The organism is Pseudoxanthomonas sp. CF385, from assembly GCF_900104255.1.
Taxonomy (GTDB): domain Bacteria; phylum Pseudomonadota; class Gammaproteobacteria; order Xanthomonadales; family Xanthomonadaceae; genus Pseudoxanthomonas_A.
Genome location: NZ_FNKZ01000002.1, coordinates 898,376 through 950,963 on the forward strand (window position 1 = coordinate 898,376; position 52,588 = coordinate 950,963).

62 protein-coding genes (2 of these 62 cut by a window edge) are annotated in these 52,588 nt (G+C 68.9%); 29 read left to right on the forward strand and 33 right to left on the reverse strand.

Annotation, left to right across the window (positions count from 1 at the left end):
- Positions 1-797, reverse strand: the 5' portion of a protein-coding gene (locus tag BLT45_RS14470; RefSeq protein ID WP_093301402.1) for a LysR family transcriptional regulator. Its footprint begins 235 nt before the window's first position; the window shows 797 of its 1,032 coding nt (coding positions 1-797); it begins with the start codon at positions 795-797; its stop codon lies off the left edge, out of view.
- A gap of 354 nt (positions 798-1,151) precedes the next feature.
- Here BLT45_RS14470 and BLT45_RS14480 point away from each other — a divergent pair, with 354 nt between their 5' ends.
- The 7 genes from BLT45_RS14480 to BLT45_RS14510 all read left to right on the forward strand — a co-directional run bounded on the left by BLT45_RS14480 (position 1,152) and on the right by BLT45_RS14510 (position 9,858).
- On the forward strand, positions 1,152-1,595 hold the full coding sequence (locus tag BLT45_RS14480; protein ID WP_093301407.1) for a hypothetical protein: 444 nt from the start codon (positions 1,152-1,154) through the stop codon (positions 1,593-1,595).
- Positions 1,592-2,398 (forward strand): SDR family NAD(P)-dependent oxidoreductase, encoded by an 807-nt coding sequence (locus BLT45_RS14485; RefSeq protein ID WP_093301409.1) that lies wholly within the window; start codon positions 1,592-1,594, stop codon positions 2,396-2,398. Before BLT45_RS14480 ends, BLT45_RS14485 begins: the two co-directional genes overlap by 4 nt.
- A gap of 132 nt (positions 2,399-2,530) precedes the next feature.
- A complete protein-coding gene (locus BLT45_RS14490; RefSeq protein ID WP_093301411.1) occupies positions 2,531-3,739 on the forward strand; it encodes an efflux RND transporter periplasmic adaptor subunit in 1,209 nt (402 codons plus the stop codon).
- A 90-nt stretch (positions 3,740-3,829) separates the two neighbouring features.
- Positions 3,830-7,000, forward strand: coding sequence for an efflux RND transporter permease subunit (locus tag BLT45_RS14495; protein WP_093301413.1), 3,171 nt, complete (start codon positions 3,830-3,832; stop codon positions 6,998-7,000).
- Positions 7,001-7,031: 31 nt separating this feature from the next.
- Positions 7,032-7,781, forward strand: coding sequence for an SDR family oxidoreductase (locus tag BLT45_RS14500; RefSeq protein ID WP_093301416.1), 750 nt, complete (start codon positions 7,032-7,034; stop codon positions 7,779-7,781).
- Positions 7,775-9,190: an efflux transporter outer membrane subunit gene (locus BLT45_RS14505; RefSeq protein ID WP_093301418.1), complete on the forward strand. Its 1,416-nt coding sequence runs from the start codon at positions 7,775-7,777 to the stop codon at positions 9,188-9,190. The genes BLT45_RS14500 and BLT45_RS14505 overlap by 7 nt, the downstream gene beginning before the upstream one ends.
- 83 nt (positions 9,191-9,273) lie before the next feature.
- A complete protein-coding gene (locus tag BLT45_RS14510) occupies positions 9,274-9,858 on the forward strand; it encodes an acyloxyacyl hydrolase (protein WP_175455858.1) in 585 nt (194 codons plus the stop codon).
- 146 nt (positions 9,859-10,004) lie between these two features.
- On the opposite strand, the gene BLT45_RS14515 is transcribed toward BLT45_RS14510, so the two are convergent.
- The gene (locus BLT45_RS14515) at positions 10,005-10,553 is read right to left on the reverse strand and encodes a lipocalin family protein (protein WP_093301424.1); all 549 of its coding nucleotides are present in this window, start codon (positions 10,551-10,553) and stop codon (positions 10,005-10,007) included.
- Between the two features lie 118 nt (positions 10,554-10,671).
- Positions 10,672-11,022 (reverse strand): BON domain-containing protein, encoded by a 351-nt coding sequence (locus tag BLT45_RS14520; protein ID WP_093301426.1) that lies wholly within the window; start codon positions 11,020-11,022, stop codon positions 10,672-10,674.
- Between the two features lie 173 nt (positions 11,023-11,195).
- On the opposite strand from BLT45_RS14520, the gene BLT45_RS14525 reads away from it, so the two are divergent.
- Complete coding sequence (locus tag BLT45_RS14525; RefSeq protein ID WP_093301429.1) at positions 11,196-12,248, forward strand: oxidoreductase; 1,053 nt, start codon at positions 11,196-11,198, stop codon at positions 12,246-12,248.
- 84 nt (positions 12,249-12,332) lie between these two features.
- On the opposite strand, the gene BLT45_RS14530 is transcribed toward BLT45_RS14525, so the two are convergent.
- The 3 genes from BLT45_RS14530 to soxR form a co-directional block, all read right to left on the reverse strand.
- Positions 12,333-12,950: an HAD family hydrolase gene (locus BLT45_RS14530; RefSeq protein WP_093301431.1), complete on the reverse strand. Its 618-nt coding sequence runs from the start codon at positions 12,948-12,950 to the stop codon at positions 12,333-12,335.
- Positions 12,937-13,464, reverse strand: a complete 528-nt coding sequence (locus BLT45_RS14535; RefSeq protein ID WP_175455859.1) for a DUF2059 domain-containing protein — start codon at positions 13,462-13,464, stop codon at positions 12,937-12,939. The genes BLT45_RS14530 and BLT45_RS14535 overlap by 14 nt, the downstream gene beginning before the upstream one ends.
- A 61-nt stretch (positions 13,465-13,525) precedes the next feature.
- On the reverse strand, positions 13,526-13,966 hold the full coding sequence (gene soxR / locus BLT45_RS14540) for a redox-sensitive transcriptional activator SoxR (RefSeq protein ID WP_305775345.1): 441 nt from the start codon (positions 13,964-13,966) through the stop codon (positions 13,526-13,528).
- Positions 13,967-14,069: 103 nt separating this feature from the next.
- On the opposite strand from soxR, the gene BLT45_RS14545 reads away from it, so the two are divergent.
- The gene (locus BLT45_RS14545) at positions 14,070-14,642 is read left to right on the forward strand and encodes an NADPH-dependent FMN reductase (protein ID WP_093301438.1); all 573 of its coding nucleotides are present in this window, start codon (positions 14,070-14,072) and stop codon (positions 14,640-14,642) included.
- A 52-nt stretch (positions 14,643-14,694) separates the two neighbouring features.
- Positions 14,695-16,542: an ABC transporter ATP-binding protein gene (locus BLT45_RS14550; protein WP_093301440.1), complete on the forward strand. Its 1,848-nt coding sequence runs from the start codon at positions 14,695-14,697 to the stop codon at positions 16,540-16,542.
- A gap of 186 nt (positions 16,543-16,728) precedes the next feature.
- Here BLT45_RS14550 and BLT45_RS14555 read toward each other — a convergent pair whose 3' ends face one another.
- The 7 genes from BLT45_RS14555 to BLT45_RS14585 all read right to left on the reverse strand — a co-directional run bounded on the left by BLT45_RS14555 (position 16,729) and on the right by BLT45_RS14585 (position 21,621).
- A complete protein-coding gene (locus BLT45_RS14555; RefSeq protein ID WP_093301442.1) occupies positions 16,729-17,172 on the reverse strand; it encodes a hypothetical protein in 444 nt (147 codons plus the stop codon).
- 66 nt (positions 17,173-17,238) lie between these two features.
- Entirely contained in the window at positions 17,239-18,549 is a 1,311-nt protein-coding gene (locus tag BLT45_RS14560; protein ID WP_093301444.1) for a PQQ-dependent sugar dehydrogenase, read from the reverse strand.
- Between the two features lie 64 nt (positions 18,550-18,613).
- On the reverse strand, positions 18,614-18,808 hold the full coding sequence (locus BLT45_RS14565) for a CPXCG motif-containing cysteine-rich protein (RefSeq protein ID WP_093301446.1): 195 nt from the start codon (positions 18,806-18,808) through the stop codon (positions 18,614-18,616).
- A complete protein-coding gene (locus BLT45_RS14570; protein ID WP_093301448.1) occupies positions 18,808-19,095 on the reverse strand; it encodes a DUF3247 family protein in 288 nt (95 codons plus the stop codon). Before BLT45_RS14570 ends, BLT45_RS14565 begins: the two co-directional genes overlap by 1 nt.
- 58 nt (positions 19,096-19,153) lie before the next feature.
- Positions 19,154-19,831: a type 1 glutamine amidotransferase domain-containing protein gene (locus BLT45_RS14575; RefSeq protein WP_093301451.1), complete on the reverse strand. Its 678-nt coding sequence runs from the start codon at positions 19,829-19,831 to the stop codon at positions 19,154-19,156.
- A 94-nt stretch (positions 19,832-19,925) separates the two neighbouring features.
- Entirely contained in the window at positions 19,926-20,831 is a 906-nt protein-coding gene (gene gnd / locus BLT45_RS14580) for a phosphogluconate dehydrogenase (NAD(+)-dependent, decarboxylating) (RefSeq protein ID WP_093301453.1), read from the reverse strand.
- Between the two features lie 91 nt (positions 20,832-20,922).
- Positions 20,923-21,621 carry an alpha/beta fold hydrolase gene (locus tag BLT45_RS14585; RefSeq protein ID WP_217629572.1) on the reverse strand — a complete coding sequence of 233 codons (699 nt, stop codon included), beginning with the start codon at positions 21,619-21,621 and terminating at the stop codon, positions 20,923-20,925.
- 115 nt (positions 21,622-21,736) lie between these two features.
- Here BLT45_RS14585 and BLT45_RS14590 point away from each other — a divergent pair, with 115 nt between their 5' ends.
- The 3 genes from BLT45_RS14590 (at position 21,737) to BLT45_RS14600 (ending at position 24,379) form a co-directional block, all read left to right on the forward strand.
- The gene (locus BLT45_RS14590) at positions 21,737-22,636 is read left to right on the forward strand and encodes a TIGR01777 family oxidoreductase (RefSeq protein ID WP_093301458.1); all 900 of its coding nucleotides are present in this window, start codon (positions 21,737-21,739) and stop codon (positions 22,634-22,636) included.
- Positions 22,637-23,003: 367 nt separating this feature from the next.
- On the forward strand, positions 23,004-23,867 hold the full coding sequence (locus BLT45_RS14595; RefSeq protein WP_093301460.1) for an SDR family oxidoreductase: 864 nt from the start codon (positions 23,004-23,006) through the stop codon (positions 23,865-23,867).
- A gap of 44 nt (positions 23,868-23,911) precedes the next feature.
- The gene (locus tag BLT45_RS14600; protein WP_217629573.1) at positions 23,912-24,379 is read left to right on the forward strand and encodes a GNAT family N-acetyltransferase; all 468 of its coding nucleotides are present in this window, start codon (positions 23,912-23,914) and stop codon (positions 24,377-24,379) included.
- A gap of 30 nt (positions 24,380-24,409) precedes the next feature.
- On the opposite strand, the gene BLT45_RS14605 is transcribed toward BLT45_RS14600, so the two are convergent.
- Positions 24,410-24,805: a low affinity iron permease family protein gene (locus BLT45_RS14605; protein WP_093301465.1), complete on the reverse strand. Its 396-nt coding sequence runs from the start codon at positions 24,803-24,805 to the stop codon at positions 24,410-24,412.
- A 158-nt stretch (positions 24,806-24,963) separates the two neighbouring features.
- Here BLT45_RS14605 and BLT45_RS14610 point away from each other — a divergent pair, with 158 nt between their 5' ends.
- The 3 genes from BLT45_RS14610 to BLT45_RS14620 all read left to right on the forward strand — a co-directional run bounded on the left by BLT45_RS14610 (position 24,964) and on the right by BLT45_RS14620 (position 27,243).
- Positions 24,964-25,350: an MmcQ/YjbR family DNA-binding protein gene (locus BLT45_RS14610; RefSeq protein WP_093301468.1), complete on the forward strand. Its 387-nt coding sequence runs from the start codon at positions 24,964-24,966 to the stop codon at positions 25,348-25,350.
- Positions 25,351-25,469: 119 nt separating this feature from the next.
- On the forward strand, positions 25,470-25,883 hold the full coding sequence (locus tag BLT45_RS14615; RefSeq protein WP_093301471.1) for a VOC family protein: 414 nt from the start codon (positions 25,470-25,472) through the stop codon (positions 25,881-25,883).
- Between the two features lie 91 nt (positions 25,884-25,974).
- Positions 25,975-27,243, forward strand: coding sequence for an RNA polymerase sigma factor (locus BLT45_RS14620; protein ID WP_093302152.1), 1,269 nt, complete (start codon positions 25,975-25,977; stop codon positions 27,241-27,243).
- Between the two features lie 6 nt (positions 27,244-27,249).
- Here the strand turns inward: BLT45_RS14620 and BLT45_RS14625 are convergent, their stop codons facing one another.
- Entirely contained in the window at positions 27,250-28,989 is a 1,740-nt protein-coding gene (locus tag BLT45_RS14625) for a caspase family protein (protein ID WP_093301474.1), read from the reverse strand.
- Between the two features lie 236 nt (positions 28,990-29,225).
- Complete coding sequence (locus tag BLT45_RS14630) at positions 29,226-29,744, reverse strand: DUF1993 domain-containing protein (RefSeq protein ID WP_254771895.1); 519 nt, start codon at positions 29,742-29,744, stop codon at positions 29,226-29,228.
- A 161-nt stretch (positions 29,745-29,905) separates the two neighbouring features.
- On the opposite strand from BLT45_RS14630, the gene BLT45_RS14635 reads away from it, so the two are divergent.
- Positions 29,906-30,424, forward strand: a complete 519-nt coding sequence (locus BLT45_RS14635; protein ID WP_093301477.1) for an adenine phosphoribosyltransferase — start codon at positions 29,906-29,908, stop codon at positions 30,422-30,424.
- A 24-nt stretch (positions 30,425-30,448) separates the two neighbouring features.
- Here BLT45_RS14635 and BLT45_RS14640 read toward each other — a convergent pair whose 3' ends face one another.
- A complete protein-coding gene (locus tag BLT45_RS14640; protein ID WP_093301480.1) occupies positions 30,449-30,661 on the reverse strand; it encodes a hypothetical protein in 213 nt (70 codons plus the stop codon).
- 279 nt (positions 30,662-30,940) lie between these two features.
- Positions 30,941-31,423 (reverse strand): transposase, encoded by a 483-nt coding sequence (locus BLT45_RS14645; RefSeq protein ID WP_093301483.1) that lies wholly within the window; start codon positions 31,421-31,423, stop codon positions 30,941-30,943.
- 369 nt (positions 31,424-31,792) lie between these two features.
- On the opposite strand from BLT45_RS14645, the gene BLT45_RS14650 reads away from it, so the two are divergent.
- From BLT45_RS14650 to BLT45_RS14660, 3 genes are all read left to right on the forward strand, one after another.
- Entirely contained in the window at positions 31,793-32,356 is a 564-nt protein-coding gene (locus BLT45_RS14650; protein ID WP_175455860.1) for an ECF-type sigma factor, read from the forward strand.
- Positions 32,357-32,478: 122 nt separating this feature from the next.
- Positions 32,479-33,111 (forward strand): cysteine hydrolase family protein, encoded by a 633-nt coding sequence (locus BLT45_RS14655; RefSeq protein ID WP_093301489.1) that lies wholly within the window; start codon positions 32,479-32,481, stop codon positions 33,109-33,111.
- Positions 33,112-33,321: 210 nt separating this feature from the next.
- A complete protein-coding gene (locus BLT45_RS14660) occupies positions 33,322-33,744 on the forward strand; it encodes a hypothetical protein (RefSeq protein ID WP_093301491.1) in 423 nt (140 codons plus the stop codon).
- A gap of 61 nt (positions 33,745-33,805) precedes the next feature.
- Here BLT45_RS14660 and BLT45_RS14665 read toward each other — a convergent pair whose 3' ends face one another.
- A complete protein-coding gene (locus BLT45_RS14665; RefSeq protein ID WP_093301494.1) occupies positions 33,806-34,642 on the reverse strand; it encodes a hypothetical protein in 837 nt (278 codons plus the stop codon).
- 263 nt (positions 34,643-34,905) lie between these two features.
- Between BLT45_RS14665 and BLT45_RS14670 the strand changes: the two genes are divergently transcribed.
- Positions 34,906-35,286, forward strand: a complete 381-nt coding sequence (locus tag BLT45_RS14670) for a hypothetical protein (protein WP_093301497.1) — start codon at positions 34,906-34,908, stop codon at positions 35,284-35,286.
- A gap of 108 nt (positions 35,287-35,394) precedes the next feature.
- Positions 35,395-35,973, forward strand: a complete 579-nt coding sequence (locus tag BLT45_RS14675) for a mechanosensitive ion channel family protein (protein ID WP_093301500.1) — start codon at positions 35,395-35,397, stop codon at positions 35,971-35,973.
- 33 nt (positions 35,974-36,006) lie between these two features.
- On the opposite strand, the gene BLT45_RS14680 is transcribed toward BLT45_RS14675, so the two are convergent.
- From BLT45_RS14680 to BLT45_RS14695, 4 genes are all read right to left on the reverse strand, one after another.
- The gene (locus BLT45_RS14680) at positions 36,007-37,248 is read right to left on the reverse strand and encodes an MFS transporter (protein ID WP_093301503.1); all 1,242 of its coding nucleotides are present in this window, start codon (positions 37,246-37,248) and stop codon (positions 36,007-36,009) included.
- 60 nt (positions 37,249-37,308) lie between these two features.
- Entirely contained in the window at positions 37,309-37,758 is a 450-nt protein-coding gene (locus BLT45_RS14685) for a hypothetical protein (RefSeq protein ID WP_093301505.1), read from the reverse strand.
- A 22-nt stretch (positions 37,759-37,780) separates the two neighbouring features.
- Entirely contained in the window at positions 37,781-38,398 is a 618-nt protein-coding gene (locus tag BLT45_RS14690) for a hypothetical protein (protein WP_093301508.1), read from the reverse strand.
- Between the two features lie 76 nt (positions 38,399-38,474).
- Complete coding sequence (locus BLT45_RS14695) at positions 38,475-39,758, reverse strand: glycoside hydrolase family 2 TIM barrel-domain containing protein (RefSeq protein WP_139188025.1); 1,284 nt, start codon at positions 39,756-39,758, stop codon at positions 38,475-38,477.
- An 82-nt stretch (positions 39,759-39,840) separates the two neighbouring features.
- Here BLT45_RS14695 and BLT45_RS14700 point away from each other — a divergent pair, with 82 nt between their 5' ends.
- On the forward strand, positions 39,841-40,227 hold the full coding sequence (locus tag BLT45_RS14700) for a DUF6165 family protein (protein ID WP_093301514.1): 387 nt from the start codon (positions 39,841-39,843) through the stop codon (positions 40,225-40,227).
- A 6-nt stretch (positions 40,228-40,233) separates the two neighbouring features.
- On the opposite strand, the gene BLT45_RS14705 is transcribed toward BLT45_RS14700, so the two are convergent.
- The 3 genes from BLT45_RS14705 to BLT45_RS14715 all read right to left on the reverse strand — a co-directional run bounded on the left by BLT45_RS14705 (position 40,234) and on the right by BLT45_RS14715 (position 42,601).
- A complete protein-coding gene (locus tag BLT45_RS14705; protein ID WP_093301518.1) occupies positions 40,234-40,434 on the reverse strand; it encodes a hypothetical protein in 201 nt (66 codons plus the stop codon).
- Positions 40,435-40,517: 83 nt separating this feature from the next.
- The gene (locus BLT45_RS14710; protein ID WP_093301521.1) at positions 40,518-41,972 is read right to left on the reverse strand and encodes an amidohydrolase family protein; all 1,455 of its coding nucleotides are present in this window, start codon (positions 41,970-41,972) and stop codon (positions 40,518-40,520) included.
- Positions 41,969-42,601: an ankyrin repeat domain-containing protein gene (locus tag BLT45_RS14715; protein WP_343123878.1), complete on the reverse strand. Its 633-nt coding sequence runs from the start codon at positions 42,599-42,601 to the stop codon at positions 41,969-41,971. The genes BLT45_RS14710 and BLT45_RS14715 overlap by 4 nt, the downstream gene beginning before the upstream one ends.
- Positions 42,602-42,728: 127 nt before the next feature.
- On the opposite strand from BLT45_RS14715, the gene BLT45_RS14720 reads away from it, so the two are divergent.
- Positions 42,729-43,601 carry a LysR family transcriptional regulator gene (locus BLT45_RS14720; protein WP_093301524.1) on the forward strand — a complete coding sequence of 291 codons (873 nt, stop codon included), beginning with the start codon at positions 42,729-42,731 and terminating at the stop codon, positions 43,599-43,601.
- A 22-nt stretch (positions 43,602-43,623) separates the two neighbouring features.
- On the opposite strand, the gene BLT45_RS14725 is transcribed toward BLT45_RS14720, so the two are convergent.
- Positions 43,624-44,019, reverse strand: coding sequence for a helix-turn-helix domain-containing protein (locus BLT45_RS14725; RefSeq protein WP_093301526.1), 396 nt, complete (start codon positions 44,017-44,019; stop codon positions 43,624-43,626).
- Between the two features lie 258 nt (positions 44,020-44,277).
- Between BLT45_RS14725 and BLT45_RS14730 the strand changes: the two genes are divergently transcribed.
- Together BLT45_RS14730 and BLT45_RS14735 are read left to right on the forward strand one after the other, a co-directional pair.
- The gene (locus BLT45_RS14730) at positions 44,278-44,616 is read left to right on the forward strand and encodes a hypothetical protein (protein ID WP_093301529.1); all 339 of its coding nucleotides are present in this window, start codon (positions 44,278-44,280) and stop codon (positions 44,614-44,616) included.
- A 196-nt stretch (positions 44,617-44,812) separates the two neighbouring features.
- A complete protein-coding gene (locus BLT45_RS14735; protein WP_093301532.1) occupies positions 44,813-45,868 on the forward strand; it encodes an endonuclease/exonuclease/phosphatase family protein in 1,056 nt (351 codons plus the stop codon).
- 16 nt (positions 45,869-45,884) lie between these two features.
- On the opposite strand, the gene BLT45_RS14740 is transcribed toward BLT45_RS14735, so the two are convergent.
- Positions 45,885-47,033: a M23 family metallopeptidase gene (locus BLT45_RS14740; RefSeq protein WP_175455861.1), complete on the reverse strand. Its 1,149-nt coding sequence runs from the start codon at positions 47,031-47,033 to the stop codon at positions 45,885-45,887.
- Positions 47,034-47,132: 99 nt separating this feature from the next.
- Positions 47,133-47,771, reverse strand: coding sequence for a hypothetical protein (locus BLT45_RS14745; RefSeq protein ID WP_139188027.1), 639 nt, complete (start codon positions 47,769-47,771; stop codon positions 47,133-47,135).
- Between the two features lie 167 nt (positions 47,772-47,938).
- Between BLT45_RS14745 and BLT45_RS14750 the strand changes: the two genes are divergently transcribed.
- Both BLT45_RS14750 and BLT45_RS14755 read left to right on the forward strand, forming a co-directional pair.
- Entirely contained in the window at positions 47,939-48,373 is a 435-nt protein-coding gene (locus tag BLT45_RS14750; RefSeq protein WP_093301541.1) for a hypothetical protein, read from the forward strand.
- Between the two features lie 3 nt (positions 48,374-48,376).
- Entirely contained in the window at positions 48,377-48,700 is a 324-nt protein-coding gene (locus BLT45_RS14755; protein WP_093301544.1) for a hypothetical protein, read from the forward strand.
- Positions 48,701-48,727: 27 nt separating this feature from the next.
- On the opposite strand, the gene BLT45_RS14760 is transcribed toward BLT45_RS14755, so the two are convergent.
- The 3 genes from BLT45_RS14760 to BLT45_RS14770 form a co-directional block, all read right to left on the reverse strand.
- Positions 48,728-49,072: a response regulator gene (locus BLT45_RS14760; RefSeq protein ID WP_093301547.1), complete on the reverse strand. Its 345-nt coding sequence runs from the start codon at positions 49,070-49,072 to the stop codon at positions 48,728-48,730.
- Complete coding sequence (locus BLT45_RS14765) at positions 49,069-50,226, reverse strand: two-component system sensor histidine kinase NtrB (RefSeq protein WP_093301550.1); 1,158 nt, start codon at positions 50,224-50,226, stop codon at positions 49,069-49,071. The genes BLT45_RS14760 and BLT45_RS14765 overlap by 4 nt, the downstream gene beginning before the upstream one ends.
- A gap of 85 nt (positions 50,227-50,311) precedes the next feature.
- A complete protein-coding gene (locus BLT45_RS14770) occupies positions 50,312-50,551 on the reverse strand; it encodes a DUF2789 domain-containing protein (RefSeq protein WP_093301552.1) in 240 nt (79 codons plus the stop codon).
- 377 nt (positions 50,552-50,928) lie between these two features.
- On the opposite strand from BLT45_RS14770, the gene BLT45_RS14775 reads away from it, so the two are divergent.
- Positions 50,929-51,945 (forward strand): hypothetical protein, encoded by a 1,017-nt coding sequence (locus BLT45_RS14775; protein ID WP_093301555.1) that lies wholly within the window; start codon positions 50,929-50,931, stop codon positions 51,943-51,945.
- An 87-nt stretch (positions 51,946-52,032) separates the two neighbouring features.
- On the opposite strand, the gene BLT45_RS14780 is transcribed toward BLT45_RS14775, so the two are convergent.
- Positions 52,033-52,588: the 3' portion of a hypothetical protein gene (locus tag BLT45_RS14780; RefSeq protein ID WP_093301557.1), read on the reverse strand. Its footprint extends 83 nt past the window's final position; the window shows 556 of its 639 coding nt (coding positions 84-639); the start codon falls outside the window, past its right edge; it ends in the stop codon at positions 52,033-52,035.

The following is a 52,588-nucleotide window of genomic DNA, read 5'->3' on the forward strand; positions in this document are numbered from 1 at the left end:
GGCCCCGTCCAACCCGCCAGCACGCGCTGCAGGTGGCCCTGCTCCAGGTACGGCTTCACCATCACGTCGGCACCGACCATCAGGCCTTCGCCGCACAGCAGCGCGCCCTTGAGCGCGGCGGGGTCGTTGGCGACCAGGATCGGATTGATGGGATAGTCCTGCTCGCCGTTCGCATCGCGCAACGTCAGCGCAAAGCCGTTGCCGCGGCGGTGCTTCTGCATCGCCAGCACGCGGTGGTGCTGCAGGTCGTCCGGGTGCAGCGGCTCGCCGTAGCGCGCCAGATACCTCGGGCTGGCGTAGACCTGGGTGCGCAGCGTGCTCAGGCGACGCGCGACCAGGTTGGAATCGGGCAGGTTGCCGATCCGCAGCGCGACATCGATCTCGCCGGAAATCAGATCGAGCGTGTCGTTGGCCAGGATCATCTCCACGCGGATCTCGGGATACTGCGCATGGAACTCGCCCAGCAGCGGCGCGATCTTGTCGATGCCGATCGAATACGGCGCGGTGAAGCGCAACCAGCCGCGCGGACCGGCGTGCAACTGGCTGACGGCGCTGGCGGCTTCGTTGAGTTCGCGCGCGATGCGCTGGCAATGCTCGTAATAGACGTTGCCGGCTTCGGTCAGGCCCAGCTTGCGCGTGGTCCGGTGCAGCAGTTGCGCGCCTAGGCGCGTCTCCAGTTCCTGCACCTTGCGGCTCACCGTGGTCTTCGGCAGGCGCAATGACTGGGCGGCAGCGACGAAGCTGCCCTGCTCCACCACTTTGACGAAGATCAGGGTGTCGTTGAGGTCGTGGCTCATCGGTCTGGCTCCAGGGGGGCGCGGGACATTGACCCGCTGACGGGATGATTATTCCCCTAAATCAGGACTAATCAAGTCCTCATTGGAGGCGTAACGTGCCGTCCATCGTCACAGCACGGGTTCCCTCGCCATGTTGCTCGCCCGCCTCTTCCAGACCCTCGACCACCCGGCCTCCACGCAGGAGACGCCGTCCTACCAAGCTTTCCGTCGCTCCAACCACCTGATCCGACAGGAAGTTGCCGGGCCGGTGATGGCGCCCCGCTCGCAGCGGGGGGGTGTGGTCAGCGCCGGTCGCCGCCTGGCCCGGTTGGCTTCGTCGAATGGGATTATCCCCGTCGCGGGAGTATTCATCCCATGAATGGGACAGTTGCCCTCCGCCGTCCGACGAACGGCGCCGCCGTCGACGAGACCACGACGCTGCGCCTCGGCCGTTGCCGGTCGTTCGTGGCGAACGCGCAGGATCGTGCAAGCGCACAGCAGGATCCGGATATCGGCGGCACGCCACGCGCCGCCACACTGCGTCGCATGCCCCGTTCCCTTCTCCGTGCCGCGCTGCGCTGGCTCGACGCCAGCGTGCGCGTGGTCGCCCGGTTCTTCCGCAGGCCGGCCGCCCCGTCGTCATCCTCCCCCGCGACGGGCCGGCCTGCCGTGCGTCCGTCGATGACGGGCAAGACGCTGGGCTTCCGCGAATTCACCGCGCCGCACGCGTTCGCCATCGGCGAGCGGTCGCGCTTGCGGGTGAAGACGACCGGTACCAGCGCGCGCGTCATGCCGCTGCGCCTGCGGAGCCCGCAATGAGCCTCGACCGCGACAGCCTGACCCCCGGCGCGCTGGTGCTCGGCGCAGGCGGCAACGTCGGTTTCGGCGTGGTCGGCGCACTGCTCGAAGCCGGCAGCCCGGTACTGGCCGTCGGTCGCGAAGGTCCGCGCATGAGCGCGCTGGCCGAGCATTTCGACGACGAGCCCGGGCTGGAACTGCTGCATGCGCCCTGCATCCACGACGATCGCGATGCCGCGCGCCTGGCCGATCAGGTCCGCGAACGCGGCCGTCCGTTGCGCGCGGTGTTCGCGAGCATGGGCACGCCACTGCAGAGCGGTCGCCTGCTGGACCGCCCGGCGAGCTTCCTGCTGGAGAAGCTGGAAGCGGACCTGATCCCGCATCTGGCCGCGGCGCGCCACCTGCTGCCGTTGCTCGCCGAAGGCCAGCACGCGGCCAACTATGTGCTGATCGGCGGTCCCTACGCGGAGCGCGGCTGGTCCGGCTACGGCCACGCGTCGGTGACCGGTGCCGCGATGCGGATGCTGGCGCAGGTGCTGCACGAGGAGGCGCATGTATTGGGCGTACGCGTGCAGCTGCTGTCGGTCGACAAGCCGGTGTGCACGCCCGAGAACGCCGTCAACGCATGCGCCGAATGGCCGAATGCGCTGGCGGTGGGGCGCAGCGCGGTATCGCTGCTGACGCGCACCGACAAGCGCTCGCAATCCATCGTCACTTGGGCGGCCAAGGATGCGCACCCGCCGGAGCGCACCGTCGCCTGCGATTTCGAGGACACGCTGCTGGCGGTCGCCGGCGTGCCGCGCAATGGCCGCGCGTCGGCCTGACTGTCACGCCCCAACGTCCTGGCCCGTCCTTGCCGCATCACGTTCCTATCCACCGCCCCTTGACCTCAAGCACGCTTCAGGTCGCAGCCTAGCCACCCTCCTTCCACCTCTCCCCCAACGAGACCACCACCCATGAACACGAACATCTCTTTCTCCTCGGGTTCGCGACGCCTGCTGGCGCTGGGGGCCGTCAGTGCCCTGGCCATCGCCGTGCTGGCGGGTTGCAGCGGCCAGGCCGCCGAGAACGGCGCGCCGCCCCCGCCGCAGGTCAGCGTCGCCGCTGTGCCGGTCAAGACCGTCAGCCAGTGGGACGAATTCAGCGGCCGCGTCGAAGCCATCGAGCACGTCGACCTGCGCCCGCGCGTCTCCGGCTACATCGACCGCGTGAACTACACCGAAGGCCAGGAAGTGAAGAAGGGCGAGGTGCTGTTCACCATCGACGCCCGCAGCTACCGCGCCGAACTGGCGCGCGCGCAGGCCGAACTGGCCCGTGCCCGCACCCAGGCCGAGCTGGGCCGCAGCGAGGCCTCGCGCGCCAAGCGCCTGGCCGACCTGCAGGCGCTGTCCACCGAAGAGTACGAGCAGCGCCGCGCCAACGCCGACCAGGCCCAGGCGAACGTCGCCGCCGCGCAGGCCGCGGTGGAAAGCGCCCGCCTCAACCTGGAATGGACCCAGGTGCGCGCGCCCATCGATGGCCGCGCCGGCCGCGCGCTGGTCACCGCGGGCAACCTCGTCAGCGCCGGCGATGCCGCCAGCGTGCTGACCACGGTGGTCTCGCTGGACAAGGTGCACGTGCACTTCGACGCCGACGAACGCGCCTTCCTGCGCTACGCCGAGATGGCCCGCAACGGCGAACGCCCGAGCGAGCGCGACGGCAAGGTGCCGGTGCAGGTCGCGCTGGCCGACGAAACCGACTTCCCGCACGCGGGCCTGGTCGACTTCCTCGACAACCAGGTCGATCGCAGCACCGGCACCATCCGTGCCCGCGCCGTGCTCGACAACGCCGACCGCGTGTTCACCCCGGGCCTGTACGCCCGCGTGCGCCTGCTGGGCAGCGGCCAGTTCAAGGCCGCCCTGGTCGACGACAAGGCGGTGCTGACCGACCAGGACCGCAAGTACGTCTACGTGGTCGACAAGGACGGCAAGGCGCAGCGCCGCGACGTGCAGGTGGGCCGCATGGCCGATGGCCTGCGCATCGTCGAGAAGGGCCTGGCCGCTGGCGACCGCGTGATCGTCAGCGGCGTGCAGAAGGTGTTCTTCCCCGGCATGCCGGTGGACGCCAAGGCCGTGGCGATGGGCGCACAGGCCGCCGCGCCGACCCAGGCCGTCGCCAAGAACTGACGCCACCCGCACCGCAGTGATGGAACCCACGCCTGCCGCTCCTGCGGCAGGCGACGGGGTTGCTCTTTCTTCTTTCCAGGAAATCCACCCATGGACTTCTCCAGATTCTTCATCGACCGGCCGATCTTCGCCGCCGTCCTGTCGATCGTGATCTTCGCCGCCGGCCTGATCTCGATCCCGCTGCTGCCGATCGGCGAATACCCCGAAGTGGTGCCGCCCTCGGTGGTCGTGCGCACGGTGTACCCCGGCGCCAACCCCAAGGTCATCGCCGAAACCGTCGCCACCCCGCTCGAGGAAGCGATCAACGGCGTCGAGGACATGATGTACATCAAGTCCGTCGCCGGTTCCGATGGCGTGCTCTCGCTGACCGTGACCTTCAAGCCGGGCACCGACCCGGACGAAGCCGCGGTGCGCGTGCAGAACCGCGTGGCGCAGGCGCAGGCACGCCTGCCCGAAGACGTGCGCCGCCAGGGCGTGACCACGCAGAAGCAGTCGCCCGTCTTCCTGATGGTGGTCCACCTGACCTCCAGCGACGGCAAGTACGACTCGCTGTACCTGCGCAACTACATGCGCCTGCACGTGAAGGACGAACTCGCGCGCATTCCCGGCGTCGGCGACGCCCAGCAGTTCGGCGGTGGCGACTACGCCATGCGCCTGTGGCTGGACCCGGACAAGGTGGCCGCACGCGGCATGACCGCCAGCGACGTGCTGCGTTCCGTGCGCGAGCAGAACGTGCAGGTCTCGGCGGGCCAGCTGGGTGCGGAACCGATGCCGAACGGCAGCGACTTCCTGCTGCCGATCAACGCCAAGGGTCGCCTGGAAAGCGTCGAGGAATTCGGCAACATCGTGCTGAAGAGCGGCGGCGACGGCGAGATCGTGCGCCTGGCCGACGTGGCCCGCATCGAACTCGCGGCCGGCGACTACACGCTGCGCGCCCGCCTGGACGGCAAGAACGCGTCCGCCATCGGCATCTTCCAGGCCCCCGGCGCCAATGCGCTGGAGATCCGCGACGCGGTCGTGGCCAAGATGGACGACATCCGCCCGACCCTGCCGCCGGGCGTGGAGATCCAGTCGATCTACGACACCACGGTGTTCGTCCGCGATTCGATCAAGTCGGTGATCTCCACGCTGCTGGAAGCCACGCTGCTGGTGGTGCTGGTGGTGATCCTGTTCCTGCAGACCTGGCGCGCCTCGATCATCCCGTTGCTGGCGGTGCCGGTCTCGGTGGTCGGTACATTCGCCGTGCTGCACCTGCTGGGCTATTCGATCAACACGTTGACGCTGTTCGGCCTGGTGCTCGCCATCGGCATCGTGGTGGACGACGCCATCGTGGTGGTGGAGAACGTCGAACGCCATATCGAACATGGCGCCACGCCGCTGGAAGCGGCGCACCTGGCGATGAAGGAAGTGTCCGGGCCGATCATCGCGATCGCACTGGTGCTGTGTGCGGTGTTCGTGCCGATGGCGTTCCTGACCGGCGTCACCGGCCAGTTCTACAAGCAGTTCGCGGTCACCATCGCCATCTCCACGGTGATCTCGGCGATCAACTCGCTGACCCTGTCGCCGGCGCTGGCCGCCAAGCTGCTGCAACCGCACGGCGCGCCGAAGGATCGCCTGTCGCGCGTGATCGACCGCCTGTTCGGCTGGCTTTTCCGTCCGTTCAACCGCTTCTTCAAGCGCAATTCCGAACGCTATGAGGGTTCGGTGAGCCGTGCGCTGGGTCGTCGCGGCGCGGTGTTCGTGGTGTACGCCATCCTGCTGGTCGGCGCGGGCCTGATGTTCCGCGCGGTGCCGGCCGGCTTCATCCCGGTGCAGGACAAGCAATACCTGATCGCCGGCGTGAAGATGCCGGAAGGCGCTTCGATCGAACGCACCGACACCACGCTGAAGAAGATGGCCGCCATCGCCATGCAGGTGGAGGGCGTGGAGCACGAAGTCGCGTTCCCCGGCCTGAACCCGCTGCAGTTCACCAACACCCCCAACAACGGCGTGGTGTTCTTCACCCTGAAACCGTTCAACGAACGCTCGCGTAGCGCCGAAGAGATCACCGCCGAACTGAACCAGAAGTTCGCCGGCATCCAGGAAGGCTTCACCTTCGCCTTCATGCCGCCGCCGATCCAGGGCCTGGGCAACGGCTCCGGCTGGTCGTTGTTCGTCGAGGACCGCACGCGGTTGGGCTATGGCGAACTGCAGAGCGCCGTGCAGGCGTTCCAGGGCGCGGCGTCGCAGACGCCGGGCCTGGGTTTCCCGATCAGCAGTTACCAGGCCAACGTGCCGCAGCTGGACGCCGAGGTCGACCGCGTGAAGGCCAAAGCACAGGGCGTGCCGCTGACCGAACTGTTCGACACGCTGCAGACCTACCTGGGCTCGGCCTACGTCAACGACTTCAACATGTTCGGCCGTACCTGGCAGGTGATCGCCCAGGCCGACGGTCCGTTCCGCGACAACGTCGAGGACATCGCCAACCTGCGCACCCGCAACGCCAATGGCGAGATGGTGCCGATCGGCAGCATGGTGAACATCAAGCAGACCTACGGCCCCGACCCGGTAATCCGCTTCAACGGTTATCCGGCCGCCGACCTGCTGGGCGACGCCGACCCGCGCGTGCTGTCCTCCGGCGAAGCGATGGCCAAGGTCACCGAGCTGGCCCAGCAGACGCTGCCGACCGGCATGGGCATCGGCTGGAGCGACCTGAGCTACCAGCAGGCCACCCAGGGCAAGGCGGCGCTGGTGGTGTTCCCGCTGGCGGTGCTGCTGGCCTTCCTGGTGCTGGCCGCGCTGTACGAAAGCTGGACCCTGCCGCTGGCGGTGATCCTGATCGTGCCGATGACGCTGCTGTCGGCCCTGGCCGGCGTGTGGCTGGTCGGTGGCGACAACAATGTGTTCGTGCAGGTGGGCCTGGTGGTGCTGATGGGCCTGGCGTGCAAGAACGCCATCCTGATCGTCGAGTTCGCCCGCGAGCTGGAACTGCAGGGCAAGGGCATCGTCGAGTCAGCACTGGAATCCTGTCGCCTGCGCCTGCGTCCGATCATCATGACGTCGGTGGCGTTCATCGCCGGCACGGTGCCGCTGGTGTTGTCGTCCGGCGCCGGTGCGGAGGTACGCTCGGTCACCGGCATCACGGTGTTCGCCGGCATGTTGGGCGTCACCCTGTTCGGCCTGTTCCTGACCCCGGTGTTCTACGTGGCCCTGCGCAAGCTGGCCAACAAGCCGCTGGTGTCCCATGCCCCCGTCGCCGACACGGCGACGACACATCCCTGATCCACTTCCCATTCCCCCACGAGGTCATGCCATGAACGTTTCTTCCAAGATCGCCCTCGTCACCGGTGCCACCCGCGGCATCGGTCGCGAGACCGTCCGCCAGCTGGCCGAAGCCGGCGTGCACACCCTTCTCGCCGGCCGCAACCGCGACAAGGCCGTCGAAGCCGCGCTGGAGCTGCAGGCGCAGGGCCTGCCGGTGGAAGCCATCGCGCTGGACGTCACCGATTCGGCCAGCATCGCCGCGGCCGTGAAGGAGGTCGAGCAGCGCCACGGCAAGCTCGACATCCTGGTCAACAACGCCGGCATCCTCGTCGACGACGGCACCAAGGGCGTGTCCGGCCAGTCGCTGGAGACCTGGCGCACCACGTTCGACACCAACGTGTTCGGCCTGATCGAAACCACCCAGGCGTTCCTGCCGCTGCTGCGCAAGTCCGACGCCGGCCGCATCGTCAACGTGTCGAGCCTGCTGGGCTCGATCTCCGAGCACCAGAACCCGGCGTCCTTCATCTACGAGTTCAAGGGCGTGCCGGCCTACAACGTGTCCAAGAGCGCGGTGAACGCATGGACCGTGCACCTGGCCCACGAGCTCAAGGACACCGGCATCAAGGTCAACACGATCCACCCGGGCTACGTGCAGACCGAGATGAACAAGGCGGGCGACCAGCAGAACGGCGAACTGTCCGTGCCGGAAGGCGCGCGCACCAGCGTGCAGCTCGCCCTGATCGGCAACGACGGCCCCACCGGCGGCTACTACTACTTCGACCAGGTGCTGCCATGGTGATCCGTCCCCTCGTCATCGGCATCGCGTCGGTGGTGTTGGCCGGGTGCGTCACCGTGGGGCCGGACTACACGGCGCCGCAGACCGCGCCGGCCGCGCTGCAGCACGCCGCGTCCGCCGAGTACGTCGGCGACCATCCGGTCGCCGCGTGGTGGAGCCAGTTCGACGATCCGGTACTCGACCAGCTGGTCCGCGAATCGCTGCTGGCCAACCCGGATGTCCGCATCGCAGTATCGCGCGTCGACGAAGCACGCGCGGTGTTCTCCGAGCGGCGTTGGGACCTGGCGCCACACGTGACCGCCGGCGTGGAAGGCACGCGCACCAAGCAGCCCGTCGAGGGCCAGGGCCGCGTGGAGACCGACAGCTACTCGGCCGGCTTCGATGCGGCCTGGGAACTGGACCTGTTCGGCCGCGTGCGCCGCAGTGCCGAGGCCGCGCATGCGGACCTGCAGGCGCAGCGCAACGACCTGCAGGCGGCGCAGGTGACCGTGGCCGCGGAAGTGGCGCGCAACTACTTCGAGTTGCGCGGCACGCAGAAGCGGCTGGACGTGGCGCGGCGGATCCTGGTCAGCCTGGGCGAAACCCAGCGCCTGACCGAGTCGCGCTTTGACCTCGGCGCGGGCAGCCAGCTGGAGGTGCAGAGCAGCCTCGCCCGCGTGAAGGCGGTCGAAGCAGAAGTGCCGCTGCTGGAAACCGCCGAAGGCCAGGCGCGCCATCGCCTGGCGGTGCTGGTCGGCAAGCGTCCCGGCGAACTGGATGCGCTGCTCGCCCCGCGCGAGGCCCCGGCGTTCGCCAAGGCGCTGCCGATCGGCGACACCACCGAGCTGCTGCGCCAGCGGCCCGACGTGCGCGCGGCCGAGCGTCGCCTGGCGGCTGCCACCGCGCGCGTCGGCGTCGCCACCGCGGACCTGTTCCCGCGGGTCAGCCTGCGTGGCTTCGTCGGCTTCCTGTCCGGCGGCTGGGGCAACCTGTTCAACGGCGACAACCGCGCGTGGCAGGTGACCCCCTCGATCAGCTGGGCGGCCTTCGACATGGGCAGCGTGCGGGCGCGACTGCGCGCGAGCGAAGCCCAGGCCGACGGCGTGGCCGCGCAGTACGAGAAGACCGTGCTGGGCGCGCTGGAAGACACGGAAAACGCACTGCTGTCCTATGCCAAGCAGCAGGCCCAGCTGAAATTCAGGCTGGAACAATCCGTTGCCGCACGCCGTGCAGCAGAGCTGGCCGAAGTCCGGTATCGTGCCGGCTCGTCGGACTTCCTCACCCTGTTGGACGCCCAGCGGACACAGCTCGCTGCGGACGACGCGCTTGCGCAAGCCGAAGCCGGCGTCAACGTCGGGGTGGTGGCGATCTACAAGTCGCTGGGAGGATGGGGCGAACAGGACGTTGCGCCCGCCCTCGCCACGCAGCCGTGAGCAGGCCGTCACGGCGCCTCTCCGACAATGCATCGAATGCCGCGCCTGCGGGCGCGGTCCCTCCCACCCTTCGAGTGTCATCCGTGTCCGTTCCACACCGCAACGCCGCCAACCTCGTTTCGATCCCCTCGCTCTTCTCACCCCGCGCCCTGCCACGCCTGGCGCTCGGACTGCTGCTGGCCGTATCCGCCACGCACGCCTTCGCCGCCGAGCCGCGCAACGCGTGGTACGTGCAGGGCGGCGTCGCCGAGGACGCGCAGTCGCTGACCGTCGGCATGAGCCGCGACTGGCGCTGGGAGAAGCAGTACCGCTACGGCCACATCAGCGGCCAGTGGCAGGGCGAAGTCGCGCGCTGGCACAGCGACAGCCAGAACAGCACGCAGCTGGGCGTGACGCCGGCGGTGCGCTGGCGCCCGAACGGATGGGACGATGGCTGGTTCGTCGAGGGTGGCATCGGCTTGAACGTCATCTTCCCCAAGTACGACACGCGGAAGAAAGCGTTCAGCACCACCTTCAACTTCGGCGACCACATCGCCATCGGCAAGCGCTTCGGTGCCGACGACCAGCACGAATGGTCGCTGCGCTTCCAGCACTTCTCCAACGCCCGCATCAAGAAGCCCAACCCGGGCGAGAACTTCCTGCAGTTCCGTTATACGCAGCGGTTCTGAGATCTGCTGCTCCCCTGTAGGAGCGACGTAAGTCGCGACCGCACGCCACGACGGGCGAGACGCCGGCCGAATGCGTATCTGCGGGTTCAGGGGACTTCGTTCTCTCGGTCGCGACTTACGCCGCTCCTACGCAACGCGGACGCTCGCTACCGCAGCGGCGCCGCCACGATCAGCGGCGAGAGGTCGTAGCCCATCGCTTCGGCCCGGGCTTTCAGCTGCTCGAACTGCGTGCGGTCCATTGACGGTTCGCGCGACAGGATCCACAGGTAGTCGCGGTCGGGCTCGCCGACCACCGCCCACTGGTAGCCGGGATCGAGCGCGATCACCCAGTAGTCCGCCCACGCCCACGGCAGCCACGACAGCCAGTCGGGGGCGAAGCGCACTTCCAGCCGGCCCGGATGCCCGGGTATCGGCCGCGCCGTGCCCTGTGCCTGGTCGGTGCTGCCGTCTTTCGTCTTGCACGCGTTGAGCACGCCGATCTTTCCGGGCGCATCCAGTGAATAACGCGCGGTGATGTCGCCCACGCACTGCTTCTGGAACGACATCGGCAGGTGCGCGATCTCGTACCACTGGCCGGCGTAGCGGGAGATGTCCAGCTGCGGCACCGAGGCGACGGGTTCGGCGGCATGCACGCCGGCCGCACCCAGGGCCAGCAACGCGGCGAGCGCGCCGCGCTTCACGGTAAGACGGTTCATGGTTCGCTCCTTGAAACGGATGGACAGCCTTGCTGCGCGCGATCCGCGCGCCCTCACAGAGAAGCGGGCGCACCCTGCGTTGGGATGCGCCCGCTCCGTGCCACACCCTGTCGGGGGATTACTTCGAGGCGAGCGTCAGGCCGCTGGCGTCGACGCGGGTCACGCCCTTGATCTGCTTGGCGACCGCGACAGCCTTGTCCTTCTGCGCCTTGTTGGCGACGGCGCCGGTCAGGGTCACCACGCCATCGACGGTCTCGACCTTGATGTCGAGGCCCGAGACGTTCTCGGTGGCCAACAGGTCGGCCTTCACCTTGGTGGTGATCCAGGTGTCGCCCACGGGCTGCGAGGAGTCGTTCTGCGCGTTCTCCTCGGGCTCGTTCGGCGGCGGATTGTCCGCCAGCGCGAGACCGGCGGAAAACAGCAGCGCGGTCGCAAGGGCGGTGGTCAGGAACGAACGGTGAGTCTTCATCGGAATTCCTCCTCTTCGTAGTGCGTCGCCAGTCTCCGTGCGCATCCGTACAGCGCACGTGAAAGATCCTGCGGCATTCAGTTATCCGTTGCACGGGGTTCATCCACGTGCACGCTTCATCAACACGCGTCGAGCGCCTAAGATGCGCTCATCTCCTCTTCGCACGCCTCCATATGAGCGCTCCTCTCCGCGTCGCGTTGGTCGGCTACGGGTTCGTCGGCAAGGTGTTCCATGCGCCGCTGATCCATTCCACGCCAGGACTCCGCCTGCATACCGTGGTCTCGCGCGACGCGGGCAAGGTGCATGCGGACTGGCCGGACGTGCGCGTGATCGACGATGCGCATGCCGCGTTCGCCGACCCGGACGTCCAGATCGTCGTCATCGCCTCGCCGAACGACACGCACGCAGCGCTGGCGATCGCCGCGCTCGCGCAGGGCAAGCATGTGGTGGTCGACAAGCCGTTCACGGTGACGGTGCAGGAAGCGCGCCAGGTGATCGACGCGGCGCGGGGTGCGGACCGCAGCGTCAGCGTGTTCCAGAACCGGCGCTGGGATGCCGACTTCCTCACCGTCCAGCGCCTGATCGGCGACGGCACGCTCGGCCGCGTGGCGGAATTCCATTCCCACTTCGACCGTTTCCGCCCCGTGGTGCAGGACCGCTGGCGCGAGCACGACACGCCGGGCGGCGGCCTCTGGTACGACCTGGGCCCGCACCTGCTCGACCAGGCCGTGCAGCTGTTCGGTCTGCCGGAGGCGATCAGTGCCGACATCGCGCGGTTGCGCGATGGCGCACAGGCCCCCGACTACGCGCACGCGACGTTGCGCTACCCCGCACACCGCGTGCATCTGCATGCCGGCACGCTGGTCGCCGGCAACGGCCTGCGCTTCGCCGTGCATGGCACGCGCGGCAGCTACCTCAAGCACGGGCTGGACGTGCAGGAAGACCAGCTGCGTGCCGGCGTGGTGCCCGGCGCACCCGGCTGGGGCGTGGACACGCGCGCCGGCGAGATCGTGCACGAACGGGATGGCCGCCTCGTCACCGACGTCGCGCACGCCGAGACCGGCGACTACCGCCGCTACTACGCCGCCTTCCGCGACGCGGTCCTGCACGGCACGCCGCCCCCGGTCACGCCGCAGCAGGCGATGGACGTCATGCGGCTGATCGAGCTGGGGGTGCGGAGCAGTGAGGAACGCCGGGAGCAGGCCGTCGATGTGGGAGCGACGTAAGTCGCGACGGGCAGGTCTCTTTACACCGAAACTCCGTCGCTTTCCGCTTTCGCGACTGACGTCGCTCCCACAACCGCAAACCCCTCAGGCCACCACCTGCCCACGGTAGGTGCGGTGGTGCGCCATCGCCAGCATCGCCTGGTCTTCGTGCGTATCGCCATAGGCATGGATGGCGGCGTAGGCCTGCGGATCGCACAGCGCGCGCACGCGGCGCACCTTCTCCTCGCCGACGCATTGCGCCCCGGCATAACCGGTGATGCGCCCATCGCGTTCTGCCAACACCGAACACAGCAGGTCGACGCCTTGCGCCGCGCACCACGGCGCGAGATAGACATCGAGTCCGCCGGAAACCACGACGATGCGATCGCCCCGGTCGCGATGCCACGCCAGCCGCGCCATCGCGTCCGGGCGCAGTACGCCCGGCAGCACGTCGCGCGCGAACGCGTCCCCTTGTGCCCGCAGGCGTGCGGCATCCACCCCGCGCAATCCCACCTGCACGATGCTGGCCCGGGTGGGATTGCCCGCCAGCCAGCCGCGCCGGTAACCGAACACCACCGGCGCCAGCAGCACGCCCCCGACGATCAACCGCGGCCGTGCGACCGCGTAGCGCATGAAGTCCGGGAACGTCTCCCGCGTGGTCAGCGTGCCGTCGAAGTCGAAGAGCGCGAGATCGCGCCCAGATTCGTCCTCAGTGGCCGCCATGCGGTGCGGGCGCTTCGGGCTGGACGTTGGCGTCTTTCAGCTCGTCCGCCAGCAGCTGCTGCATCGCCGGCATCAGGGCGCCCATGCGTGTCTGCATGGCCTGCATCGTGTGCTGCATGACCACCGGCATCTTGTCGACCACCGCCTGGCCACCCGGCGTACGATAGAAGGCGAGCATGTCCTGCAGCTCCTCCTCGGTGAACGACTTCTGGTAGATGTCCATGTACATCGGCGCCAACACCTCCCAGGACAGCTCCTTCTTCATCAGGGCCATCATCCGGGTGCTGAGCCGATCCACGCGCGCCTGCTGATCGGCGGTCAGCGTGCCGCCGAAGGCCTGCCGCATCGAGTTCGCGTACATCGTGTCCACCTGGCCGTAGACCTGGTCGAGCATCTGGCGCGTCTTCGTGACCTCGAGCAGTTCGCGCACCGACGCCTCGCTGGCGGGGGCGGCCGTAGCGCCGAACACCGGCGACGCCACGACGAACATCAGGCACAGCATCCACTTCTTCATGGGTACTCCTTTACCGCGCCGACCTTGGCGCCGCCGCAGCATACGGCATCCCGCACCCGGACTAGGCGTCGCTTTCCAGCAACCGCGCACCGGGACCCTCGTCGCCCAGTTCGTCCCAGGGATTGCGCAGCGGACAGGCTTTCAGCGACAGGCAGCCGCAGCCGATGCAGCCGTCGAGCTGGTCGCGCAGGCGGGTGAGGCTGGCGATGCGGGCCTCGAGCGCGGCGTGCCATCGTGCGGAGAGTTTCTTCCAGTCGGCGGCCGTGGGCGTGCGGTTCTCCGGCAGCGACGACAGCGCGGCCTGGATCTCCACCAGCGGAATGCCGGTGCGCTGCGCCACCTTGATCACCGCCACCCGGCGCAGCACTTCGCGCGGATAGCGGCGCTGGTTGCCCGCGTTGCGCCAGCTGTGGATCAGGCCCTTGGACTCGTAGAAGTGCAGCGTGGAGACGGCGACGCCCGCGCGCGCGGCCACCTGGCCCACGGTGAGCTCCGTTTCGATGGGAGGATGCTGTCGGGAATGCTGTTTTCCGGGCATGGCGCATTGACCTCAAGAATGGTTGAGGTTCTACCCTGCGCTTCCCCGTCCTGGCAAGCCGCTACCGATGTCCGATCCCCTCCACCTCGCCCTGCTGTACGGCAGTACGCGCGAAGGCCGCTTCTGCGACACCGTCGCGGACTGGCTGCGCGCGCAGCTGGCCCTGCGGCGCGACTACACCGTCGACGCCATCGATCCCGCCCTGCTCGACCTGCCGCACCGCCATGGCGGTGCGCCGAGTGCGGACCTGGTGAATCTGCAACAACGCGTCTGGCGCGCCGACGCCTTCGTGGTGGTGGTGCCGGAGTACAATCACGGCTATCCATCCGCGCTGAAATTCGTGATCGATTCGGTCCAGGCCCACTGGCAGGCCAAACCGGTCGCGTTCGTCGCCTATGGGGGCCACAGTGGCGGCGTCCGCGCGGCGGAACAGCTGCGGCAGGTGTTCTCCGGCCTGCATGCGGTGCCGGTCCGCGATGGCGTGTACTTCACCCAGGCATGGGACCGGTTCGATACCGGTGGCCGGCCGCGCGAAGGCGATGCCAGCGAACGCGCCGCACGCCGCATGCTGGACCAGCTGGCCTGGTACGGCCACGCGCTCCGCCAGGCGCGCGCGGCCTGGCCCTATCCCGCCGGCTGAGCCGGTACGTTTGCCCCGGCGCGCCGATGCGCGCCCACGATGGACCGACCCGATGTTCCGATTCTTCGAAACCCGCATCAACCCGTACCCGAAGGGCGAGCCCACCACGCCGCCCCGCACGCTGCTGCCGTTCCTGCTGCACTACTCGCGGCCGCTGCTGCCCTGGCTGCTGGCGATGTCGGTGCTGACCGGCGTGATCTCCGCGCTGGAGATCACCTTCTTCGACTACATGGGCCAGCTGGTCGACTGGATGGGCAGCACCGGCCGCGACAGCTTCCTGCAGGTGCATGGCGAGAGGCTGCTGTGGATGGGCGTGCTGGTGGTGGTGGCCTACCCGCTGCTGGTGCTGGTGCAGTCGCTGATCATCCACCAGACCATCTTCGGCAACTACCCGATGATCGCCCGCTGGCTGTCGCACCGGTACCTGCTGCGGCAGAGCGTGGGCTTCTTCCAGGACGAGTTCGCCGGCCGCATTTCGCAGAAGGTCATGCAGACCGCGCTGTCGATCCGCGAGACGGTGATGAAGCTGATGGACGTGTTCGTCTACGTCGTCGTCTACTTCGTCGGCACCGTGGTGCTGGTGGCGCAGGCCGACCTGTGGCTGGTGCTGCCGCTGGTGGTCTGGCTGGTCAGCTACCTGCTGCTGGTGTTCCACTTCGTGCCGCGCCTGCAGAAAGTGTCGATGGCGCAGTCGGATGCGCGCGCGCAGATGACCGGCCGCATCGTCGACAGCTACACCAACATCCAGACCATCAAGCTGTTCGCCCACACCATGCGCGAACAGGACTACGCCCGCGGCGCGATGGACGAGTTCATGGTCACCGTGCACGCGCAGATGCGGCTGGTCACCCAGCTGACCGTCAGCCTGCACACGCTCAACGCCTTCCTGCTGGCCAGCGTGGCCGGTGTGGCGATCTGGGCCTGGCTGCAGTCGTCGATCTCGATGGGCGCGATCGCCGTGGCCATCGCCCTGGTGATGCGCATCCGCTCGATGTCGGACTGGATCCTGTGGGAAGTGGCCGGCCTGTTCGAGAACATCGGCACCGTCGAGGACGGCATGGGCACGCTGGCCCAACCGCTGGCGATCGCCGATGCGAAGGAGGCGAAGGACCTGGACGTCGCCCAGGGCGAGATCCGCTTCGACCATGTGAAGTTCCACTACGGCCGCGAGGCCAAGGTGATCGACGACCTGTCGCTGGTCATCCGGCCGGGCGAGAAGGTCGGCATCGTCGGCCGCTCCGGCGCCGGCAAGTCGACGCTGGTGAACCTGCTGCTGCGCTTCTACGACGTGGAAGGCGGGCGCATCCTGATCGACGGCCAGGACGTGGCGCACGTCACCCAGGAGTCGCTGCGCCGGAACATCGGCATGGTCACCCAGGACACCTCGTTGCTGCACCGCTCGATCCGCGACAACATCCGCTACGGCCGCCCGGACGCGACCGAGGACGAGCTGTTGCAGGCGTCCGAACGCGCGCATGCCGACGAATTCATCCGCGGGCTGACCGATGCCAAGGGCCGCAGCGGCTACGACACGCAAGTGGGCGAACGCGGCGTGAAGCTCTCCGGCGGCCAGCGCCAGCGCGTGGCGATCGCCCGCGTGCTGCTGAAGGATGCGCCGATCCTGGTGCTGGACGAGGCGACCTCCGCGCTTGATTCGGAAGTCGAAGCCGCGATCCAGGAGCAGCTGTACGCGCTGATGGAAGGCAAGACCGTCATTGCCATCGCCCACCGCCTGTCCACCATCGCCGTGCTCGACCGCTTGATCGTGATGGACGGCGGCCGCGTGATCGAGAGCGGCAGCCACGAGGACCTGCTCCAGCAGGACGGCCTGTACGCCGCGCTGTGGCGCCGCCAGTCCGGCGGCTTCATCGGCGTCGATCTGGAGGATGTCGAGGCTTGATGTCCTTCTCCCCGCACGGGGAGAAGGTGGCCGGAGGCCGGATGAGGGGCGAGCGCGGCGACGCATCGCTTCGCGTCTTGAATCCGATCCTGGATACGATCCGTCGGCATCAAGAGAACGGGCTTCGTCGCCCCTCACCCGCCTTCGGCACCCTCTCCCCGCTGAGCAGGGAGAGGGGAAAACACGTCAGGACAGCCAGCCCCGCGCTTGCGCCTTGTTCGCATACCACAGCAGGAACAGCGCGATCAGCAACAGCACGACCGGCATCACCAGCCCGACCGGCCCGTAGGCGGCCCAGGCCGGCGTCACCACGTAAGCGCCGATCATCTGCACGAGCAGGGCGATCAGCGACAGCAGGAACATCGTGCCCGCCCAGCGCTTCTTCAACAGCAATCCCAGCGCGCCCAGCACGCCGGCGAACACCGCCACCGCGAAGGCGATGTTGAGCCAGCCGGGTGTGGCCTCGTAGACCTGGCGTTGGGCTTCGGTCATCGCCGCCAGTTGCTCGGCGGACATGTTGACCTGCAGGTACCACATGGCCGCGCCGATCAGGTTCCAGACCAGCGCGAACACGCCGATGAGCCAGAAGCCGAGCGCGCGCTTGGGTGCAACGGTGGTGGTCGTGTTCATCTCCCCTCCCCAGGGTTGGTTGTCGGACCGGGGCCGAGCATACGCCCGCCCGGGGCGATACGCGCGTTACGGCCCCGCGGCCGGGACCACGCGCCAGACCAGGTTGCCCACATCGTCGGCCATCAACACCCCCCCGCGCGCATCCACGGCCACGCCCACCGGGCGGCCGCGCGCGTTGCCGTCGGCATCGAGGAAGCCGGTCAGCACGTCCACCGGCGCCCCCTGCGGGCGGCCGTCGACGAAGCGCACGAACACCAGCTTGTAGCCGGCCGGCGCGCGCCGGTTCCACGAGCCGTGCTCGCCGATGAAGGCGCCGCCCTGCAGCGCCGCCGGCCAGCCCGTGCCGTCGTGGAAGGCCAGCCCCAGCGCGGCGACGTGCGCGCCCAGCGCGTAATCCGGCGCGATGGCCGACGCCACCAAGTCCGGACGCGGCGGTTCGACGCGCGTGTCCACGTGCTGGCCGTAGTAGCTGTACGGCCACCCGTAGAACGCGCCTTCGCGCACCGAGGTCAGGTAGTCCGGCACCAGCGCGTCGCCGAGTTCGTCGCGCTCGTTGACGACGGTCCACAGCGTGCCGCCTTGCGGTGCCCAGGCCAGCCCCACCGGATTGCGCAGGCCCGACGCGAACACGCGACGCGCGCCCGTCGCCACGTCCACCTGCAGGATCGCGGCGCGGTCGGTTTCCATCGCCATGCCGTTCTCGCCGACATTGCTGTTCGAGCCCACGCCGACGTACAGGTGCCGCCCGTCCGCGCTCGCCAGCAGGCTCTTGGTCCAGTGGTGGTTGAGCGGGCCACCGGGCAGGTCGACGAGCTTCACCGGCACGGCGTCGCTGGCGGTCTGGCCCGTCTGGTACGGCACGCTGACGATCGCATCGGCGTTGGCGATGTAGAGCCTGTCGCCGACCAGGGCCATGCCGAACGGCGACGCCAGATCGGTCAGGAAGGCCGTGCGCAATTCCGCCACGCCATCGCCGTCGGCATCGCGCAGCAGGCTGATGCGGTTGGCGCTGGGCGTGGCGGCGCCGGCCTTCTTCATCGTGCGCTTCATGAACCACGCGCGCAGGCCCTTCTTCTCCGCGGGCTTCGGCGGTGCGTTGGTCTCGGCGACCAGCACATCACCGTTCGGCAGCACGTACAGCCAGCGCGGATGATCCAGCCCGCGCGCGAACGCGGCGACAGTCAGCCCGGGCGCGGCGGTCGGCGCGGTGCCGTTCGGCCAGCCCACCGCCGGGGCCACGTTGACCGTGGGGATCCAGCGCTTCTGCGGTGCGGGCAGCGTGGGTTGCGGCCCGGTTTCGGTCGGCGACTGCGCATGCCCGGTGCAGGACAGGCAGCCGATCACCAGCAGCGGCAGCAGGCAGCGGATCGGCGACATGGCACGTGCTCCGGACGGGATGTCGCGAGCCTAGGCACGGCGCCGCGAACACCGTGTCAACGGCTCAGGCCTCATCCTGGCCCCAGGCGGCCACGTCGACGTGGCCGTCGTCGTCCACGCTCACGCGCACTTCGATGGGTTTGCAGCAGACGTGGCAGTCCTCGACGTACTGCTGGTCGCCGGCGGAATCGTCGACCACCAGGGTGATCGTTTCGCCGCAGTACGGGCACGCGATGTCGGCGGTGGGCAGGTGCGGCATCAGGCCGAGCCCAGCGCGGTCACCGAGGCGATCCTGTCCAGCCACAGGTAGTGGGTGACATCCGGCCGGCGCTGGTCGTCGATGCGCACGACCGCGTTGAACCCCTCCTGGCCGTCGCTGTCGCGGAACACCTGCACGCTGGGGCGCGTGGTGACGATGCCGGTGATCGAACCGCCATCGGTGAGGTGCAGTTCGACCCTCGCCTCGTCGGGCAGCTGAGTGACCAGCGCCTCCATGCGGGCGATGTCGTCCTGCCGGGTATACAGATGCTCGGGCGACGGGCTCATCGGCCACCTCCTTGCTGATGCCACGCTACGCGCGCGGCGGTAAGCGGTCGTGAATGCTTCAGCGCAACAGGCGCAGGACATCCTCGGCCGCGGCTTCGGACGACGCGGGGTTCTGGCCCGTGACCAGCGTCCCGTCGGTCACCACGTACGACTGCCACACCGGGCCGCGTTCGTACTGGGCGCCGTTCTTCTTCAGCGCGTCCTCCAGCGAGAACGGCACCACCCCGGCCAGCCCCACGGCGGCTTCCTCTTCGTTCGAGAACCCGGTGACGCGCTTGTCCTTCACCAGCGGCTCGCCGAGCGCGCCGCGCGTGTGCCGGAACACCGCCGGGCCGTGGCAGACCGCCGCGACCGGCTTGCCGGCCGAGAAGGTCTGTTCGATCAGGCGGATCGAATCCGCGTCCTCGGCCAGGTCCCACAGCGGGCCATGCCCGCCGGGATAGAAGACCGCATCGAAATGCTCCTCCAGCACATCCTTCAGCCGGTGCGTGGTGGCCAGCGCCGACAGCGCTTCGGCGTCCTCGTTGAAGCGCACCGTGGCCGCGGTCTGCGCGTCGGGCGCATCGCTCTTCGGGTCCAGCGGAGGCTGCCCGCCCTTGGGCGAGGCGAGCAGCAGTTGCGCGCCGGCGTCCTTGAACACGTAGTACGGCGCCGCGAACTCCTCCAGCCAGAACCCGGTCTTGTGGCCGGTGTCGCCGAGGCGGTCGTGCGAGGTCAGCACCATCAGGATCTTCATCGGTGTCCTCCAATCGAGGCCGCCAGCCTAGCGACGCGCGCGATAAGACCGGGTGAGCCGCGCTGCCGCAGCGTTAACCGGGCCTGACCCGCGTCTAGCCCTGCTTCACCGCATGCCCGCCGAATTCGTTGCGCATCGCCGCCAGCAACTTGTCGGCGTAGGAATCGCTTTCGCGCGAACGCAGCCGCTCCAGCAACGACATCGTGATCACCGGCGCGGACACGTCCAGATCGATCGCCTCGGCCACGGTCCAGCGGCCCTCGCCCGAATCGGAGACGTACGGCGCGATGCCGGTCATCTGCGGATTCTTCTTCAGCGCGTCGGCGGTGAGGTCCAGCAGCCACGAGCGCACCACGCTGCCATGGCGCCAGATCTCGGCCAGCGCGCCGAGGTCGAAGTCCATCGCGTCCTTCTTCTCCAGGATCGCGAAGCCTTCGGCGTAGGCCTGCATCATTCCGTACTCGATGCCGTTGTGGATCATCTTGGCGAAATGGCCCGCGCCGCCCGGGCCCACGCGGCCCCAGCCGGTCTCCGGCGTGGGCGCGAGCGTGGCGAACACCGGCTGCAGGCGCGCCACGGCGTCGGCATCGCCGCCGATCATCAGGCTGTAGCCTTCGGCCAGGCCCCAGACGCCACCGCTGGTGCCGCAATCGAGGTAGTGGATGCCGGCCTCGGCCAGCTGCGCGCCGCGTCGCTGGGTGTCCTTGTAATTGGAGTTGCCGCCGTCGATCACCGTATCGCCGGCCGCCAGCAGCGGACGCAGCTGCGCGAGCGTGTCGTCCACCACCTGCCCGGCCGGCACCATCAGCCAGACCACGCGCGGCGTGGGCAGCGCCGCGACCGCGTTCTGCAGGTTCGCGTGCGGGACGATCCCGCGCGCCTCGGCCTGCTGGCGCGCCGCGTCGCCCGGGTCGTAACCGCGCACCGTGTGGCCGCCGCGCACCAGCCGTTCGGCCATGTTGGCGCCCATGCGCCCGAGCCCGATCATCGCCAGTTCCATGTGTACTCCCGTGCGTTCAACGAAAAAGAAAGGATGCGCCATTGTCCGCGCTCTGCCGCGCGGTGGCGCGGATCCGTGTGCGGGTCGCGCGTCATGGCGCCTGCAGCCAGTCGCGCAGCACCGTCGCGGTCTCCTCCGGCACCTCCATCGGCGGCAGGTGGCCGCAGCGCGCGAACACGTGCAGGCGCGCGCCGGCGATGCCGTCGCGCAGCAAATGGGCTTCTTCCGGCAGGGTCATGCGGTCGTCCGCGCCCACGCCGATCAGGGTCGGCACGGCGATGGCGGGCAGCAGCGGCAGCGAATCGGGCCGGTCGATGATGGCGCGCTGCTGGCGCAGGAAAGCGTCGCGGCCCACGCGCTGCGCCATCGCCATCACCGCCTCGCCCACCTCGCTGTCGACCCGGCTCTCGTGCACCAGCTGCGGCAGCAGCTTGCGGGTGACGCCGGCGAAGCGACCCGCTTCGGCGAGCGCCAGGCCGGCCTTGCGCACGGCCAGCCGCTTGGGCGGATCGGTACGCGCGCTGGTGTCGAGCAGGGCCAGCCGCGCCACGCGCTGCGGTGCCTGGCGCAGGATCTCGAAAGCCACGTAGCCGCCCATCGACAGGCCGGCCAGCGCGAACACCGGCGGCGCCGTGGCCAGCACGCGCGCGGCCATGCCGGCGACGCTGTCGTCGAGGGTCAGGTCGGCGGGGTGGATCGGGGCCAGGTCGGCCAGCGCGGCGGCGGGATCGCGCCACAGGCGCGCGTCGCACAGCAGGCCGGGGAGCAGGACCAGGGGAAGGGAAGCCATCGGCATAGTGTAGGCGCGCCCCCGCCGGCCGACCGCCGATCGCCGCCCACGGACCGTTCCACATCCGCAACACGCGGCGGTGCGTAAGCTGCTCCGGTTCCCGGCGAGCGCCTGCATGCATGTCCTGATCACCGGCGGTACCGGCTTCATCGGCCAAGCGCTCTGCGCCTCGCTGCTGCAGGCCGGCCACACCCTCAGCGTGCTGACGCGCGATGCCGCGCGCGCGCGGACGCAGCTGCCCGCGGCCGTGCGCGTGCTGGCCGCACTGGACGAGGCGCGCGACGTGGAAGCCGTGGTCAACCTGGCCGGCGAGCCGTTGATGGCCGCGCGCTGGAACGCCACGCGCAAGGCCGCCTTCCGGGCGTCGCGGCTGGGCACCACGCAGGCGCTGATCGGCTGGATGGCCCGGCAGTCGGTGCGCCCGCGCGTGCTGGTCTCCGGATCGGCCATCGGCTACTACGGGCCCCGCGGCGACGAGGCGCTGGACGAATCGGCCGCCCCCGGCGACGACTTCGCCGCCCACCTGTGCCGCGACTGGGAAACCGAAGCGATGCAGGCCGAAGGCCTGGACGTGCGCACCTGCCGCGTGCGCACGGGCATCGTGCTCGGCGCCGATGGCGGCGCGCTGGCGAAGATGCTGCCGCCGTTCCGGCTGGGCGCGGGCGGCCCGATGGGCGACGGCCGGCAGTGGATGAGCTGGATCCACCGCGACGACCTGATCGGGATGATCCAGTGGCTGCTGGAACGCGACCAGGCCGGTGGCGCCTACAACGGCACCGCGCCCACGCCCGTCACCAACCGCGACTTCGCCCAGTCCCTGGGCCGCGCCCTGCACCGCCCTGCCGTGCTGCCCACCCCGGCCTTCGTCCTGAAGGCCGCCTTCGGCGACATGGCCCAGCTGCTGCTGACCGGCCAGCGCGTGTTGCCGGCGCACGCGCTGGCGGAAGGATTCACCTTCCGCTTCCCCACCCTGGACACGGCCCTGGACGACCTGCTGGGTGATCGCGCCAGGTGATCGCGGTACTACGTGAGGCTCTTGCCGCTCGCGCCAGGCTTAGTGAGAGAAGAGCGAGGCTTTTTGCCTTGCGCACCAGCCTTAGTGAGAGAAGAACGAGGCTTAGTGAGAGAAGAGCCAGGCTTTTTGCCTCGCGCGCCAGCCTTAGTGAGAGAAGAACGAGGCTTAGTGAGAGAAGAGCGAGGCTTAGTGAGAGAAGAGAGCGGTCCTTGCGTGGCGCGCGGCGGGGTGCGTGCGGGCCCCACGTCATCGCGACGTGAACGTCACTCCTGGCCGGCGACGCTGCGCACCGCGGCCTTCATCGGCTGGCGACGGGCGCGTAACGCCCGCCTGCCTACGGTCGGGGCCTGCCCTCCGGGAGTGCGTCATGGCCACGAAGAAGCGCGTCAACCGTCCCCAGACCCAACGCCGCCAGCCCGGCCGGCAACCGCGGATGCAGCCCGAGCCCGAAACCATCCGCGCCGGCTACCACGGCAGTGGCCGGCTCGCCGGCAAGGTCGCGCTGGTGACCGGCGGCGACAGCGGCATCGGGCGCGCGGTGGCGGTGCACTTCGCCCATGAGGGCGCCGACGTCGCCATCGCCTACCTCGAGGAGGACGGCGACGCCCGCGAAACGCAGCGGCTGGTGGAAGCGGCCGGCCAGCGCGCCCTGCTGCTGCGCGGCGACCTGACCACGCCGGCGCGTTGCCGGCGCGTGGTCGCGCGCACGGTGAAGCAGTTCGGCGGCCTGGACGTGCTGGTCAACAACCACGCCCAGCAGTACCCCGTCGACGCACCGGAGGCCCTCACCCCGGCGCGCCTGCGCCACACCTTCGAGACCAACCTGTTTTCGTTCTTCCACCTGGTGGACGCCGCGCTGGAGCACCTGCCCGACCACAGCGGCTGCATCGTCAACACCGGCTCGATCACCGGCGCGCGCGGCCATGCCACGTTGCTGGATTACGCCGCCACCAAGGGCGGTATCCATGCGATGACGTTCTCGCTCGCCCGGGCGCTGGCCGAGCGCGGCATCCGCGTCAACGCCGTCGCGCCCGGCCCGATCTGGACGCCGCTGATCCCGGCGTCGTTCACCCGCAAGCAGGTGGCCGAATTCGGTTCGGACACCCTGATGAAGCGCCCCGGGCAGCCGTCGGAGGTCGCGCCGGCGTACGTGTTCCTCGCCAGCGACGACGCCCGCTACATCACCGGCCAGCTGATCCACGTCAACGGCGGCGGCTACATGTCCGCGTGAGGGCGGGCGGTATGCTGCCGGCCTGTTCCGTGCCGTCCGGCCCCATGCCCACGCTCCGCCGCTACCGCCCCGCCGACGCCGCCGCGCTGGCCGATCTGTACGCCCGCTCCGTGCGGCACTACGGACCGCGCGCCTATACGCCCGCGCAGGTCGAGGTCTGGGCGGCGACCGCCGATATCGCACGTACCGCCGCCCGCTGCAGCGACGGGCGCTGGGTGGTGGTGGCGCAGGACGCCGCCGGCACCGTGCTCGGCTTCGCCGAACTGGAAGCCGACGGGCATCTGGACATGCTGTACGTCGCCCCCGACGCCGAAGGCCTGCACGTGGGCGCGCGCCTGTACGCCGCACTGGAGACGCACGCACGCAACCAGGGCATGCGCCGCCTGTTCGTCGAAGCCAGCGAACTCGCCCGCCCCTTGTTCGAACGTCGCGGCTTCACCCTGCTCGGCCGCAACGACCTGGTGCTGGACGGCGTCGGCATCCACAACTACCAGATGGAGAAGCGGCTCTGAGCGCGGGTGCCGTGCCGGCGGCATCTTCCGCTACGCGCGCTTGCCCTTCGCCTGCTGCGCGTCGCGTGCCTTGCGCGCCATCTCTTCGTAGTGCGCGCGCATGTCGTCGAGCTCCTTCTCTTCCAGTTCCTCCAGGTCCAGCAGCGCGTTGTTGGCGCTGCGCGAGACGCGGATCAGTTCGTCCAGCTTGATCTGCATCGCCTCGGTGTCGCGGTTCTGGGTGTTCTGGATCAGGAAGACCATCAGGAAGGTGATGATGGTCGTGCCGGTGTTGATCACCAGCTGCCAGGTATCGCTGAACTTGAACACCGGCCCGGTGACGGCCCAGACCACGACGGTACCGAGCGCCAACGCGAAGCAGGCCGGACGCCCGGTGAAGGTGGAGGCTTTCTTGGCGAGGCGGGTGAAGGCGGAGGGCGTGCTCATCGTAGGCTCCCGAATCGGGGTTGATCGTGCTGCGAGCACTGTAGCGGTGATGGATGAAGACAGCGCCAAGCCGGCGGTGTTCGGCTGAGGACAACCTCCGCCCTCGACCCGCCCCGCCTGCACGCCACGCGCGCCTTCGCGGCGCTAGCATCGTCTGCATGGACGTCGCCGCCCTCAAACGCCATTGCCGTGCCCTGCCGGGCAGCGTGGAAGCGCTGTACGGGGAGCCGTCGAACATCCTGGTGTACGAGGTGGGCGGCAAGCGGTTCGCCTACTTCAAGACCAGCGAACCGGAGCGGTGGCGCTTCAGTTTCAAAGTCGCGCCTGAGCGCTTCTTGGAGCTGACCGACCAGCCGGGCATCAAGCCGGCGCGCTGGTTGGGGAAGCACCGCTGGGTGACCGTGGTGGAGGTGTCCTCGGTACCCGGCGCCTACCTGAAGGACCTGGTGGCGTGGTCCTACCGCCACGCCTTGGCCAAGCTGACCCGGCGCCAGCGCGAGGCCATCGCCGCTGCCGCCGCCGATCCCGGCGACGCCGTCCGCTGACGGACGCGCGGGTCGAATGCATCTTCATCTCCGACGTTGTCGATTCCGGCCCTGCCGGTTCGTCGGAGAACACGAACAGGGCGTGCCGGCCCTGCACCCGACCACCCAAGGAGCCCACCATGAACGTCAATCCCTACCTGATCCTCAACGGCGACTGCGAAGCCGCCTTCACCTTCTATGCGCAAGCGACCGGCGGCGAACTGGGGCCGATGATGCGCTTCGACGGCACCGAGGGCTGCGAGGATTTCCCGGCCGAGCACAAGCAGAAGATCATGCACACGCACGTGATCTTCGGGCAGACCGTGCTGATGGGGTCGGACAACCATCCGGCGCATCCGTACGAGGGCGTGAAGGGCTGCTCGGTCTCGCTGTCGGTGGACAGCATCAAGGACGCCGAACGCATCTTCGGCGCGCTGTCCGACGGCGGCCAGGTGACCATGCCGCTGACGCAGACGTTCTGGGCGGTGCGCTTCGGCATGCTGGTCGACAAGTTCGGCGTGCCGTGGATGATCAACTGCGAAAAGGATGCGTGATGGCGGCGGGGGCGCGTGATGGACACGCTGACGCCCCCGTTCGCTGCGCTGCGGCTTTCACCGGCCGCGGCGCCGTGGTCTGATGCGCGCCATGTCGACCTCCCCCACCCATCGCGCGATCGATGCCGTCTGGCGCATCGAATCCGCGCGCGTGATCGGCGGCCTCGCCCGCATGGTGCGCGACCTGGACCTGGCCGAAGAACTGGCGCAGGACGCGCTGGTCGCCGCACTGGAGACCTGGCCCCGTGACGGCGTGCCGGACAACCCGGGGGCGTGGCTGATGACCACCGCCAAGCGCCGCGCGATCGACCGCCTGCGACGCCTGCAGCTGCTGGACCGCAAGCACGAGGAACTCGCGCGCGAACTGGAAGAGATCCAGGACGAACGCCGCGAGCGCGACGAGGACGCGCTGGACCACGACATCGACGACGACCTGCTAAGGCTGGTCTTCGTCGCCTGCCATCCGGTGCTGTCGATGGAAGCGCGCGTGGCGCTCACGCTGCGCCTGTTGTGCGGCCTGACCACGGACGAGATCGCACGGGCGTTCCTCGCCGCGGAACCGACCGTGGCGCAGCGCATCGTGCGCGCCAAGCGCACCCTGGCCGAGACGGAGGTGGCCTTCGAGGTGCCGCGCGGCGAGGCGTTGCAGGAACGCCTGGCGAGTGTGCTGGGCGTGGTCTACCTGGTTTTCAACGAAGGCTATTCGGCCACCAGCGGCGACGACTGGGCGCGCCCGGCGCTGTGCGAGGAAGCGCTGCGGCTGGGCCGCATGCTGGCGGCGCTGACGCCGGCCGAGCCGGAGGTGCACGGCCTGGTGGCGCTGATGGAGATCCAGGCCTCGCGCCTGCATGCCCGCGTGGGCAAGGACGGCGAAGCCGTGCTGCTGCTGGACCAGGACCGCAGCCGCTGGGATCAGCTATTGATCCGCCGCGGCCTGGACGCCCTGGCGCGGGCGGAACAGTTGGGCGGCGCGTTCGGGCCGTACGCACTGCAGGCCGCGATCGCCGCCTGCCATGCGCGCGCGGTGACCGCGGACGCGACCGACTGGACCCGCATCGCCACGCTTTACGCCGCGCTGGCGCAGGTGAATCCGTCGCCGGTAGTCGAATTGAACCGTGCGGTCGCGGTGTCGATGGCCACCGGGCCGGCAAGCGCGTTGCCGCTGGTGGACAGGCTGCAGGACGATCCGGCGATGAAGCACTACCACCTGCTGCCCAGCGTGCGCGGCGACCTGTTGTTCAAGCTGGCGCGGCACGACGAAGCGCGCGCCGAGTTCGAGCGCGCCGCGGCGATGACCCGCAACGCGCGCGAGCAGGCGCTGCTGCTGGCGCGCGCGCGTGAGTGCGTGGCCGCCGGCTGAGGCGGGTTACATCCAGCGCGATAGGCGGATCTCCGGCCCGGCTAGCGCCGCAGTCTGGTCGTACTCCAGTTCGCGCAGCTCCTGCGAGGTGTACTTCACCAGGTCGCTGACCTTCAGGCGGCGACGATCGCCGGCGCCGCCGCGCAGCATCTTCCGCCAGTTCTTCACCAGCGCGTAGGTGAACGCGCCGTGCTGGATGGCGCCGTGTTCGTACTCGTAGGCGAACTCGCCTTCCTGGCAGGCGTACACCAGCAGCGGCATGTACGGCCCCTTGTGGCCCAGGCGCTTGCGCAGCTGGCGCGCCTGCCCGAGTCGCAGCGTGCGCACCGGCAGCGCGTAGCCCAGCCGCCCGCTCATGTCGCCCAGCGGCATCGTGCTCTGGTCGACCGCGAGCTGCTTGCGTTCGGCGACTTCGAGCTCGCGCGGCACCCACATCTCGCGCGCGGCGTTCCATTTCATCGCCCGGTGGCGGATGTCGTCGGGCGGATTGAGGCCGCGCATGCGCGCCGGCCCGCCCTTGGACATGCCGCCGGAGTGGCAGCAGTCGAGGATGATGCTGAAGTCCACGTCGTACGGCAGCTGCACGTAGCGCTCGAACAGCCAGTCGTCGGTGAGCGCGGTGTCCTCGGTCCAGTCGAAGTCGTAGGGGACCAGCGTTTCGTCCATGCGGTCGACGCGATCGCCCAATCCGTACGTGGCCAGCTGCGCGCCATGGCCGCTGTAGTAGAGGATGCGCTGGTCGCCCGGGCGCACGCCGTCCAGCAGCCAGTCCACGCGCTCGCGGATGCCGTCGGCGGTGGCGCGGTCGTCCAGCACCACGCGGATGTCGCCGGCATCGAAGCCCTGTTCCTGCAGCATGGCGCTCATCAGGAACACATCGTTGACGCATCCGGCCAGGCGCTGGTCCGGATCGGGATACTCATTGATGCCGACCAGCAGCGCGCGCTTGCGCGGCGTGGCCACGCGCGCGGCGACCGGCTTCTGTTCGCGCAACGCGCGGGTGATGCGCGTGGTCTCGTCGTTGAGCACGTCGAACCAGAAGGTGCTGACCGCCTGCGGGTGGCGCAGGTATTCCTCCGCGGCGTGGTCCGCGTTGCCGGGAATGTCGAAGTGGGTGTCGACCTGGCGGAAGTTGTCGGCCGCGATGGAGACGCGCGCGGTGAACACGGAGTCGAAGCGGTTGTAGAGGTGGTACCAGAAGCGCGCCTTCTCGAGGGCGCTGAGGCGGCCGGCCTGGTATTCGCCACGCACGAACGGATTGCCGATCTGCGACCCCAGCGAGGCGAAGTAGCGGCCACTGGCGGTGGCGCGCGTGTCCGGATGGGTGAAGGTGTCGTAGCAGACCAGCGAGCCGAGGCTGTGGCCGAGCACGACATGCGGCTTCGTCGCCTCGATGCGCTGGGCCAGGCGGTCGCGCGTCTGCTTGCGGAAGGTGGCGCTCTCGACCCACTTCACCACCATGCCGGCGGTGTGGCGCAGGCGCGAGTCGTCGCCGCGCGCGCGCCGGAAGGGCGCGGTGATGCCGTTGGCCAGCAGGCGCGCCAGGGCTTCCAGGGTGTCGCCCAGGCTGACCGTGTGCTGGGCGAAGATGTCGTCGTAGTGGCAGTACTGGATGTCCAGCGCGCGTTCGGCATCGACCTGCCGGCACGCATCGTGGATCGCATCTTCCCAGGTCTGTTGCCAGGCCCCGCCCGGCGGGTGCTGGCCCACGCCATGCACGCAGAGGATCCGTAGTGCCGTCGCCATCGCTGCTTCCCTCGCTGATGTGGTCCCGGCGTCCGCGCACGCGACACGGCGTCGCATGGCGTGGATGCCCGGCCGACAGTATCGGAGCCACCTGTCGCATGTCGTGACACGCGCAGCACTCCGTCGCCGCCGGGCAACCGGCTCCTCAGGGAAGCCGCCGCACGGCAGGGATCGCGCGGCTCACCCTGTCCAACGCCGGGGGACGGCCGGAGCGGACACGCCGCCCCGGCGGACCTTCAGGCATCGGGACCGAGGTAGTCCAGCTTCCCCAGCGGCACGCCGTTGTGGCGCAGGATCGCGTAGGCCGTGGTGAGGTGGAAGAACACGTTCGGCAATACGAACCCGAAGAGGTAGCCGCGCCCGTCGAACACGAGTTCGCCCCGCGTGCGCGTGGTCAGGGTGATGCGGCGGTCTTCGCTGCCGGCGAGTGCGGCATCGTCGAACGTGCGCAGATACTCGGCGACCGCCTCCAGGCGCGCGTACAACTCGTCGAACGTGGTTTCGGCGTCCTCGAAGCGCGGCGATTCGGTGGCCGAAAGGCGCGCTACGGCGAACTTCGCGGTGTCGGTCGCGATCTGCACCTGGCGCACCAGCGGCAGCATGTCCGGCGCCAGGCGCGACTGCAGCAGGATGGTCGGCTCGTAGCCTTTCTCGCGTGCGTGCGCTTCGCCTTTCTCCAGCACGTGGCGCAGGTTCTTCAGCGCACGGAGAAGGACGGGGACCGAGGCCTGGTGCATCGACAGGGCTGTGCTCATGGGGAACGCCTTGAATGTGTGTGGCATGAGCATAGTCGGCCGCCACGGCGCTGATTAGCCGCCCCGTGCGGGAGAGTGCATCCCAGGCGACCGGAACGTCGTGGGCCGGCGCGCATCCGGCGACTGCGCTAGCATCAGCGCCCCCCATTTGAATCAATGCCATGCCCGCCTGGACCGACCAGCTCCGCGACATCCCCGATTTCCCCAAGCCGGGCATCCTGTTCAAGGACATCATGCCGGTGCTGGCCGACGGCGATGCGTTCGCGGAGGCGATCGCGTCGATGGCCGAACCGTGGCGTGGGGTGGCGATCGATGCCGTCGTCGGCGTCGAAGCGCGCGGCTTCATCCTCGGCGCCGCGCTGGCGCGGGAGCTGGGCGTGGGCTTCGTCCCCGTCCGCAAGCCCGGCAAGTTGCCCGGACGCACGCTGGCGCTGGACTACGGCCTGGAGTACGGACGCGACCGGCTGGAGATCCACGCGGACGCGCTGTCCGAGGGCGCACGGGTGATCGTCGTGGACGACGTGCTGGCGACGGGCGGCACGCTCAAGGCCGCGGTGCAACTGGTCGAGCAACAGGGTGCGCAGGTGGTCGGAACCGCGGTGTTGATCGAACTGGCGTTCCTGCAGGCGCGCACCGGCTGGACGCACGCGGCGCCCCTGCTCGCGTCGGCGGTTTACTGAAGGCTGGCGCCGAGGCGCGGACGATCAGTCGGACACGCGGGTGACGTAGGCGCCTGTACTGATCACCTGGAAGGTGTCGTTGTCGACGCGACGCACGTGGCTGCCGTCTTCCAGCATGTAGAAAGGACGGACGTCGGTCGCCGTATGCGATGCCTGGGAGGCATCCTCGTTGCGGATGAGCTGGATCCGGCACCGATGCCCGGAGGCGTCCTGCGCGGTGAAGAGATGCGTACTCATCGACTTCGCTCCTCTCGTTTCGGGAGCGCCAGCCTAGGCCCCCCGATGTTAAGCGGGGCGCAGCACCGTGTGAGGATTCCCCCAGAGAACGAGGGGGAGGCATTGCACCTCCCCCTCATGCGCCGAGGCGCGATGCCTGCCATGTGTCGGGCATGGCAGGCGATGGACCGGCACCGTGGGGACGGGCCGGTCCGCTAGCTGCCGGACGGGGGATATCGCCGGCAGGTAGAAGGAGGAAAGCCGGCCCGAGGGTCGGCGTCCCGTGTGTCTCGCCGGCCTTCAGGAAGCCCGCATCACCCGACTCAGATGCTTGGTGTTGTTGCGTTGCAGGTAGCGCTGGACGAGCGCCAGCAGGTCCTGGGCCCGCGGGTCCTGCGGATCCAGCCGATTCAGCACTTCGCTCCAGTTGCCGTCCTGCGCCCAGCGGATGAAGCGGACATAGATGCCGTGCCAGGAACCGTATTCGCGCGGCAGGTCAGACCAGTACGCACCGGTCTGCGCCACCCACAACACCGCTTCGATGAATCGCCGCGTGTTGCCCCCATGTCGCGCGCGCGCGCCGACGCGACCCGGAAGCGCGTTCATCAGCGTCTGCCATTCCTGCGCTGTCAGACGCTGCATGATCGACCACTGACTGATGGCACGCGGCCCCAGCCCTTGCGGCAGCACAGGCGCGATGTCGACGGTCGCGGCGGGCGCCTGGCCGGTGGCATGGGTATCGCGCTCGTCGCGCGAAAGCATCATCGGTGCGTCATACCGCATGCCGATTCCCCTGCAACGCCATTCCCCGCTTCGGCGACGTCATCGACAGGACATCGGAAAAACTCACACCACAGACTTTCTTCAGACTACGCATGGCACCCTCTTGTCGACATTCCGCCCTGACCCCTCGATGTCCGCATTTCCCCATCGCGCTCCCTCGCCGCCCCCTTCCTGCAGGCCCCGCCTGCGAAGCGGTGGTTACGGCTTGCATGACCGGTATCCGACGGGTCATATATGGAGCGAGATCGTGATCACAGGCGCAGTCCGGACATGACAGGGCAGCGAAACCCCGACGTCCCTCCGGGAGGCGTCCCTCGCCCGCCGCAATCCCGCTCCGACGGGCCCGAGCCGGTAGTCGACGAGCAGTCGGTGACGCAGCTGTTGGGCGCCGTGGAAAGCGGCCAGGCCGGCGCGTGGAACAGGATCTATTCGCTGCTCTACCGCGACCTGCACCAGATCGCCCGCTCGCAGATCCGCCAGCAACGACGCGGCCACATGCGTTCGCCCACCTCGCTGATCAGCGAGACCTGGTTGAAGCTCGCCAGTGCGGATTTCAGCGTCGAGAACCGTGCCCATCTCGTGGCGTTGATCGCCCGGGCGATGCGCTTCGTGCTGTTGGACGAAGTGCGACGCGCGCTGGCCGAGAAGCGTGGCGAGGGCATGGACCTGCTGCATCTGGACGAAACCACGGAGCCTGTCCAGGGGTCCCGCCTGGAAGAGCTTCTGATCCTGGACGAGGCGCTGAACGATCTGGTCAAGCTGGACCCGCGGCTGGCCCAGGTGGTGGAGATGCGCTACTTCGGCGGCCTCAGCGAACAGGAGATCGCCCGTGTGCTGAAGGTGAACGAGCGCACCGTGCGACGCGACTGGCGCAAGGCACGCGCCTTCCTGTTCAGCCATCTGGGCGACGCCGGAGCGGACCTGCCCCCCTGATCGCCTGACGACCTACGGCGTTCGCACGTCCCCGTGTCCGCACGCCCGTGCAATGCGGGAGGTGCGCAGGGCGCGATCCTCCCGGCGCGGAGGATCATCCGCGCCGCCAGAAGGACGCCGACATGTCCACGCAGGGATATCCCGCCGGGCGCACCGCCCTCCTGTTCGTCGATCCTTACAACGATTTCCTTGCGGAGGGCGGCAAGCTCTGGCCGCTGGTCGCCGATGTGGCCCGCAGCGTCGATCTGCATGCGCACCTGCGCGCCGTGCTGGCCTGCGTACGCCAGGCGGGACTGCCCGTGTTCGTCGTACCGCATCACCGCTTCGAACCCGACGATTTCAAGGGCTGGGACCACCCTACCCCCTACCAGCTCGGCGCCGCGCGCGTGCAGCCGTTCGCCAAGGACAGCTGGGGCGCCGAGTGGCACCCGGACTTCGTGCCGCAGCCCGGCGACATCGTGGTCAAGGAGCATTGGGGCAGCAGCGGCTTCGCCAACACCGACCTCGATTACCTGTTGAAGCAGCACCACATCACCCACGTGATCCTCATCGGCCTGATCGCGAACACGTGCATCGAGACCACCGGCCGGTTCGCCTCCGAACTGGGCTACCACGTCACCCTGGTGCGCGATGCCACCGCCGCGGCGAGTGCCGCGGCCATGCATGCGGCGCACGAAATCAACGCTCCCACGTATGCGCACGCGATCCTCACCACCGAAGGCCTGATCGATGCGCTGACGTCGCGTGCGCGCTGACTGCATGGCCTGGCGACCCTGCGCCACGCCGCACTGGGAAGTACGTCGCACTCCTCGTCACACTTGAGGCGTCGGCGCCCCCGGCGGTCCGGATTCGCCGCCGGTCGGTGCCTGGAATTGCGACGACGTTGGCAGCCGGCGCCCCGGGGGTCCTCGCTAGCATGGTGGCCCCGGGGATGCCCTCGATTGCCACCCGCGCAAGGAGCGCTGATGACGACCCATGCTGCCGCCGCGTTCGCCGGCACCTGGCACCTGCTTCCCGAGCAGTGCGACTACCAGCTCGGGCGCCCGCCGCGCAGCGCGCGCTACCGGCTGTCGTGCGCGAGAGACGGCAAGCTGAGCATCGCGTCGGAGTGGCTCAGTGCCAGCGGCAAGCGTTACCGTGCCGCCTTCGACGGCCGCGCGGACGGCGCACGCTATCCGTACGACAGCGTGCCGTATGCAGATGCGCTCAGCTTCGAATCCGTGTCGCCCACCCAGCTCCATTCGACGACCTGGCACGATGGCCAGGAAGTGCAATGGTCAGAACGCGAGCTCGTCGACCAGGACACGCTCGTCATCCGCATGCACGGGCACCTCAGCGACGGCCGCCGCTACACCAACGTGGGCGTCTACCGCCGTCAGGCCAACTGATGCCCGGCTTCAAGAAAAAGGCGCCCCGAAGGGCGCCTTTCTTGTTCTGCGACCGCGGCCGTCAGCGGGTCTGCGTGCAGTTCTGCAGCCAGAGCACGCGCTTGAAGTCGTCGTAACGCAGGAACTGCCCCTTGAACGTCACCTTGTCGCCCTTGCGGAAGGTCAGCACGTTGGCCAGCTGGTTGGGCTTGAACAGGCAGGCCACGCCCACGCGCGGCTCGTTGTCGCCCGGCACCTGCAGCAGGCCCGAACCGGGCTGCGGGATCTCGAACGAGACGTTGTAGTCCTCGCCGTCCTCCTGCACATAGTCCACCCGGCCGCGCAGCGCGTAGTGGCGACCCTTGTGGCGCGCCGTCACGGCGACCGCATTGCCCTTGGCCTCGCGGGCGATCTCGCGCGAGAACGCGTACACGTCCTTCACCGTCACGTCCGCGTTGTTCTGGGTCTTCGCACCCTGTGCCGCGGCGGCGCGCCCTTCCTTGCCGCCCTTGACCTTCGCCAACAGCTGGCACATGTAAGGCCGCATCGCGTCCTGCTTGGCCATCTGGCCCTTCTCGGTCTTCACCGTCATCTGCACGGTCGCGGCGCCGCCCTCGCCCGTGACGGCGATCAAGGTCGGAATCGCACGCGTGGTGCCGGTGGAGCGCTGCTCGACCAGCATCGTGCCGGTCTCCGCGTCCTCGGTGATCACGTCCATCTTCTCGCCGATCATGATCCCCCGGACCTGGCCCATCGCATCCTTGACGGACAGATCGGCAACGGTGACGCGGCTGGAGAAATCGGTGCCGGAAAAGATGCTGCCGGACTTGCTGAAGTTGTCCTCGCATTCACCCGCGATGGCGGCGGGCGCCACGCTCGACAACGCGAGCGCGATGGCGGCAAGTAGCTTGTAGGTCATGTGGTCCTCACATAGTGGAAGTGTCGGGCGATCCGGGATGACGGGCGCCGCTTCCTGCCGGCGCCTGCGCCTGCTCCGGCGCCCCTGCATTCTTGCAAGGTGCCGCAGGCACCACAAGCCGCGCGGCGCGCTCCCGCGCCGGACGATCTCTGGCACTACAATGCGGACCCCACTGCAAACACACGTCAAACCGCATGATCCCCGAGTCGCTCCAGCGCCGCCGTCCTCTGCGCCACGTTGCGTTCGCAGCGCTATGCCTCGTGATGCCCCACGCGTGGGGATACGGGGACGAACCCGCTACCCGTGCCCTGCCCGCCGACGTGCAGGCCGAGGTCACCGCGATCGCCGAACATCTTTCGAAAGTGGGCGATCCCTCGCCCGCGCTCACCTGCGACAAGGCCGTCGAGAACGCACGCTGGGGCGTGGAAACCATGCTGGAAGTGGCGGGCAAGAATCTGCGCAGCGGCTACCTTTCGCAAGCGGACCATGATGCCGCAGCGCCTCAGCTGAAGGCGCTGCTGGCGGTGCTGACGACGGACGACTGTGCGGCCGCGACGGGTGAACGGCGCGCGTTCTACCAATGCATGTCCAGCGACTACAACCATGTCTACGCATGCGGCAAGGCCCATCCTTTCGATCCCTGATGCGGCGCCGAAGGTTGACCGTCCGTGCCACTGCGGTCACCCTTCTCGCATGAATCGAGATTCCCACCCGTGCGCGTGCCGCTCCTTCGGGACCAAGCGGATACGCGGATGACCTGGCCACAGATCAACGGCTGGCTGCAGGAAGGCGCGGATGTCGCCATTCCGATAGCGCAGGCGATGGCCATCCTGCTGGGTGCTTGGCTGCTGCTGCGCCTGTTGCGCATCGTCGTGCGGCGCATCTGCGAGAGTTACCGCCTGCCGGCGCAGGTTGCGGTCAGCGCGCGGCGGTTGCTGGGCGTCCTGGTGTACATGTCGGCCTTCATGCTGGCGCTGGGCCGGCTGGGCGTGTCGGGCAGCGTGCTGTGGACGGCCCTGACCGGCTTCACCGCGGTGGCCGCGGTGGCGTTCTTCGCTGCATGGAGCGTGCTGTCCAACATCTTCTGCAGCGTGCTGATCCTGACCACGCGTCCGTTCCGCGTGCACGACCACATCGAAGTGCTCGAGAACGGCGACAAGCCCGGCCTGCGCGGCCGGGTGATCGACATCAACCTGCTTTACACCACGCTGCTGGAAGAAGACGCGCTGCGGGGCGACACCGTGCTGCAGATCCCCAACAGCCAGTTCTTCCAGCGCACCACGCGCCGCTGGCGCTCGGGCTCGCCGCCCGCGGCGTCTTCGCCGGAATAGGAGCCTGCCGCAACGGCAGGAAGACGTGGTCGCTCAGCGCGACGACTCGCAGGCGACATCCGTTCCCGCATCCGCTGCGCGCAGTGTCTGCTGCGCCCAGGCGTAGATCAGCAGGCCCGCGACCGCCATGGCGGCGCCCACGTAACCGGTGGAGGTCCAGCCGAAGCCGGCGGTGATCGCCATGCCGCCCAGCCAGGGGCCGAGCGCGTTGGCGGTGTTGAACGCAGCATGGTGCGAGGCCGCGGCAAGGGTCTGCGCGTCGCCGGCCACGTCCATCAGGTGCGACTGCAGGATCGGGCCCAGCGCGCCCATCAGGCCGATGCCGACGGTGGCCAGCAGGATCGTCGGCAACGACTGCGCCATCAGCGGGAACAGCAGCAGCATGACCATGGCCCAGACCAGCACGATCCACACGCCGCGCAGCTGCATGCGGTCGAACAGCCAGCCGCCGACGAAGTTGCCGATCACTCCGCCCACGCCGAACCCGGCCAGGCCGAGCGGAATCCACGCCGGCGACACCCGGGTCACTTCCAGCATCGTCGGCGCCAGGTAGCTGAAGACGGCGAACATGCCGGCGAAGCCGATCGCGCCGATGCCCAGCGCCTGCCAGACCTGCGGCCGATTGAAGGCGCGCAGTTCGTCCAGCGGATGCGCTTTCGGGCCATCGATGCCCGCGGGCAACCAGACGGCCAGCAGCGTGGCGGTGGTCAACGCGATGAGCGCGACGAAGGCGAACACCCAGCGCCAATCGATCACCTGGCCCAGCCAGGTGGCCAGCGGATTGCCGATCAGGATGGCCAGCGTCAGGCCCAGCATCACCAGGCTGATCGCGCGCCCGCGCTTGTTCGGCGGACTGATCGCCACGGCCGTCAGCGCGGCCACGCCGAAATACGCGCCGTGCGGCAGGCCGGCGATGAAGCGGAACACCAGCAGGCTTTCGTAGGTGGGGCCGAGCGCGCTGGCCAGGTTGCCCAGCACGTAGAACCCCATCAGCGCCAGCAGCAGCGTCTTGCGCTTCCAGCCCGCGCCGAGGATCGCCAGCAGCGGCGCGCCGACGACCACGCCCAGTGCGTAGGCGCTGATCAGGTGGCCCACCTGCGGCTCGGTCACGCCCAGCGAGGCCACCATGTTGGGCATCAGCCCCATGCTGGCGAACTCGCTGGTGCCGATGGCGAAGCCGCCAAGCGTCAGCGCGAACAGGATCAGGCCGATCTGGCGGGGCGTCAGCGCGTCGGCGACGGAGGGAAAGGCGGCGGGGGGCGGTGCGACATCCATGTCGCCATTATGCTGCAGCGCAGCAGCCAGGGTCGACCCCGCGGATGGAACGCTGCAGGGTCAGCCGCCGCGGTACTCGGCCACCACCGCCTCGGCCTCCGGATTGGCCTGGGCGCGCTTGCGCACGAACACCACCGGGATGGGACCGTTCATCACCGACATCACCCGGTTCGCCTCGTCCTGCGAGGACAGGGTGCTGAAGCTGGCGTTCTGCGAGCGCGTGTAGGGAATGCCGGCGTCGTCCAGCCGGCGCGCCAGCGCTTCGGCCCGCTGCGCCGCGTCGGAAGGACAGTTGGCGGGCGCGAAGATCACCACATGGTGGCCGGACTGCCCATCCGGCAACGGGATGTCGACAAATCCGTGCCGGCTGGGCGCAGCGGAGGACGACGCCGTTCCGCCGGTGAAGCGCTCGGTCGCGGCCTGTATCGCCTCCCGGGGCACGTACTCGCGCGCCGCCAGTACGGCCAACGCCGTCACGGCGAGGAAGAAGCCGATCTTCAGGACATTCATCGCGGCATCCCTCGGCGGCGCGTCACTTCGCCACGAACTTCAGCGGCCCCGTGTACTGCGGCCAGGCGATCGAGGCGGGGCCGCGCACGTTCAACGCGACCGCCGGCGTTTCGCCTGCGTCATCGCGGACGCTCGCCATCAGCGTGGGCACGTAGAACGTGCTGCCGAAGATGGCGTCCTTGCGGATGACGGGATTGATCGACACCGTGGTGGTCTTGCCGGGCTCGATCCGGAACACGACCGCGTCCTCGTTGAAGAATGCGCCGCGCTCCAGCACCTTATTGACGCTGAAACTGGTGTGCATCTCCAGGCCGATGCCGGTCACGCGGTACTCGCCCGCGGGCAACGGCAGGCTCTCCTGCTGGCCGTAGCGCGTCATGTGGTTGATCGGGAAATCGATGAACTGCTTGCCGACCATCGTGAACACCACCTTCCCGTCGCGGACGCCCCACTCCAGTCCGCCGCTCTTCAGCTGCTCCACCGCCTTGGCCGGCAGCTCCTGCTCGCTGGTGAAGGGCTTGATCTCCACGACCAGCGTGCCCGTTTCCCCGGTCTCCGACGGCGGCGGCGCCTGCTCCTGCGCCGAGACGGACACGACCATTCCTGCCTGCAGCAGCAGGCCCAACATCCACTTCCGCATGTGATCCCCTTGGAGGCGCCCACCCCGGGCGCGCTGCCGTATTCCACCGCAGTCCGGCGGTGCGCGCAATGCGGCGTCAGCGGCCTTCCACCCGGAACGGCAGGTTGGCGTAGGCCGCATGCCCCTGCCCGTCCAGGACCTCCACGAACAGGCGGTACGTGCCGGGCTTTTCGGGTGCGTCGAAACGCATGCCGCCCTGGCCGTCGTCCTTCGCCGCCACGTCCACCTTGTCCGGCACGTCTTCGCGATCGCCGCCGATACTGGTGGCGGTGCTTTCGTGCAGCACGGTCCAGCGGTACTGCAACGGATCGCCGTCGACATCGCGCGCTTCGATCTTCGCGAACGCGGCGGCACCCGCGCGCACGGTGACACTGTCCGTCGCCACGCGCCCGTCCAGGCGCAGGGGCGCGATCGAAGGCGCGCGGTTCTTCGGCCAGGCACCCGTCCACACGTACTGCATCGCGTCCACGGCCGGCGTGCTCTCGCCGCCGGGCAGGAACAAGCCATACCACGTCGGCGTGCGTTCCTGCTTGTTGCCCCACAGGAACACGTACGAGCCCAACCCCTGCACGGTGTCCGCCGCGATCACCCGCTCGTAGCGCTGCTGCAGCAGCTGCGCCTTGCGCGTGGCGTCGTCCTCGATCGGCGCCTTCCACGCGGTCAGCGGGCTCTCCCAGTGGCCGGTGGGGCCCCATTCGGTGACGACGTACGGTCCCGTCCAGCCACTGGTCCTGAGTTTCTCCGGCAACGCGCCGATGTCGCCGTAGAGCTGGATGCCGATCAGGTCCAGCGACGGCGCACGTGCCTTCAGCAGGTCGATCAGCGGCTTGTCGAAGCCGGCCAGCGTCGTCATCACCGGATGGTTCGGATCTTCCCGATGGATCATGTCGCTGATCGCGCCTACCGCATTCCACACCTTGGGATTGCTGTAGTGCAGGTTCAGTTCGTTGCCGACCACCCACATCAGCACCGCGGGGTGATCCTTGTAGAGGTTCACCTCGTCGCGGATCCGGTCGAGCTGCGCGGCGACGGCCGCGTCATCGTCGTAGTCGAAGCCGTGCCGCTCGTTGCCCACCGCGATGCCCATGGCGATCTTCAGCCCGTTGCGCTGCGCGCGATCCAGCATCGCCCGCACCTCGGCCACATCGGTGCCGGTGTCCCACGTGCGGAACGAGTTGCCCCCGCGCGCGGCGAGCGCCTCCGGACCCGCACCGGCCATGCCCGCACCCTTCACCCGGAAGGGCTGGCCATCGACGCGCAGCACATAGCGGCCCTCTTCCTGGGTGATGCGCACCTGGGACGGGCCCGCGATCGCCCACGGCGACAGCGCGAGCAACAGCAACATCATCGGGATACGCATGCGAGGCCCCTCCGGCCGGTGCGCGATGGCCGCATCATGCCACGCGCTGCGCACGCACGAGGCACGGCGCTAGAATGCCGGCATGAACACCATCCAGATCCCCGTCTCCATCGGCGAACTCGCCGACAAGCTGTCCATCCTCGAGATCAAGGCCGAGCGCATCGACGACGCCGGCAAGCGCGGGCACGTGCAGGTGGAGAAGGAAGGCCTGCAGGCGCTGTGGGCACCGCTGGCGGGGCAACAGGCCGAACTCGCTGCGCTGATGGGCGAACTGCGTGCGATCAACGAACGCATGTGGGACGTGCAGGACGCGCTCCGCGCGAAGGAAGCCGCGCAGGCCTTCGACGCGGAGTTCATCGCGCTGGCGCGCTCCGTCGCCCGTCACAACGGCGACCGCATCCAGGTGAAGAACACGATCAACCGCCTGGCCGGCTCGCGCTTCATCGAAGAGAAGCAGTACCAGGCCTGAAGCCGCCTACGCGGCGCCGTGGCGCTCGCGGATCACGTCCAGGCGTTCGCGGTAATACAGCGCGTCGGCGGCGTTTTTCGGCGGATGATCCGCCAGCCAGTCGAGCGCCTCGCGCAGGATCGACGCCTTGTCGGCCTCGGGCGCTTCCAGCGCGGTATCCACGCGGTCCAGCTGCAGGATGACCTCGTCGCGCGTGCTCTGGGACATGGCGGGTGCTCCGGTGACAGGGGGCCCCAGCCTAGCCAGACGGGTGTGTGCGCCGCGTCAGCGGCGCACGCGGATCGCAGGCCTCAGGGCACCGCCGGCATCGCGGCGACGCGGACGCGCACGTCCTCCAGCATCGCGTCGAGCGCGGCGCGGTCGTGCACCCTGCCCTGCAGGATCACCGTATCGATCGCGCGCACGGCCCGGACGTCCGTCAGCGGATCGGCGCGCAACAGCACGACATCCGCCGCCTTGCCGGGCGCCAGCGTGCCATGCGTATCGCCGTGGCCGAGGAAGCGCGCGCCATTAAGGGTGGCCGCCTGCAGCGCCTGCAGCGGCGTCAGGCCGTAACGCACGAACAGGTCGAGCTCGTCGTGCAGGCCGACGCCCGGGTAGTTGAACGAGTTGAGGAAGCCCGCGTCGGTGCCGGCCAGGATTCTCACGCCGGCCGCCTGCAGCAGCGGCAGGATGGCCGCCTGGCGTTCGAAGCGCGCATGCCGGCGCGCGATCGCCTCCGCGTCGTCCTTGGCCGCACGCCCGACGCGCCAGGCGTAGGTCGCCTGCAGGCCGGGGCCGATGTACCGCAGGTAGTCGTCGCCGGCGTGGTCGTCTTCGTCCAGGTACGCGACCACGCGGCTGCCGTTGAGTGTCGGCGTGACCGCCGTGCCGTTGGCCGCGAGCCGGCGGTAGGCCGCGCGCGCCGTGTCGTCGGTGAACGTGGCTTCCGCACCTTCCCACACGGCACGCGTATCCAGCGTACCCGCGGCGAACGCCCGGCTCAGCGCCGCTTCGTCCGGCGCACCGGCCTTGTAGGCGTACGCGATGTGCTCGATCGAACCGAGGCCGGCCGCGCTCGCGTCCGCCACCGACACCGCCATCGGGATGTGCGCGGAACTGACCAGCCCGCGGTCGCGCACCTTCTGCAGCGCGGCCATGAACAGCGCCGGGCTCAACGTGTTGTCGGTGATCTTGATGAAGTCCACCTTCCGCGCGACCAGGCCTTCCAGCGCGGCGTCCAGTTCGGCTTCGTTCTCCACTTCCAGGTCGCCCGGCCAGATCGAATCCTTGCCCTCGATCTTCGGCCCCGAGGTGAAGATGCGCGGGCCCAGCTCGCGACCCTCAGCCACCGCGTCGCGCCACGCCAGCACGCTGTCGCTCAGGTCGCCGGCGGCATCGCGGACCCCGGTGATGCCATGCGCCACGTAGAGCGGCAGCAGCGCCCGGTTCTCCTCGATCAGCGCCGTTCCACCCCCGAAGTGCACGTGCATGTCCCACAGGCCGGGGATGGCGAACCGCCCGCTGCCGTCGACCGTGGTGGCCGCCTTCCGGGCGCGCGGTGCGCCGGTGGCGACGATCGCGACGATGCGCCCGCCATCGATCACCAGATCGCGATGCGGAAGACGCGTGCCGTCGACGACGTCGATCACGGTGACGTCGCGCACCACGACATCGACGGTGCCGTCGCCCGCGCGCGCAGTGAACACCGGCGCCAGGCACGACAGCACGAGGGACAGCACGGCGACCCCGCGCAGGCGGCTCATCGCGCCGCCTCCAGCACCTCGGCCAGGCGCATGTGTCCCAGGCGCTGCGCATGCTCCCGCGCGGTCACGCCCTCGCGATCCCCCAGCGCAGGATCGGCACCCGCCGCCAGCAGCACGCGCACGATCTGCACATGGCGCTCACCCCCGTCGCCGAGGATCACCGCCTCCAGCAATGCGGTCCATCCCAACCGGTTGACGTGGTCCACGTCCACGCCCGCCTCCACCAGCATGCGCACCGCCTCCACGTGCCCGCGTTCGGCCGCGGGAATCAGCGCGGTGCCGCCGTAGCGGTTGGTGCTGCGCAGGTCGGCGCCATGGTCCAACGCCAGGCGCAGGATGCCGAGCTGCCCGCGCGCGCCGGCATAGAGATAGGGGCTGTCGTCGATGGCGTCCTTTGCGTTGACGTCGGCGCCCGCCTCCACCAGCCGCCGCGCCGTCGCGACCTGATTCGCATGGGTGGCGGACATCAGCGCGGTCCGCCCGCGCCAGTCGCGCTGCTCGATGTCGGCGCCATCGCGCAGGAGGCGCTCCACGGTGTGCAGGTTGCCCGCTTCGGCCGCCTCGACCAGCACGTGCTCCTTCGTCAGCGCGAAGGCCATCGCCGCCGCCGCGGCGGCACCCGTCATCATCGTCATCACCCGGCTCCTGGACATCCACGTAGCGCATTCGCCGGCGGAACCGGCCATGCCTGCAGACTAGCGGCGGGCCGGGGTATCGTAAAATTAAATAATCCCATGGCGGCCAGTGGAATACACGATGACCATGTACGATCCGGTGCTGCTTCGCAGTTTCGTCGCCGTCATCGAGCAGGGCGGCTTCACGCGCGCATCGCAGGCCCTGCACCTCACCCAATCCACGGTCAGCCAGCACCTGCGCCGGCTGGAAGACGATGTCGGCCATCCGCTCGTGGACCGCAGCGGCACGCCGCCCACCACCACCGAAGCCGGCGAGCGCCTGCTCGGCTATGCGCGACGCCTGCTCGCCCTGGGCGACGAGGCGCGCGCGGCGATGGACGGCACGCCGGCGCAGGAGACCGTACGCCTCGGCGTGCCGGAGGATTTCGGTGGACGCCTGCTCACGCCGGTGCTCGCCGACTTCGCGCGACGCCGGGGCACCGGCCTGCGCCTGGAAGTGACGACGGGGCTGGGCCCGCAGTTGCTGGCGGGCTACGAACGCGGCGAGTACGACCTCGTGCTGGCGAAGCAGCGCCATGCGCGCGCGGTGCAGGCCTGGCGCGAACCGCTGGTGTGGCTGGACAGCCGGCGCCATCCCTGCCTGTCGCGCGCCTCGGTGCCGGTAGCGGCATTTCCGGAGGGCGGACTCTATCGCGAGGAACTGTTCGGCTGGCTGGATGCGCAGCGCCGCCGGTGGCATGTCGCGTACGTCAGTCCGCAACTGGCGAGCCTGCAGGCCGCGGTCGCCGACGGATTGGGCGTCAGCCTGCTTCCGCGACGCGCCGCGTTGCCCGCGCATCGCATCCTCGGCGCGCGCGATGGCGCTCCGGAACCTCCCCGCATCTGGCTCGCCCTGCATCATCCCGCAGGCGCATCACCGGCGACGCTGGCGTTGGCCGAACGGCTGGCGCAGCACTGCACGAAACTCGCGCAGGCCGCCTCGGCGGCCGCGTGATGCGGACGCGTCCACGGCGGCGCTAGGGCGCCCGCGCATCGTCGCCGGCTGGCGCGACGATGCCGCTCAGCAATTCGATGATCGTCACGGCGACCTGCTTCTTCGCCCGCGACAGGCGACCGAGCGCGAGCAGGCCGCGGCTCTCCAGCGCGTCCTGGGCGAAATCCTTCAGCACCACCGCTTCGCCTGACGCATCGTGATCCAGGCGCAACGGACCGCGTCCGGTGGCCAGCCATTCGAAGGCGACGCCGGTTTCCACGGCGATCCGGATCAGGTGGGCCACGTTCGGCGTCGTGCCGTGCGCGCTTTCCCACTGGCTGACGGCACTGCGCTTCACGTCCAGGCGCCGGGCGAGTTCGGACTGGGTGATCCGCGCGATGGCGCGCGCACGGCGGATCCGCAAGGGCAAGGTCACCATCGCTCACCTCCCTGTCGACGACTGTGCCAGTGGCGCTGGCCTGCAAGCCACGCTAATCCAATCCTGCGAAGCCGGGCTTACCGTCCGTCGCCGCGCCGGCTGTCGTCGGCACCCACGCATGTGCGCGACGCGGGAGCGAGCGCGTCTGGACACCGCGCAGCGCGCCGCCGCCGACAGGCGGCGCTTCCCGCTAGCCGGTCCGCCATGCGCGGCGCGTCATTCCGGATGGGCACATCCCGCCCGACATCGGAGGTCGCCATGATCATCGCCTGGCGCTACATCTGCATCTTCCGCCATCCCATCACCAAGATCTGCCTGAAATGGATCCGCATCCCCATCATCGTCTGGGTGGAGCCCTTCTTCGAGTTCCCGCCGCGTCGCGAACCGCCGTGGTTCGGCGGCGAAGGCATCCGTCCGGAACTCGCACGCGACCTGCAGATCCTGGCCACGATCGACGCGCTCGCGCAGACCCTGTCCGAAGGCCGGCAGAAAGCGCTGCTGCAAACGGTGCAGGCGCAGTTCGACGCCATCGAACTGCCGGACGGCCTGTCCATCACCTCGGACCGCGACCTGCCGGGCGATGCCACGAAGGCGTGAGCCGCGGCGTTGGTGTCACGGCCGCCAGGGACGGCGGCCGCGATGGACGAACGTCCGTCAGCTACACGCATTACCTCGCGCGCGCCTGTCCGACGCGTCCGTCGCGCGGCGTTGTCGGTACGGACACCGCGCTGCAGGGGTGCCCCACTCCACGAACGACGACGTCCACCGCAACCACCCACGACAGGAGCACGCCATGCCGTACTACGCCGGGTTGAAGGATGCCAGGTACAAGCCCGCCGACCGCAAGCGCATCGTCCAGGGCCTGCAGCGTCTCCGGGACGGGTTCGCCGAACAGGGCATCCCCACGCGCAGCGCGACGGATACCCTGCTGCTCGCCACCTGGAACATCCGCGAGTTCGACAGCGGCAAGTACGGCCCGCGCAGCGCGGACGCCTATTACTTCATCGCCGAGATCCTGCAACGCTTCGACCTGATCGCCCTACAGGAGATCAAGACCAGCCTGTACGGCCTGCAGACGGTGCGCCGCCTGCTCGGCAGCTCGTGGGACTACGTGGTCACCGACGTGTCGCTGGGTACGTCCGGCAACGCCGAACGCATGGCGTTCCTGTACGACACGCGCAAGGTGACGTTCTCCGGCCTCGCCGCCGAAGTCGTGCTTCCTTCTTCGAAGAAGGCCACGCCGGTCGTGCAGTTCGCGCGCAGCCCCTACCTGTGCGGCTTCAAGGCCGGCTGGTCGCAGATCAACCTCTGTACCGTGCACATCTACTATGGCAAGGGCGTGGCGGTCGATCCGCAACGGTTGGCGGAGATCAAGCACCTCGCCAACACGCTGAAGAAGCACGCCATCGACATGCAGAGCGGGCCGGTCCATTCGCCGGACGGCGACGACGAGTTCCGCGAGAACCTGATCGCGCTCGGCGACTTCAACATCTTCAACCGCGACGACGTGACGTTCGAGGCGCTGACCTCGGCCGGTTTCAGGATTCCCGACGGCCTGCAGGAAATCCCCGGTTCGAACGTCAAGCACGACAAGCACTACGACCAGATCGCCTACCTGAAGGACCTCAACCGCATGACGGCGACGGGCAAGGCCGGGGTGTTCGACTTCTTCGACTACGTCTACCGCCTGGAACAGGATGAAGCCCTGTACGCGGCGCTGTTCGGTGCGACGAAGGCGAAGACGTTCCGCGACTGGCGCACCTACCAGATGTCGGACCACCTGCCGATGTGGTGCGAGTTCCGCATCGACCAGTCCGACGAATACCTGCAGCAACTGCTGGACGGCTGACCCTGGCGGGATACGTTTACTCCCCGAACACCACCACGCTGTTCCCTGCCGGCCATTCGTTGCGGCGGGTCTCCCCGCCGTCGCTGCGCGGTGTCCACGGCACCCGGCCTACGTCGCCGATGCGCGCGTAGCGGCCCTGCGAACGGAAGCGGTCGATCGCGAACGGCAGGCCTTCGCTGGCCAGCGCGCTGGCGCCGTCGGACAGGTGCATGTGCAGCTGCGGGTCCGATGCGCTGCCGCTGAAGCCGACCTCGGCGAGCTTCTCGCCCCGGCGTACGCGCTGGCCGGGCACGACGCGCGCGCTACCGGGGCGCAGATGGCCGTAGTGAACGAAGCGTCCGTCGCCGAGGTCGAGCACGACGGTGTTGCCGGCGCCGGTGTCGAGCGCGTGGTCCGTGCGTTCGTCCAGGCGGCGTCGTTCGGGCAGGTCGTTGCGCACGCCCGCGACAGTGGCGTCGGCGACGGCGAGCACGTCCTTGCCGTGGCTGTAGGCATCGGCGGCGAGGCCGTCGTCGCGGCCGGATTTGCGCCCCCGCGCATCCAGCTTCACCCAGTCGATGGCGAAGCGGCCCGGCGTGCGCGCCTGGCCGTCGAGCGCATAGACGACGCGCCGGTGGCCGCGTTCCCAGGCGGGATCGTGGATCGCGATCCACGGGCCGCCGCGCAACGGCGGACCCAGCGTCACCGCGTTCGCGCGTGCGACCGGCACCGCGGGACCGTCGACGTGGAACACGCCCTCGCCTTCCGCGGCGCGGTACCCGACACGATGCGTCAGCGCGACCGGTGTCGCCCTGCCGGCGGGCAGTACCAGTTCGAAGAAGACGATGCCCCGCCGTCCCGGCGCGATCGCGGCGCCCGCCTCCGCTTTCCCTTGCAGGCCGGAGCGATCGAGCTGCCTGTCCAGCGTTTCGCCTTCGAAGGTGGCGAGCGTCTCACCGGTCGTGGCGTCGCGCACGTCGACGCGCACCGGATCGAGCGGGCGCCGCGCGAAGTTGCTCAGGTGCAGCTCGTAGACCAGCCGCGTCTGCCCCTCGATGACCACCGGCGTCGGCGGCAGCGGCACGTCGAGGTCGAAGGATTCCTGCATGGATTGCGCGTGCGCGGCGAGTGCCCAGAGACCGCAGACCAGGCCGCACAGGAAACGCCGGCGGATACACATCGTCATGAGCGTCCAGGATCGGGGCGGCAACGGCCATCCTAAACATGGCATCGCACGGCGCCCGATCCGTCCGGCGCGGGTTTCCCACGCTCCGGCGTATCCGGCTCAGTGCCGGTGCAGATGGTACGGGATGGCGGAGCAACGCCAGTAGGGAACCAGCTGCGCGCGCATGCCCTTGAACGAGGCGATGTCGAAATGGAACGAGCCGAAGGACGACGTGGGCGTATGGCGCATACGCACCTCCATTTCGCGTGCGTTCTCCATCGCCGCCAGCAGGTCCCCGTCGCTGAACCAGACCTCCCAGTTGGCGGCGATGTCGCGGGTGCGGTCCGGCGCACCGATCACCCGCATGCCCGCGGGAAAGCGCTTGCCGTCCAGCAGCACGTCCGCCTCGTCCGCATCCCAGCCGCGCGGCGGCACGCCGTCCTTCCGCACGAAGCGGACCTGCAGGCTGGCGGTCATCAGGTCGGGCAGTTCGCGGCTGGCCGGCTGGGCGGTCGCATGGGACTCGTCGCCGGCTTTGTGGCTGAAGGCGATGCCGAGGGTGACGGTCTCGTAGCGGGAAGCGTTCTTCGCAAAGATGCGGTAGCGCGCCGTGCCGACGATGACGCCGCCCAGCGGACTGTCGTGCCAGCCGCTCACTTCCGTGTCGGGCAACACCGGCGTCATGCACGACGCCTGCGCCCACGCCGTTGCCGGAAACAGCGCCATCCACAAGGCGCATCGCCCCAAGTACTTCGTCATCGATGTCATCCCCTGTGCATGGGCGCCCTCCCCAGGGCGCGTCGCCGTACTACACCATGCTTTCGTGTTGCGCGGCTACCGTGCGCAGGACCGCACGGTCGGCCTTCCTGCGGCGGCATCGCGGCGGATGCGCTTACACTGCATGCGAATCCCGCCGCGGAGGCCGCATGACCCGATCTTCCCTCTCCCTGGCGGCGGTCCTCCTCCTGGTCACCGCCTGCACCCCGTCATCGGCGGCGCGGAACGGTTCCGCCTCTCCGGAGCAGACGCTCGCGCTGGCGTTGCAGCAGGAGACCGTCATGGACGGCGTGTCCGTCCAGTTCGTGGGCTACCGCGACCATCGCTGCCCCGCTGACGTCACCTGCGTCTGGGCCGGTGAAGCGCATGCGTTCGTGTGGGTCGCCGGACCGGGCATCGAACCGCAGGTGGTCTCGCTGCCGTGGAGCGGCGGCGGTGGCGATACGCGGCCGCAGGATGTCCGCCGCGTGGGTCCGTACGCGCTCCGGTTGCGTTCGCTCGAGCCGCGTCCGCGCGCCGACGGCGCGACGACACCGGGCGACTATCGCGTCGTGCTGGTGATCGAACGCGCCGACGCCCCCTAGCGCATGGCGCCGCGGCTCACCCCGGACAGCCGCTATCTCGTCGTGCGCGGCCGCCTGTGGCGCGCCGCCAATCCCCACCTGCCGGCCGACACGCGCGCGAGCCTCGTCCGGCAGCTGATGCAGGCCCGGCGCGCCGTGAAGACCGCGCTGCACGCCGACGACCCCGTCGCACTGCGGACCGCGCGCGCCGCGGTCGATGCCGCGAAGACCGCGCTCGGCGAACGCGGGCCGGCGTGGTGGACCGACGGGGCGAAGGACTTCAACCGGCACCTGGTGAAGAACACGCCGTATGCGGCGTGGTACGCCGGCGTGGAGGATGCGGACTAGCCCGTTGCACGTATCGAGCCGGGGGGGTCAATCCTCCAGCGCGGCGAACAACTGATGCATGCGGTACGGCTTCTGCAGGAAGCGCGCCTGCGGCGGGAGCGGAGGCAGCTGGGCCTTCTGGTAGCCCGACGCGATGATCACCCGCACCTCGGGATGCGCTTCGATCACGGCCTCGGCCAGGTCGATGCCGGAAACGCCGCCGGGCATGTTGACGTCGGTGATCAGATGGGTGAATTCGGTGGCGTCGCGCATGGCGGCGATGGCCTCCGCGCCGGTGGCGGCGACACCGACGTCGTAACCGCGGTGCGCGAGCGCGTCGCTCATCATCTCGCGCAGGTCTTCCTCGTCCTCGACGAACAGCACCTTCTTCATGCGTTCTCCCTCGCGCGGGCGGGAAGATGGATCACCACGCGCGTGCCGCTGCCCGGCACGCTGTCCAGGGTGGCGAAGCCGCCGGACTGGGAGGCGAAGCCGAAGACCTGGCTCAAGCCGAGCCCACTGCCGCGCCCCACTTCCTTCGTGGTGAAGAAAGGTTCGAACACCCGTTCCTGGTGTTCGAAGGGAATGCCCTCGCCCGTGTCATCGACCGCCACCACGACAAAATCCCGCTCCTCGTCCGTACCGGCGCCAGTGTCGCGCTCGCGGTGCATGGACGTTGTGATGGTGATGGCGCCGCCCCGCGGCATCGCATCGCGGCTGTTGCAGACCAGGTTCAGCACCGCGGCCTCGAACTGCGCGATGTCCACGTCGACGGCGGGCACCTGGTTGTCGAGCTGCAGCTGCAGGGTGACATGCGTGCCGGCGGCGCGCTGGAACATGTCCTTCGACTGCACCAGCAGGTGGTTCACCTGCGCGCGTTCCGGCGCCAGCGGTTGCCCGCGGCCGAACGTCAGCAGCTGCCGCGTGAGCAGTGCGCCGCGTTCCGACGCCCTCAGCCCCGCGGCCACCAGTTTCTGGATATCCGGGTCCTGCGACTTCGCGCCGATCAGGTCCAGGCTGTTGAGCACGATCGCCAGCAGGTTGTTGAAGTCGTGCGCCAGCCCGAGCGTGAGCTTGCCGACGGCTTCGAGCTTCTGCGATTGCAGCAGCGCATGCTGCGCCTGGATCAGGCGCTGTTCGGATTCGTAGCGTTCGGTGACGTCGCGGGTGACCTTGGCGAAGCCGATCAGTTCGCCGCCGTCGAAGATCGGGTCGATCACCACGAAGGCGCGGAACCGGCGCCCGTCCTTCCGCAGGCGCCACCCCTCCTCCAGGAAGCGGCCCTCGCTGGCCGCACGCTTCAGGTTCAGCGCGGGCCGGTCCGCCTGCACGTCTTCGGGCAGGTAGAAGCGCGAGTAATGGGTGCCGATGACTTCGTGTTCCGCGTAGCCCTTGATGTGCTGCGCGCCCGCGTTCCAGGAGCGGATCACGCCCTCGGTGTCCAGCATGTAGATCGCGTAGTCGGTGACCGAATTCAACAGCAGATCGGTCTGCCGCGAATTATCGCCAAGGCCCGTAGCGGGCCCCAGGTCCTGACGTTCCTGCATGGCCCACTCCCGGCATGGCTGCCGCCACCCTAGGCCCGCCACCGTGAAGCAGGCGTAGAGGGCGAACGGGGCGCGTGTCCGCGGATTATGGACGGGCGTGCAGCGCCACGTTGAGCCGATCGACCACCATCGCCCAGTCGGCGTCGTCGAGGCGCTCCTCACGCAGCAGCTGCGCCTGTGCAGGCGACCAGAACGGCGCTTCTTCCAGGCTCACGTCGTCGGGCAAGGGCGAATGTGTCGCGATGAACTGCTGGATGCTGGCGTTGTCGTTCGGCAGGCCCAACTGGGCGAACAGGTCGGAGAAGGGATGGACGGGCTGTTCCATGGGGCGGGCTCGCGAGGGAAGAGCGCCAGCCTAACGCCGAACGCGTTAAATGAACGACAGCGTGAGAGCACTGGCGCCGCACCTTTGCACTGCGTGGTCGACAAATTTCGCACCCTGTTGCATCCCATCAGGAGCCACACGCCACAGCGCGTGTGGCATGCCATCAATGAAAAGCCTAGCTCCTGTCACGGCGCATAGAAGGTCCGCGCCGGAAGAATGACTTGGGAATCAGACGCACCACTCCGATGTTTCTACGCGAGTTGGCCGGAAGTCCGGCCAGCACCACTGTGAAGGAAGCGTCACTGTCCGGTCCACTGTGTGACGAGCGTTGGCAAAGGTACTCGTGCTATTCCGGCATGTCGTCATGGAGACTCAACATGAATCGCTACACCTTGGGGTTGTCGATCGCATTGATCGCGCTGTCTGGAATCTCCCAGAAGGTCATCGCGGGTGAAGGGCGCTATGTACCGAAGACCGAGCGGGGCCGCGCTGCGGCTCACATCGTGAAAAAGTGGGCTGGCTACGTCCACACGGTATACGGCACGTCGCCGCAGCGTTGGGCGAGCTCGATGCAGGGCACGTTCGCGGAGTCCGACATCGCCAACCTCCAGGCGGCAGCGAGCAAGCAGACCTATGAGGCGATGTTAGCGACGCTGCTTGGCCAGCGCCTGGACGACGAGCAGGTCATCGACAACATGGCAAAATCCAATGGCTCGCTGGCCGCGATCAAGTCTCTGGGAAGTTCCGCCGAGGATCTGGTATACACCATGGTTACGCCGTGTCGGATCCTCGATACGCGCAACGCCGTAGGTCGTATCACCGGTGGACTGGTGCGTGATTTCGCCGTCCATACCGCAAATTTCTCGGGCCAGGGCGGTAACAGTTCCGATTGCGGCATCCCCTCGGATCCGTCGGCCGTCGCGATCAACGTCGTGGCCGTAACGCCGGACCAAGGAGGCTTCATGACGATCTATCCTTCGGGCACGGCGCGCCCGAATGCGGCCAGCCTCAACTACACCGCAGGCGGTATCATCGCCAACGCGATCATCGCCAAGACCACCGTGGGCCAGCCCGCGGACCTGAGCATCTATTCGCAGTACGGCACGGATGTCGTCATCGACATCGTAGGCTACTTCATGGCCCCAGAAGCGACGCCGCTGTCGTGCACGACCGTGGACGGAACCTCGACCTCCCTCACTGCGGGCGCCGTCAACAACGTGTTCGCGCCTTCCTGCCCATCTGGCTACACCCGGACGGAAGTGCAATGCAGGCCGGGCTCCTTCGAACTGGTCCAAGTCGGCTCATGGGACGGCCACTGCAATTACAAGAACCCTTCAGGTGTCGCCTTGTCTGCCAGCGCAGCGTCGCGGTGCTGCCGCGTGCCTGGGCGCTAGGAGTTTTTCCTCTCTCGATACGGGAGGCTGCCAGGCAGGGCGCCATGCCATGCCTGGCAGTGAGGGTGCGTTACGACGCGAAGGCGCCTACGGGCCCACCACCGCACGCACCTCGAGCACGCGCGTCAGCGCCTGCCACAGGCGCTCCGTCTCGTCGGCGGGCAGGCGGCCGTCGCCGTCTTCGTCCACGTCGGTCAGTCCGTCCGGGTAACGCGCATCGGCGTTCTCCAGGTAGAAGACGATGGCTTCGTGGCGGCCTTCCGTGTCGGCGACGCGGGCCAGGCGTACCACGTGCCAGTAGCGCGGCGGCTGCAGGCCGTTCGCCTGCAGCGCGGCGCGGGTGCGCGCGGCTTCCAGCGCGGGCTCCCGCGCGGCCGCGGTGGCGTCGTCGTAGGCGTACGCGCCGAAGCGGTACACGTGCGGGCCCAGCGTGCGCGGCGGTCGGGAGGGGAACACGAAACGGAAGTCGGAACCGGGCTGCACGGTCTCGAACTGCAGCACCAGCATCCGCGTCACCCCGCCGTCGGAAGTCTCGACGAACAGCCGGCGCTCGGCATCGGTCTGGTCGCGGATCGGGAACCGCAGGGCCGGCAACGGCGTCAGCGCGGGGTCCACGTGGAAGGTCGCATCCGGCACCGCGGGC

What these genes read in the sequence shown, in the direction of transcription:
- BLT45_RS14480 (WP_093301407.1), top strand. Translation starts at nt 1,152, where the DNA reads ATGAATGGGACAGTTGCCCTCCGCCGTCCGACGAACGGCGCCGCCGTC.
- BLT45_RS14485 (WP_093301409.1), top strand. Translation starts at nt 1,592, where the DNA reads ATGAGCCTCGACCGCGACAGCCTGACCCCCGGCGCGCTGGTGCTCGGC.
- BLT45_RS14490 (WP_093301411.1), top strand. Translation starts at nt 2,531, where the DNA reads ATGAACACGAACATCTCTTTCTCCTCGGGTTCGCGACGCCTGCTGGCG.
- BLT45_RS14495 (WP_093301413.1), top strand. Translation starts at nt 3,830, where the DNA reads ATGGACTTCTCCAGATTCTTCATCGACCGGCCGATCTTCGCCGCCGTC.
- BLT45_RS14500 (WP_093301416.1), top strand. Translation starts at nt 7,032, where the DNA reads ATGAACGTTTCTTCCAAGATCGCCCTCGTCACCGGTGCCACCCGCGGC.
- BLT45_RS14505 (WP_093301418.1), top strand. Translation starts at nt 7,775, where the DNA reads ATGGTGATCCGTCCCCTCGTCATCGGCATCGCGTCGGTGGTGTTGGCC.
- BLT45_RS14515 (WP_093301424.1), bottom strand. Translation starts at nt 10,553, where the DNA reads ATGAACCGTCTTACCGTGAAGCGCGGCGCGCTCGCCGCGTTGCTGGCC.
- BLT45_RS14520 (WP_093301426.1), bottom strand. Translation starts at nt 11,022, where the DNA reads ATGAAGACTCACCGTTCGTTCCTGACCACCGCCCTTGCGACCGCGCTG.
- BLT45_RS14525 (WP_093301429.1), top strand. Translation starts at nt 11,196, where the DNA reads ATGAGCGCTCCTCTCCGCGTCGCGTTGGTCGGCTACGGGTTCGTCGGC.
- BLT45_RS14530 (WP_093301431.1), bottom strand. Translation starts at nt 12,950, where the DNA reads ATGGCGGCCACTGAGGACGAATCTGGGCGCGATCTCGCGCTCTTCGAC.
- BLT45_RS14535 (WP_175455859.1), bottom strand. Translation starts at nt 13,464, where the DNA reads ATGAAGAAGTGGATGCTGTGCCTGATGTTCGTCGTGGCGTCGCCGGTG.
- BLT45_RS14545 (WP_093301438.1), top strand. Translation starts at nt 14,070, where the DNA reads ATGTCCGATCCCCTCCACCTCGCCCTGCTGTACGGCAGTACGCGCGAA.
- BLT45_RS14550 (WP_093301440.1), top strand. Translation starts at nt 14,695, where the DNA reads ATGTTCCGATTCTTCGAAACCCGCATCAACCCGTACCCGAAGGGCGAG.
- BLT45_RS14555 (WP_093301442.1), bottom strand. Translation starts at nt 17,172, where the DNA reads ATGAACACGACCACCACCGTTGCACCCAAGCGCGCGCTCGGCTTCTGG.
- BLT45_RS14560 (WP_093301444.1), bottom strand. Translation starts at nt 18,549, where the DNA reads ATGTCGCCGATCCGCTGCCTGCTGCCGCTGCTGGTGATCGGCTGCCTG.
- BLT45_RS14565 (WP_093301446.1), bottom strand. Translation starts at nt 18,808, where the DNA reads ATGCCGCACCTGCCCACCGCCGACATCGCGTGCCCGTACTGCGGCGAA.
- BLT45_RS14570 (WP_093301448.1), bottom strand. Translation starts at nt 19,095, where the DNA reads ATGAGCCCGTCGCCCGAGCATCTGTATACCCGGCAGGACGACATCGCC.
- BLT45_RS14575 (WP_093301451.1), bottom strand. Translation starts at nt 19,831, where the DNA reads ATGAAGATCCTGATGGTGCTGACCTCGCACGACCGCCTCGGCGACACC.
- gnd (WP_093301453.1), bottom strand. Translation starts at nt 20,831, where the DNA reads ATGGAACTGGCGATGATCGGGCTCGGGCGCATGGGCGCCAACATGGCC.
- BLT45_RS14585 (WP_217629572.1), bottom strand. Translation starts at nt 21,621, where the DNA reads ATGGCTTCCCTTCCCCTGGTCCTGCTCCCCGGCCTGCTGTGCGACGCG.
- BLT45_RS14590 (WP_093301458.1), top strand. Translation starts at nt 21,737, where the DNA reads ATGCATGTCCTGATCACCGGCGGTACCGGCTTCATCGGCCAAGCGCTC.
- BLT45_RS14595 (WP_093301460.1), top strand. Translation starts at nt 23,004, where the DNA reads ATGGCCACGAAGAAGCGCGTCAACCGTCCCCAGACCCAACGCCGCCAG.
- BLT45_RS14600 (WP_217629573.1), top strand. Translation starts at nt 23,912, where the DNA reads ATGCCCACGCTCCGCCGCTACCGCCCCGCCGACGCCGCCGCGCTGGCC.
- BLT45_RS14605 (WP_093301465.1), bottom strand. Translation starts at nt 24,805, where the DNA reads ATGAGCACGCCCTCCGCCTTCACCCGCCTCGCCAAGAAAGCCTCCACC.
- BLT45_RS14610 (WP_093301468.1), top strand. Translation starts at nt 24,964, where the DNA reads ATGGACGTCGCCGCCCTCAAACGCCATTGCCGTGCCCTGCCGGGCAGC.
- BLT45_RS14615 (WP_093301471.1), top strand. Translation starts at nt 25,470, where the DNA reads ATGAACGTCAATCCCTACCTGATCCTCAACGGCGACTGCGAAGCCGCC.
- BLT45_RS14620 (WP_093302152.1), top strand. Translation starts at nt 25,975, where the DNA reads ATGTCGACCTCCCCCACCCATCGCGCGATCGATGCCGTCTGGCGCATC.
- BLT45_RS14625 (WP_093301474.1), bottom strand. Translation starts at nt 28,989, where the DNA reads ATGGCGACGGCACTACGGATCCTCTGCGTGCATGGCGTGGGCCAGCAC.
- BLT45_RS14630 (WP_254771895.1), bottom strand. Translation starts at nt 29,744, where the DNA reads ATGAGCACAGCCCTGTCGATGCACCAGGCCTCGGTCCCCGTCCTTCTC.
- BLT45_RS14635 (WP_093301477.1), top strand. Translation starts at nt 29,906, where the DNA reads ATGCCCGCCTGGACCGACCAGCTCCGCGACATCCCCGATTTCCCCAAG.
- BLT45_RS14640 (WP_093301480.1), bottom strand. Translation starts at nt 30,661, where the DNA reads ATGAGTACGCATCTCTTCACCGCGCAGGACGCCTCCGGGCATCGGTGC.
- BLT45_RS14645 (WP_093301483.1), bottom strand. Translation starts at nt 31,423, where the DNA reads ATGCGGTATGACGCACCGATGATGCTTTCGCGCGACGAGCGCGATACC.
- BLT45_RS14655 (WP_093301489.1), top strand. Translation starts at nt 32,479, where the DNA reads ATGTCCACGCAGGGATATCCCGCCGGGCGCACCGCCCTCCTGTTCGTC.
- BLT45_RS14660 (WP_093301491.1), top strand. Translation starts at nt 33,322, where the DNA reads ATGACGACCCATGCTGCCGCCGCGTTCGCCGGCACCTGGCACCTGCTT.
- BLT45_RS14665 (WP_093301494.1), bottom strand. Translation starts at nt 34,642, where the DNA reads ATGACCTACAAGCTACTTGCCGCCATCGCGCTCGCGTTGTCGAGCGTG.
- BLT45_RS14670 (WP_093301497.1), top strand. Translation starts at nt 34,906, where the DNA reads ATGCCCCACGCGTGGGGATACGGGGACGAACCCGCTACCCGTGCCCTG.
- BLT45_RS14675 (WP_093301500.1), top strand. Translation starts at nt 35,395, where the DNA reads ATGACCTGGCCACAGATCAACGGCTGGCTGCAGGAAGGCGCGGATGTC.
- BLT45_RS14680 (WP_093301503.1), bottom strand. Translation starts at nt 37,248, where the DNA reads ATGGATGTCGCACCGCCCCCCGCCGCCTTTCCCTCCGTCGCCGACGCG.
- BLT45_RS14685 (WP_093301505.1), bottom strand. Translation starts at nt 37,758, where the DNA reads ATGAATGTCCTGAAGATCGGCTTCTTCCTCGCCGTGACGGCGTTGGCC.
- BLT45_RS14690 (WP_093301508.1), bottom strand. Translation starts at nt 38,398, where the DNA reads ATGCGGAAGTGGATGTTGGGCCTGCTGCTGCAGGCAGGAATGGTCGTG.
- BLT45_RS14695 (WP_139188025.1), bottom strand. Translation starts at nt 39,758, where the DNA reads ATGCGTATCCCGATGATGTTGCTGTTGCTCGCGCTGTCGCCGTGGGCG.
- BLT45_RS14700 (WP_093301514.1), top strand. Translation starts at nt 39,841, where the DNA reads ATGAACACCATCCAGATCCCCGTCTCCATCGGCGAACTCGCCGACAAG.
- BLT45_RS14705 (WP_093301518.1), bottom strand. Translation starts at nt 40,434, where the DNA reads ATGTCCCAGAGCACGCGCGACGAGGTCATCCTGCAGCTGGACCGCGTG.
- BLT45_RS14710 (WP_093301521.1), bottom strand. Translation starts at nt 41,972, where the DNA reads ATGAGCCGCCTGCGCGGGGTCGCCGTGCTGTCCCTCGTGCTGTCGTGC.
- BLT45_RS14715 (WP_343123878.1), bottom strand. Translation starts at nt 42,601, where the DNA reads ATGATGACGGGTGCCGCCGCGGCGGCGGCGATGGCCTTCGCGCTGACG.
- BLT45_RS14720 (WP_093301524.1), top strand. Translation starts at nt 42,729, where the DNA reads ATGACCATGTACGATCCGGTGCTGCTTCGCAGTTTCGTCGCCGTCATC.
- BLT45_RS14725 (WP_093301526.1), bottom strand. Translation starts at nt 44,019, where the DNA reads ATGGTGACCTTGCCCTTGCGGATCCGCCGTGCGCGCGCCATCGCGCGG.
- BLT45_RS14730 (WP_093301529.1), top strand. Translation starts at nt 44,278, where the DNA reads ATGATCATCGCCTGGCGCTACATCTGCATCTTCCGCCATCCCATCACC.
- BLT45_RS14735 (WP_093301532.1), top strand. Translation starts at nt 44,813, where the DNA reads ATGCCGTACTACGCCGGGTTGAAGGATGCCAGGTACAAGCCCGCCGAC.
- BLT45_RS14740 (WP_175455861.1), bottom strand. Translation starts at nt 47,033, where the DNA reads ATGACGATGTGTATCCGCCGGCGTTTCCTGTGCGGCCTGGTCTGCGGT.
- BLT45_RS14745 (WP_139188027.1), bottom strand. Translation starts at nt 47,771, where the DNA reads ATGACGAAGTACTTGGGGCGATGCGCCTTGTGGATGGCGCTGTTTCCG.
- BLT45_RS14750 (WP_093301541.1), top strand. Translation starts at nt 47,939, where the DNA reads ATGACCCGATCTTCCCTCTCCCTGGCGGCGGTCCTCCTCCTGGTCACC.
- BLT45_RS14755 (WP_093301544.1), top strand. Translation starts at nt 48,377, where the DNA reads ATGGCGCCGCGGCTCACCCCGGACAGCCGCTATCTCGTCGTGCGCGGC.
- BLT45_RS14760 (WP_093301547.1), bottom strand. Translation starts at nt 49,072, where the DNA reads ATGAAGAAGGTGCTGTTCGTCGAGGACGAGGAAGACCTGCGCGAGATG.
- BLT45_RS14765 (WP_093301550.1), bottom strand. Translation starts at nt 50,226, where the DNA reads ATGCAGGAACGTCAGGACCTGGGGCCCGCTACGGGCCTTGGCGATAAT.
- BLT45_RS14770 (WP_093301552.1), bottom strand. Translation starts at nt 50,551, where the DNA reads ATGGAACAGCCCGTCCATCCCTTCTCCGACCTGTTCGCCCAGTTGGGC.
- BLT45_RS14775 (WP_093301555.1), top strand. Translation starts at nt 50,929, where the DNA reads ATGAATCGCTACACCTTGGGGTTGTCGATCGCATTGATCGCGCTGTCT.